Source organism: Mycobacteroides sp. CBMA 271 (assembly GCF_009729205.1).
GTDB lineage: Bacteria > Actinomycetota > Actinomycetes > Mycobacteriales > Mycobacteriaceae > Mycobacterium.
Genome location: NZ_VTHB01000006.1, coordinates 113363 through 171033, shown reverse-complemented (window position 1 = coordinate 171033; position 57671 = coordinate 113363). Strand labels below are relative to the sequence as shown.

The 57671-nt window shown below is 64.7% G+C and carries 53 protein-coding genes and 3 tRNA genes (2 of these 56 running past the window's edge); 27 read left to right on the top strand and 29 right to left on the bottom strand.

Annotated features, from left to right (window positions below):
* Positions 1-96, top strand: partial view of a mycofactocin-coupled SDR family oxidoreductase gene (locus FZI91_RS16985; RefSeq protein ID WP_155940261.1) — the 3' portion only. The gene continues 699 nt to the left of window position 1, outside the view; the window shows 96 of its 795 coding nt (coding positions 700-795); the start codon falls outside the window, past its left edge; its stop codon occupies positions 94-96.
* Between the two features lies 1 nt (position 97).
* Positions 98-928, top strand: coding sequence for a mycofactocin-coupled SDR family oxidoreductase (locus tag FZI91_RS16980; RefSeq protein ID WP_162526195.1), 831 nt, complete (start codon positions 98-100; stop codon positions 926-928).
* Between the two features lie 5 nt (positions 929-933).
* Here FZI91_RS16980 and FZI91_RS16975 read toward each other — a convergent pair whose 3' ends face one another.
* Together FZI91_RS16975 and FZI91_RS16970 are read right to left on the bottom strand one after the other, a co-directional pair.
* The gene (locus FZI91_RS16975) at positions 934-1968 is read right to left on the bottom strand and encodes a hypothetical protein (RefSeq protein ID WP_155940260.1); all 1035 of its coding nucleotides are present in this window, start codon (positions 1966-1968) and stop codon (positions 934-936) included.
* Positions 1950-2906 (bottom strand): hypothetical protein, encoded by a 957-nt coding sequence (locus FZI91_RS16970; RefSeq protein WP_155940259.1) that lies wholly within the window; start codon positions 2904-2906, stop codon positions 1950-1952. The genes FZI91_RS16975 and FZI91_RS16970 overlap by 19 nt, the downstream gene beginning before the upstream one ends.
* Positions 2907-3017: 111 nt before the next feature.
* Between FZI91_RS16970 and FZI91_RS16965 the strand changes: the two genes are divergently transcribed.
* A complete protein-coding gene (locus tag FZI91_RS16965) occupies positions 3018-3848 on the top strand; it encodes a sulfurtransferase (RefSeq protein WP_155940258.1) in 831 nt (276 codons plus the stop codon).
* On the opposite strand, the gene FZI91_RS16960 is transcribed toward FZI91_RS16965, so the two are convergent.
* From FZI91_RS16960 to FZI91_RS16950, 3 genes are read right to left on the bottom strand one after another with little or no spacing between them, the layout of a single operon-like run.
* Complete coding sequence (locus tag FZI91_RS16960) at positions 3845-4237, bottom strand: DUF1304 domain-containing protein (RefSeq protein ID WP_155940257.1); 393 nt, start codon at positions 4235-4237, stop codon at positions 3845-3847. The genes FZI91_RS16965 and FZI91_RS16960 overlap by 4 nt on opposite strands.
* A gap of 26 nt (positions 4238-4263) precedes the next feature.
* Positions 4264-5466: an MFS transporter gene (locus FZI91_RS16955; protein ID WP_309224140.1), complete on the bottom strand. Its 1203-nt coding sequence runs from the start codon at positions 5464-5466 to the stop codon at positions 4264-4266.
* A gap of 46 nt (positions 5467-5512) precedes the next feature.
* Positions 5513-6151 carry a GntR family transcriptional regulator gene (locus FZI91_RS16950; RefSeq protein ID WP_155940256.1) on the bottom strand — a complete coding sequence of 213 codons (639 nt, stop codon included), beginning with the start codon at positions 6149-6151 and terminating at the stop codon, positions 5513-5515.
* Between the two features lie 183 nt (positions 6152-6334).
* Here FZI91_RS16950 and FZI91_RS16945 point away from each other — a divergent pair, with 183 nt between their 5' ends.
* Positions 6335-7480, top strand: a complete 1146-nt coding sequence (locus FZI91_RS16945; RefSeq protein ID WP_155940255.1) for an acyl-CoA dehydrogenase family protein — start codon at positions 6335-6337, stop codon at positions 7478-7480.
* 35 nt (positions 7481-7515) lie between these two features.
* Complete coding sequence (gene lipE / locus FZI91_RS16940; protein WP_155940254.1) at positions 7516-8775, top strand: lipase LipE; 1260 nt, start codon at positions 7516-7518, stop codon at positions 8773-8775.
* Here lipE and FZI91_RS16935 read toward each other — a convergent pair.
* The 3 genes from FZI91_RS16935 to FZI91_RS16925 are packed head-to-tail and all read right to left on the bottom strand — an operon-like array spanning position 8768 to position 12025.
* The gene (locus FZI91_RS16935; protein ID WP_162526196.1) at positions 8768-10174 is read right to left on the bottom strand and encodes a mycothione reductase; all 1407 of its coding nucleotides are present in this window, start codon (positions 10172-10174) and stop codon (positions 8768-8770) included. The genes lipE and FZI91_RS16935 overlap by 8 nt on opposite strands.
* Before the next feature lie 34 nt (positions 10175-10208).
* The gene (locus FZI91_RS16930; RefSeq protein ID WP_155940467.1) at positions 10209-11348 is read right to left on the bottom strand and encodes a sensor histidine kinase; all 1140 of its coding nucleotides are present in this window, start codon (positions 11346-11348) and stop codon (positions 10209-10211) included.
* A gap of 50 nt (positions 11349-11398) precedes the next feature.
* The gene (locus FZI91_RS16925; protein WP_162526207.1) at positions 11399-12025 is read right to left on the bottom strand and encodes a response regulator transcription factor; all 627 of its coding nucleotides are present in this window, start codon (positions 12023-12025) and stop codon (positions 11399-11401) included.
* Positions 12026-12220: 195 nt separating this feature from the next.
* On the opposite strand from FZI91_RS16925, the gene FZI91_RS16920 reads away from it, so the two are divergent.
* Together FZI91_RS16920 and FZI91_RS16915 are read left to right on the top strand one after the other, a co-directional pair.
* Positions 12221-12535: a hypothetical protein gene (locus FZI91_RS16920; RefSeq protein WP_155940252.1), complete on the top strand. Its 315-nt coding sequence runs from the start codon at positions 12221-12223 to the stop codon at positions 12533-12535.
* Between the two features lie 224 nt (positions 12536-12759).
* Positions 12760-13956 carry a MinD/ParA family protein gene (locus tag FZI91_RS16915; RefSeq protein WP_162526197.1) on the top strand — a complete coding sequence of 399 codons (1197 nt, stop codon included), beginning with the start codon at positions 12760-12762 and terminating at the stop codon, positions 13954-13956.
* On the opposite strand, the gene FZI91_RS16910 is transcribed toward FZI91_RS16915, so the two are convergent.
* Entirely contained in the window at positions 13953-14690 is a 738-nt protein-coding gene (locus FZI91_RS16910) for an SDR family oxidoreductase (RefSeq protein ID WP_162526198.1), read from the bottom strand. The two genes, FZI91_RS16915 and FZI91_RS16910, sit on opposite strands and share 4 nt — an antisense overlap.
* A 161-nt stretch (positions 14691-14851) precedes the next feature.
* On the opposite strand from FZI91_RS16910, the gene FZI91_RS16905 reads away from it, so the two are divergent.
* Positions 14852-16276 carry a carotenoid oxygenase family protein gene (locus tag FZI91_RS16905; RefSeq protein ID WP_309224139.1) on the top strand — a complete coding sequence of 475 codons (1425 nt, stop codon included), beginning with the start codon at positions 14852-14854 and terminating at the stop codon, positions 16274-16276.
* A 58-nt stretch (positions 16277-16334) separates the two neighbouring features.
* Positions 16335-20219, top strand: a complete 3885-nt coding sequence (gene hrpA / locus FZI91_RS16900; RefSeq protein WP_162526199.1) for an ATP-dependent RNA helicase HrpA — start codon at positions 16335-16337, stop codon at positions 20217-20219.
* 149 nt (positions 20220-20368) lie between these two features.
* On the opposite strand, the gene FZI91_RS16895 is transcribed toward hrpA, so the two are convergent.
* Positions 20369-20451 (bottom strand) — tRNA-Leu (locus tag FZI91_RS16895).
* Positions 20452-20708: 257 nt separating this feature from the next.
* Here FZI91_RS16895 and FZI91_RS16890 point away from each other — a divergent pair.
* The 7 genes from FZI91_RS16890 to pknB all read left to right on the top strand — a co-directional run bounded on the left by FZI91_RS16890 (position 20709) and on the right by pknB (position 30298).
* Entirely contained in the window at positions 20709-22088 is a 1380-nt protein-coding gene (locus FZI91_RS16890) for an FhaA domain-containing protein (protein WP_155940251.1), read from the top strand.
* Between the two features lie 151 nt (positions 22089-22239).
* Complete coding sequence (locus FZI91_RS16885; RefSeq protein WP_155940250.1) at positions 22240-22704, top strand: FHA domain-containing protein; 465 nt, start codon at positions 22240-22242, stop codon at positions 22702-22704.
* On the top strand, positions 22701-24224 hold the full coding sequence (locus FZI91_RS16880) for a PP2C family serine/threonine-protein phosphatase (protein ID WP_155940249.1): 1524 nt from the start codon (positions 22701-22703) through the stop codon (positions 24222-24224). Before FZI91_RS16885 ends, FZI91_RS16880 begins: the two co-directional genes overlap by 4 nt.
* A complete protein-coding gene (locus tag FZI91_RS16875; RefSeq protein WP_155940248.1) occupies positions 24221-25654 on the top strand; it encodes an FtsW/RodA/SpoVE family cell cycle protein in 1434 nt (477 codons plus the stop codon). The genes FZI91_RS16880 and FZI91_RS16875 overlap by 4 nt, the downstream gene beginning before the upstream one ends.
* Entirely contained in the window at positions 25651-27162 is a 1512-nt protein-coding gene (gene pbpA, locus FZI91_RS16870) for a D,D-transpeptidase PbpA (protein WP_155940247.1), read from the top strand. The genes FZI91_RS16875 and pbpA overlap by 4 nt, the downstream gene beginning before the upstream one ends.
* A complete protein-coding gene (locus tag FZI91_RS16865; RefSeq protein ID WP_155940246.1) occupies positions 27159-28412 on the top strand; it encodes a serine/threonine-protein kinase in 1254 nt (417 codons plus the stop codon). The genes pbpA and FZI91_RS16865 overlap by 4 nt, the downstream gene beginning before the upstream one ends.
* Positions 28412-30298 (top strand): Stk1 family PASTA domain-containing Ser/Thr kinase, encoded by a 1887-nt coding sequence (pknB, locus tag FZI91_RS16860; protein ID WP_155940245.1) that lies wholly within the window; start codon positions 28412-28414, stop codon positions 30296-30298. The genes FZI91_RS16865 and pknB overlap by 1 nt, the downstream gene beginning before the upstream one ends.
* A 22-nt stretch (positions 30299-30320) precedes the next feature.
* Here pknB and FZI91_RS16855 read toward each other — a convergent pair whose 3' ends face one another.
* Both FZI91_RS16855 and FZI91_RS16850 read right to left on the bottom strand, forming a co-directional pair.
* Complete coding sequence (locus FZI91_RS16855) at positions 30321-31004, bottom strand: aminodeoxychorismate/anthranilate synthase component II (RefSeq protein WP_162525960.1); 684 nt, start codon at positions 31002-31004, stop codon at positions 30321-30323.
* 55 nt (positions 31005-31059) lie between these two features.
* Positions 31060-31776, bottom strand: a complete 717-nt coding sequence (locus tag FZI91_RS16850; protein WP_162525969.1) for a DUF881 domain-containing protein — start codon at positions 31774-31776, stop codon at positions 31060-31062.
* A 200-nt stretch (positions 31777-31976) separates the two neighbouring features.
* On the opposite strand from FZI91_RS16850, the gene crgA reads away from it, so the two are divergent.
* The 6 genes from crgA to FZI91_RS16820 all read left to right on the top strand — a co-directional run bounded on the left by crgA (position 31977) and on the right by FZI91_RS16820 (position 36937).
* Positions 31977-32240 carry a cell division protein CrgA gene (crgA, locus tag FZI91_RS16845; protein WP_155940244.1) on the top strand — a complete coding sequence of 88 codons (264 nt, stop codon included), beginning with the start codon at positions 31977-31979 and terminating at the stop codon, positions 32238-32240.
* Positions 32241-32337: 97 nt separating this feature from the next.
* On the top strand, positions 32338-32766 hold the full coding sequence (locus tag FZI91_RS16840) for a PH domain-containing protein (RefSeq protein WP_162525959.1): 429 nt from the start codon (positions 32338-32340) through the stop codon (positions 32764-32766).
* A gap of 58 nt (positions 32767-32824) precedes the next feature.
* Positions 32825-33727, top strand: coding sequence for a class I SAM-dependent methyltransferase (locus FZI91_RS16835; protein WP_155940242.1), 903 nt, complete (start codon positions 32825-32827; stop codon positions 33725-33727).
* Positions 33728-33885: 158 nt separating this feature from the next.
* Positions 33886-34842, top strand: coding sequence for an SAM-dependent methyltransferase (locus FZI91_RS16830; protein ID WP_309224106.1), 957 nt, complete (start codon positions 33886-33888; stop codon positions 34840-34842).
* 118 nt (positions 34843-34960) lie between these two features.
* A complete protein-coding gene (locus tag FZI91_RS16825; protein WP_155940241.1) occupies positions 34961-35896 on the top strand; it encodes an SAM-dependent methyltransferase in 936 nt (311 codons plus the stop codon).
* A 114-nt stretch (positions 35897-36010) separates the two neighbouring features.
* Positions 36011-36937 carry an SAM-dependent methyltransferase gene (locus FZI91_RS16820; protein WP_155940240.1) on the top strand — a complete coding sequence of 309 codons (927 nt, stop codon included), beginning with the start codon at positions 36011-36013 and terminating at the stop codon, positions 36935-36937.
* Here FZI91_RS16820 and FZI91_RS16815 read toward each other — a convergent pair.
* Both FZI91_RS16815 and FZI91_RS16810 read right to left on the bottom strand, forming a co-directional pair.
* Positions 36927-37670 (bottom strand): rhomboid family intramembrane serine protease, encoded by a 744-nt coding sequence (locus FZI91_RS16815; RefSeq protein ID WP_309224112.1) that lies wholly within the window; start codon positions 37668-37670, stop codon positions 36927-36929. The genes FZI91_RS16820 and FZI91_RS16815 overlap by 11 nt on opposite strands.
* A 120-nt stretch (positions 37671-37790) precedes the next feature.
* On the bottom strand, positions 37791-38318 hold the full coding sequence (locus tag FZI91_RS16810; protein WP_162525958.1) for a peptidylprolyl isomerase: 528 nt from the start codon (positions 38316-38318) through the stop codon (positions 37791-37793).
* 159 nt (positions 38319-38477) lie between these two features.
* Here FZI91_RS16810 and cwsA point away from each other — a divergent pair, with 159 nt between their 5' ends.
* Positions 38478-38873 carry a cell wall synthesis protein CwsA gene (gene cwsA, locus FZI91_RS16805; RefSeq protein WP_155940459.1) on the top strand — a complete coding sequence of 132 codons (396 nt, stop codon included), beginning with the start codon at positions 38478-38480 and terminating at the stop codon, positions 38871-38873.
* A 45-nt stretch (positions 38874-38918) separates the two neighbouring features.
* On the opposite strand, the gene FZI91_RS16800 is transcribed toward cwsA, so the two are convergent.
* The 4 genes from FZI91_RS16800 to gyrA form a co-directional block, all read right to left on the bottom strand.
* Positions 38919-38991 (bottom strand) — tRNA-Ala (locus FZI91_RS16800).
* Positions 38992-39117: 126 nt separating this feature from the next.
* Positions 39118-39194, bottom strand: a tRNA-Ile gene (locus tag FZI91_RS16795).
* 66 nt (positions 39195-39260) lie between these two features.
* A complete protein-coding gene (locus FZI91_RS16790; RefSeq protein WP_162525957.1) occupies positions 39261-40214 on the bottom strand; it encodes a DUF3566 domain-containing protein in 954 nt (317 codons plus the stop codon).
* Positions 40215-40224: 10 nt separating this feature from the next.
* Positions 40225-42744, bottom strand: a complete 2520-nt coding sequence (gene gyrA, locus FZI91_RS16785) for a DNA gyrase subunit A (RefSeq protein WP_155940238.1) — start codon at positions 42742-42744, stop codon at positions 40225-40227.
* 198 nt (positions 42745-42942) lie between these two features.
* Here gyrA and FZI91_RS16780 point away from each other — a divergent pair, with 198 nt between their 5' ends.
* Positions 42943-43860, top strand: coding sequence for a class I SAM-dependent methyltransferase (locus tag FZI91_RS16780; RefSeq protein ID WP_155940237.1), 918 nt, complete (start codon positions 42943-42945; stop codon positions 43858-43860).
* Here the strand turns inward: FZI91_RS16780 and FZI91_RS16775 are convergent.
* From FZI91_RS16775 to FZI91_RS24340, 5 genes are all read right to left on the bottom strand, one after another.
* Complete coding sequence (locus FZI91_RS16775; protein WP_155940236.1) at positions 43857-44429, bottom strand: YdeI family protein; 573 nt, start codon at positions 44427-44429, stop codon at positions 43857-43859. The two genes, FZI91_RS16780 and FZI91_RS16775, sit on opposite strands and share 4 nt — an antisense overlap.
* 1257 nt (positions 44430-45686) lie before the next feature.
* Entirely contained in the window at positions 45687-47123 is a 1437-nt protein-coding gene (locus FZI91_RS16770) for a hypothetical protein (RefSeq protein WP_239001728.1), read from the bottom strand.
* A 110-nt stretch (positions 47124-47233) separates the two neighbouring features.
* Positions 47234-47554 (bottom strand): hypothetical protein, encoded by a 321-nt coding sequence (locus FZI91_RS16765; RefSeq protein WP_155940234.1) that lies wholly within the window; start codon positions 47552-47554, stop codon positions 47234-47236.
* A gap of 34 nt (positions 47555-47588) precedes the next feature.
* A complete protein-coding gene (locus tag FZI91_RS16760) occupies positions 47589-47813 on the bottom strand; it encodes a hypothetical protein (protein ID WP_155940233.1) in 225 nt (74 codons plus the stop codon).
* Between the two features lie 287 nt (positions 47814-48100).
* Entirely contained in the window at positions 48101-48214 is a 114-nt protein-coding gene (locus FZI91_RS24340; RefSeq protein ID WP_375234356.1) for an antibiotic biosynthesis monooxygenase, read from the bottom strand.
* A gap of 143 nt (positions 48215-48357) precedes the next feature.
* Between FZI91_RS24340 and FZI91_RS16755 the strand changes: the two genes are divergently transcribed.
* The 3 genes from FZI91_RS16755 (at position 48358) to FZI91_RS16745 (ending at position 50564) form a co-directional block, all read left to right on the top strand.
* Complete coding sequence (locus tag FZI91_RS16755; RefSeq protein WP_155940457.1) at positions 48358-49194, top strand: arylamine N-acetyltransferase; 837 nt, start codon at positions 48358-48360, stop codon at positions 49192-49194.
* Positions 49195-49203: 9 nt separating this feature from the next.
* Positions 49204-49908, top strand: coding sequence for an isoprenylcysteine carboxylmethyltransferase family protein (locus FZI91_RS16750; RefSeq protein ID WP_203448812.1), 705 nt, complete (start codon positions 49204-49206; stop codon positions 49906-49908).
* Positions 49909-50006: 98 nt separating this feature from the next.
* Positions 50007-50564, top strand: coding sequence for a DUF3558 family protein (locus FZI91_RS16745; RefSeq protein ID WP_309224105.1), 558 nt, complete (start codon positions 50007-50009; stop codon positions 50562-50564).
* A 6-nt stretch (positions 50565-50570) separates the two neighbouring features.
* On the opposite strand, the gene gyrB is transcribed toward FZI91_RS16745, so the two are convergent.
* From gyrB to dnaA, 6 genes are all read right to left on the bottom strand, one after another.
* Entirely contained in the window at positions 50571-52598 is a 2028-nt protein-coding gene (gyrB, locus tag FZI91_RS16740) for a DNA topoisomerase (ATP-hydrolyzing) subunit B (RefSeq protein WP_162525956.1), read from the bottom strand.
* 227 nt (positions 52599-52825) lie between these two features.
* Positions 52826-53383 (bottom strand): DUF721 family protein, encoded by a 558-nt coding sequence (locus FZI91_RS16735; protein WP_155940231.1) that lies wholly within the window; start codon positions 53381-53383, stop codon positions 52826-52828.
* Complete coding sequence (gene recF, locus FZI91_RS16730; protein WP_162525955.1) at positions 53376-54533, bottom strand: DNA replication/repair protein RecF; 1158 nt, start codon at positions 54531-54533, stop codon at positions 53376-53378. Before recF ends, FZI91_RS16735 begins: the two co-directional genes overlap by 8 nt.
* 18 nt (positions 54534-54551) lie before the next feature.
* Positions 54552-55475: a phosphogluconate dehydrogenase (NAD(+)-dependent, decarboxylating) gene (gene gnd / locus FZI91_RS16725; RefSeq protein WP_309224110.1), complete on the bottom strand. Its 924-nt coding sequence runs from the start codon at positions 55473-55475 to the stop codon at positions 54552-54554.
* A gap of 21 nt (positions 55476-55496) precedes the next feature.
* Positions 55497-56696, bottom strand: coding sequence for a DNA polymerase III subunit beta (dnaN, locus tag FZI91_RS16720; protein WP_155940229.1), 1200 nt, complete (start codon positions 56694-56696; stop codon positions 55497-55499).
* Between the two features lie 759 nt (positions 56697-57455).
* Positions 57456-57671 carry the final stretch of a chromosomal replication initiator protein DnaA gene (dnaA, locus tag FZI91_RS16715; RefSeq protein ID WP_155940228.1) on the bottom strand. It continues 1260 nt past the right edge of the window, so 216 of the gene's 1476 nt are visible here — the last part of the coding sequence; its start codon lies off the right edge, out of view; the stop codon is at positions 57456-57458.

The window sequence follows — 57671 nt, the reverse complement described above, 5'->3', positions numbered from 1 at the left end:
ATCAGCAATGCAGTGGTCTTCCTGGCCTCAGACGAGGCGCGGTACATCACCGGCACCCAGCTGGTGGTCGACGCCGGCTTGACCCAGAAGGCGTGACGTGACAGGACGATTGGCAGGCAAGGTGGCCCTGGTGACCGGGGCCGCACGAGGTATCGGACGCGCCCAGGCGGTGCGTTTCGCGCAGGAGGGTGCAGACATCATCGCGCTCGACATCTGCGCCCCGGTGCACACCACTCTCACGCCGCCGGCCACCCGCGAGGACCTCGATAGGACTGCCGATCTGGTGGAATCCCATGGACGTCGGGTCATCCCGGGGGTTGTCGACGTACGCAATCTGCGCGCCGTCGAAACCTTCACCACCGATGCGGTCGCCGAATTCGGTGGGCTCGACATCGTGTGCGCCACCGCCGGTATCACCTCCAGCAGCCTGCTGATAGATATGCCCGAAAATGCCTGGCAGGCAATGCTTGACGTCAACCTGACCGGGGTGTGGCACACCACCCGCGCCGCCACTCCGCACCTGATTGCCCGCGGAGGCGGCTCGATGGTGCTGGTGAGTTCCATTGCCGGGCTGCGCGGACTGGTCGGGGTCTCCCACTACGTCGCCGCCAAACACGGAGTAGTCGGCCTCATGCGCTCACTTGCCACCGAGCTGGCGACGCACAAGATCCGCGTCAACACCGTGCACCCCACCAACGTCGACACCCCGATGATCCAGAACAATCATGTGCGACGGATGTTTCGACCCGACCTCGAAGAACCCACTCGAGACGAGTTCGCGGTGGCGGCCAAGACCATGAACATGCTCGACGTGCCTTGGGTGGAACCCGTGGACATCGCGAATGCGTCGCTGTTCCTGGCTTCGGACGAGGCCCGGTACATCACGTCGGTGGCGCTGCCGGTCGATGCGGGCAGCACACAGAGGTAGCGCCGCTATCCGAGAAACGCTCGCGCGGCTTCACGCGCGGTGCTCGTCGCGGTCTCACACGATGCCGCGGTCACGTCGATGGCGTTGGTCCACAATTTGGGATCTCCGATGGGCTCATAGGTGTACCCATCGGCTGGATCGCCCACCGCCACTTGAATATTGCAACGCGATCCGAAGGCCGACTGGATGGCGGCGTGTCCGTCGACAGTCGTCTTACTACCCGAGTAGGGCTTATCGAACGATGCCGAGGGGTGCGCGTTCAGTTCGATCACCCGATCATCGTCCTTCTGCTGGTCGGCAATGACGAACTCGCATCGCCAAGGGGATCTGCTGAACCCGGACAACGTCACTTTCTGGTTGTTTGCGATGGCCGATAGTCCCGCACACGGATCCTTCACCGAGACAGCATGGAACGCCCCCCACGGTGAGCCCGCGCGTTGCGGGCGGTTCTTAAGGAGTGGCACAACACTTTCAGTGATGATGCGGGTTTCCGCACAGGGCGCTTCGTTGGTCCGGCGCAGCACATCGATCAATAGCTTGCTCTGCTGGTCGAATGGCAGCAGGTGATAACACATATTCACCCCAGCATCTGCTGGCTTCCCCGGAGTCCTGTCAATATTCTCCAGAATGTCAACGCCGCCTACGGTCACAGTGCGTGCTTCCTGCTCGTAGATACTGCCGAACGGGATTACCGCCACCCGGAGTTCGAGCGACCGCTGAGCGTCACGATCCACCACGATCTCTGCCTGGCAATCCTGTTGCGAGCCGCTGGCGCTAAAAGTCTTGACGACACCCACTTTCCCCAACGCCGCCTCATCGACATAGCCGCAGGGATCGATTGCGCGTATCCCTGCCTTGTACTGAACCTTTTCCTGATCTCGGGGATTGAGCAGTGAAAGATAGGTCGGCGGGGATTGGAACGCCCCCGCATTGTCGGGTTTCACGGCCACACCGGACACTTCGCTAACGCACGCCGTCACCATGAACGCCATGGTCGCCAGCGCAACCACACCCCACCGCTTCATTTCGAACCCGCCCATCGTCGTGCCGCGTCGATGAAATTTGTTGTGGCAGCGCGTTCGAGGGGGCTCAACCCGCCTGTGCGCTTTGTCGTACCCGGCACGTGAGAGGTGATCCGGATGCTGCAACACTTGCTGAGGAAACCTTCGGACCTCAACTGCGTTGTGCCGAAGGCTGTTAGCGCGGCATCCGGCGCGATGGGCGGCGCGACGACATCAGATTCGCTTGGCCCTCGAAGATGCTCGATTCGTCTCTCGATCAAATCCGAATCCTCACGCACAGCAGACATTTGGATGATTCCATCTCGCCCCGCGTAGTCGCAGTAGAGGGCTTCCTTGGCGGCGGTGCCCCGCGCGTTTGTGACGGGACCCACCACGGCCATGGTGGCTGCATCGGGGCATTCTGCCGGGATCTCGCGCGGCGGCGTGACGTAGTTGCGTGGCAAGTTCTTCACCACTTCCGTGGCCAGGGCTATCAGCTGTTCCTTGGTGATGGTCTTCTTCTCCGCCCACATCAGCGAATCCCAGCTGATGACAAACTGCGTCTCACCGTGCTGTACCGCTATCGCCTTGGTCGGACCGTTGAGGAGGACGTACGCCTTGTCGGTATCGATCCTGATATCGGCACCAGTTGCGTCGTAAGTGCCTCCGACGAGCTCGGCGATGTCCTTGACAGGCTTACCCAGCGGAATGCCAAGGCTTATTCCACCGAGGGCCGACGGTCCCCCGTAATGGCAAGAAGCCATACCCCCGGCGTGAAATGGATCGTCATCAACTCGTTTGCTGACGAACAATGGCGAGTTCGTCTGCCCGTAAATCGTCTGAACAACTTCTGCCGGTAGTGCCGCGCATAGATCGGGGGCAGGCAGCGTGGCCTCGCCCTCGACGCGCACATCACAGCCACAGGTCAGCATCACCGCCGCCGCGAGTGCGACCGAGCCGAATCGGGCCCCCCACATGTTCGACAAACTACACGTCCCAGCGGGCCCACCCGATTCCCTACGCAAGCAACACGTGGAAGCCGACAGGGGCTGACCCGCACCACGAGTCGGCGAACCTAGAGTGAAGAGATGGACGTGCTCATCTCTGCCGCCGAGCTTTCCGAACGCCTCGCCGATGTGCGAGCACTCGACGTGCGCTGGACCGTCATGCAACCCGACGGGCACCCGGCATATCTGCAAGGCCACCTTCCCGGTGCGGTGTTCGTGAATCTCGACACCGACCTCGCCGACCACGCGGCGACCGGTCGCGGTCGCCATCCGCTGCCGTCGCCGGAGGCGTTCCAGGCCAGTGCCCGCGGCTGGGGTCTCAACGACGGCGACGCGGTGGTCGTCTACGACGACTGGAACTCCCAAGCGGCCTCGCGCGCCTGGTGGCTGCTGCGCGCCGCCGGCGTGTCCGATGTCCGCATTCTCGATGGCGGTTGGGCGGCCTGGCAGCGCTTCGGCGGCGCCACTGAGGCAGGCGAGGCTTCCTCCGGGCCCGGCGACATCACCGTCACCTCTCTGGATGGGCTCGATTCTGTCGATATCAACGCGGTTGCCACCCAGGCTCGTTCGCAGTTGGTACTAGATGCTCGCGCTTCCGCTCGCTATCGCGGCGACGAGGAGCCCCTGGATCCGCGCGCCGGGCATATCCCCGGTGCCATCTCCGCACCGACAGCCGAGAACCTCAACGCGGACGGCACCTTCCGCCCGCCGGCTGAACTTCGTGAACGGTTCCAGCAGCTTGGCGTTGAACAGGCTCCCGTCACGGTGTACTGCGGTTCCGGGGTCACCGCCACACATCAAATCGCGGCGCTTGCCATCGCCGGGTACGAAGGCGTCCTCTATCCCGGGTCGTGGTCGGAATGGTCGAGCGACCCGCAGCGCCCGGTCACGACCGGGCCGGACCCGTCCTAAGCGACAGCCAATCCCACTGCTAGGCAGATGATTCCAAGCAGCGGTGGCGCCAGTTGCTTCAACGCGGCCGATGCCTTGTCCGGTGACGAAATCAACAACACCAATCCCGCGGCGACCATCGACCCGGCCCCCGTGAACACCAGCGTGGCGCCGACCGAGGTGCAGCCCCGTGTCCAGAAAACCGTCCCGACCGCAATGGCGATCGCCAGAAACAGGTTGTAGAAGCCCTGGTTGAAGGCAAGTGGTTTGGTGATCTCGGCTTCCTCGACGGACTCGACCCCGAAGATCTTCCGGGTCTTCTCATTGGTCCAGACGATCGATTCCAGATAGAAGATGTACACGTGGATAAGCGCGGCGATTCCCGTCAACACCAGCCCTGCGATGATCATGCTGCGGAAGCCTATCCGTCCCGCCGCTAACGCAACACGGGTTGAGGCACTCCGGCCGTTTCCACTGCCTCTGCGGGCGGTATCACGCGGATATCGGTACGCGAGTTCATCACCAACGTCACCAAACAACCGCTCGCCAGTACGGCTCCGCCGGTGAGCAATACCGGATGAGTCAACGCGGGCAATGCATCGCTAAGCATCGTCAGCATCATCGGCACCCCGAACCCCAGGTATGTCAGCCCGTAGAAGACCGCGGTGAGACCGGCTAGGTCCGTGGGTCCAGCAATCCGGTTCACTTCCTGCAGCCCGCTCACCAGTGCTGTTCCATACCCCGCCCCCAGTACCAGCGCGGCCAACAGGACCAGTGGGATGGTCAGGCGGTCCGCGGCGACGGCGGCCAGGCCCATACCCGAGGCGATCAGCGCCAGCCCGATAATCCCGAGCCGGGCAGTTCCCGGCCGGTCGATCCTGGGCGCGATCAGCTGTGCGCCGAAACCACAGCCCAGGCAGACCAGGCAGCACAACGCGGAGAACGCGATCCGGTCGCCCAACAGCTTCGGCGCGATGAGAGTCGGCAGCACCGCGTACGCCACCGCCGCCGATCCGAACACCCACGGCGCCAACGGCATAACCACGAACAGGAAACGGCGGCGGCGTGCGGCAGGGATCTTGAGGTCGTCCACCAACCGCCCGGGTGCACGCTCGGCGGCCGATTCAGGGACAGAGAGCTGTAGTACCGCACCCGGAATCGTGATCACGATATTGATGAGGAACGCCAGGTGCTGCGGCCAGGGTCCCCACTGAGCGAGCCCCCCGGCCACGGCCGCGCCGAGCGCGAATCCCGCCGTCAGACTCATCGCACCGCGACGAGCTCCGGCGCCTGGACGGCCGAAGGGCGGGGCCGAGAGTTCTTTGACCCAGGAGCTGCCCGCCGCCATTGCCAGGCCGAGTGCAATACCGGACAACACACGCCCAGTGAAGAGCAACGCGAAGTGCTGGGCGCCGAGCGCAAGCACCAAGGAGCCCGCCATCGAGATGAACGGTGCGGGCAGCATGACAGCGCGACGGCCGTAGCGATCGGACAGCGGCCCGCCCAGGAACAGTGCGGGAACGATGCCGAGCACATAAGCAAACAGCAGCGTGTCGACGGCGGCCGCTGACTGCCCGGCCTGCCGGTACATCACCAGCAGCGGGGTGAATTCGTTACCGCCCCAGGCGATTCCGAACATCGCGAGAGCCACGCGCTGCCAGGGCGCCAGGCGCGGCCACAGGCGGCTAGTCAATTTCCGTCACCACTTTCATGTGTTCGATGAGTTCGGTGCTGAAGCGGGCCGCGTCGCCCGCCGCAAGGGCGTCGACCAGCTCGCGGTGCCCGGCGACCGACCGCGCGACGCGCACCGGGTCCACGCCGATCGCGGTGGCTGCCATGCGGCGCTGACGTTCCCGAAGGCTGTCGTAGAAGTTCTCCAGCAGCGGATTGCCCAGCCTGGCCACGATCGCGCGGTGGAAATCCACGTCGGCGGCAGCGAAACCCGCAGCATCCCCCTGCGCGGCATGCTCCAACTGCCGTTCGATGAGGCCGGACAGTTCGTCGAGGAGTGTCTGCGGCGCCCCGTGCTCTGCGATCCGCGCGGCTGCGGCGCCCTCCACCACACGGCGCGCATCCACGACGTGCCTGCGCTCCTCGGGGGTGATGGGAACCACCAAGGCGCCGCGTTTGGGATACAGCCGCAGCCAGCCCTCGGTCTCGAGCCGCAGGAACGCCTCGCGCACCGGCGTACGGCTACAGCCCATCTGGGCCGAGACTTCCCCCTCGCTCAACAATTCCCCGCCGGGTATGTCACCGCTGAGGATGCTCTCCTTCACCCGGCGAAACGTCTCCTCGCTTGCGGAGATGGGGACCGTTCCTCGCATAGACACAACATGTATCTAAGATGATGCGCGTCCGATTCCGCAAACGGAAAAGCGCACTTCACGGGGTGTCCTGCGTCACGCCGACGGATCTGCGCCGCTACGCGCAGACGATGAGCGGGCGCAGTTTCTCCTCGTGGCCCATCACCCGCGCACACAGATCTAGACGCGTGATTCGATAACACCATGCAACGCACCATCTACACCGAGGACCACGAGGCGTTCCGCGAGTCCGTCAAGGCATTCGTGCAACGTCACGTCGAGCCGCGCTCCGAGAAGTTCATCGAGCAGCGCTACATCGACCGCGAACTGTGGGAAGAGGCGGGCAAGCAGGGCTACCTGGGGCTCGACGTGCCCGAGGCGTACGGCGGCAGCAGCGCGGGAGACTACCGCTACAACGCGGTCCTACAGGAAGAGCTGGCCCGTTCCAGTGCCGCCCTGGCCTCGTCAATGTCGATCCACTTCGACATCGTCGCGCCGTATCTCGTCGAGCTGACCACCGAGGAACAGAAGCAGCGCTGGCTGCCCAAGTTCTGCACCGGCGAGCTGATCACCGCAATCGGGATGACCGAACCGTCCGGGGGCTCCGACCTGGCCGCACTCAAGACGACCGCGGTCAAGGACGGCGACGACTGGGTCATCAACGGCTCCAAGACCTTCATCACCAACGGTGCGCGCGCCGATCTTGTCATCGTCGCGGCGCGCACCGCCCCTGAACTCAAGGCCAAGGGCATCACGCTGTTCGCGGTCGAGGAGGGCATGCCCGGATTCGAACGGGGCCGCAAGCTCGACAAGGTCGGCCAGCCCGAGGCCGACACCGCCGAGCTGTTCTTCACCGATGTGCGGGTGCCCGCCGAGAACGTCATCGGCGAGGTCAACCAGGGGTTCATCTCCATGATGCAGCGACTGCCCCAGGAACGGATGGGCTGTGCCGTGGCCAACATTGCGCACGCAGCCGGGGTCCTCGAAGAGACCATCGAATACGCCAAGGAACGCAAAGCCTTCGGCCAACAGATCGGCAGCCTGCAGTACAACAAGTTCCTCATCGCCGAGCTCGTCACCAAGCTTGAGGCGGCACAGGTGTACGTCGATCAGGGTGTGCTCGCGCACAGCAAGGGCGAGCTCTCCGCGATCGACGCCGCGAAGGCCAAGTGGTGGTCCTCCCAGGTGCAGAACGACGTCATCGACGCGTGTGTGCAGCTGCACGGCGGCTACGGCTACATGAAGGAATACCGCGTCGCGCGGGCCTGGATGGACGCCCGCGTCACCAAGATCTGGGCCGGGTCCAACGAAATCATGAAGGAACTCATCGGCCGCGACCTCGGCTTCTGAGCCCGCTCTCATCTGGGTCCGGTAGGAAGGAAGCCATGACCGTCAGCGCCGAAATCGGACGCATTCGAGTTCCCGCCGACCTGGACGCGGTGACGCACGTCGCCGATGAAGATCACTCGGACATCGACCCGGCGGCCGTCGAACGGATCTGGCAAGCGGCCCGCTACTGGTACCAAGCCGGCATGCACCCGGCCATCCAGGTGAGCCTGCGACACAAGGGCAAGGTGATCCTCAACCGCGCCATCGGCCACGGCTGGGGCAACGCACCCACCGATCCGGTCGACGCCGAGAAGATCCCGGTCACCACGGACACACCGTTCTGCGTGTACTCGGCCGCCAAGGCCATGTCGACGACGGTGATGCATCTGCTGGTCGAGCGCGGCGCGCTGTCCCTGGATGACCGGGTCTGCGAGTACCTGCCCACCTTCACCAGCCGCGGCAAGGATCGCATCACCATCCGGCACGTGATGACCCACAGCGCCGGCATCCCGGTGCCCACCGGCCCCCGGCCGGACGTCACCCGGATGGATGACAGCGAGTACACCCGCGAACAACTTGGACAGCTGCGCCCGCTGTACCGACCCGGCCTGCTGCACATGTATCACGCGCTGACCTGGGGTCCGCTGGTGCGCGAGATCGTGCTCGGCGCCACCGGCAAGAGCATCCGCGACATCCTCGCCACGGAAATCCTTGACCCCCTTGGCTTCCGGTGGACCAATTACGGTGTGGCACCCGAAGACGTGCCGCTGGTGGCGCACAGCCATCCCACCGGCAAGCCGCTGCCCGCACCGATGCGGGCGGCCTTCCGTGCCGTGGTGGGCGGGACGATGCACGAGATCATCCCGATGTCGAACCAGCCGTTCTTCCTCACCGGCGTACTGCCGTCGTCCAACACCGTCTCCACCGCGAACGAACTCTCCCGATTCGCCGAAATGCTGCGCCGCGGTGGGGAACTCGACGGGATCCGGGTCATGTCGGCCGAGACGATCAGGGCCGCGGCGGCCCCAGCCCGGCGGCTGCGTCCCGATATGGCGACCGGCGGCATGCCGATGCGCTGGGGGACCGGATATATGCTGGGCTCCAAACGATTCGGGCCATTCGGCCGAAATTCGCCGGCCGCTTTCGGCCACACCGGTTTGGTGGACATCGCCGTGTGGGCCGACCCGGCGCGCGCCCTGTCGGTCGGCGTGGTCAGCAGCGGTAAGCCGGGTAACCACAAGGAGGCCAAGCGGTATCCGGCACTCCTGGACCTCATCGCCCGGGAAATCCCAGTGGTGCCGTCCCCATCTAATTGAGGTCCAATCCAAGCAATGCGTTCTCGATGAGCTCCGGTAGCGCGGGGTGTATCCAGTATTGCCCACGGGCCATGTCGCGCACCGGGATTGAGAAGCTCATCGCGGTAATCAGCGACTGGATCAACGCTGACGCCTGGTACCCGACGATGTGCGCACCCACCAGCAGGCCCGTCGCGCGATCGGCGACCAGCTTGCACAGTCCCTCGGTGTCCTCCATCGCCCACCCGTAGGCGATGTCCCCGTACGCCTGAACCTTGACCGCTACATCGATCCCGCTCTGACGCGCCTGCTCCTCCGACAACCCCACCGACGCCACCTGCGGCCGGCTGAACACCGCACCCGGCACAAACCGGTGATCGCTCGCGGTGGTCGGCGAATCCCACCCGGAGAGCAGATTGGCCTGCACCACCCGGGCTTCGTGGTTGGCGACGTGCTTGAGCAGGTAGTGCGAGCTCACGTCGCCCAGGGCATAGATGCCGCGTACCGGGGTGCGCTGGTACTGGTCGACGGGAACCCGGCCCTGCTCGTCCAGCGCCAACCCCGCTGCCGCCGCGTCCAGCTGGTCTCCGTTGGGGGTGCGCCCGGTGGCCACCAGCAGCACATCGCCGGCCACGGTCGACCCGTCGGTAAGATCCACTTCGATACCGCCGCTTGCTGTTTCGCGAGCCGCCGTGACTTCCATGTTCAGCCGCACATCCCAGCGCGCCGAGACCACGTCGGTGAAACGCTGCGAGATCGTCTCATCCTGGGCCCGCAACAACCGTGGACCGCGCGCGATCACGGTTACCGCCGATCCCAAACCGCTGAACACATGCGCGAATTCGGCGGCAATGAAGCCGCTGCCCACGATCACCACACGACCGGGCAGCTTCGGCAGACGCATGATGTCGTCGTTGGTGCGGAAGGGCACGCCGCTGCCGGCGATCACCGGCGGAATGACCGGACGCGAACCCGCGGCGATCACCACCTGCCCTGCCTCCAGGACCGTCCCGTCCGCCAACTGGAGCCGATGCACCGACTCACCCTCTACGTCGACCCCCGGCGTGAGGAACCGCGCCTCCTGCTGAAAGACGGTGATATTCGAGCAGTCCTCGACGCGGTAGCGCAGTCCGCCCGCCGCGAGCGGGTCGATCCGGCCGAAGACACGCTCGCGGATGTCCGCCCAGCGGGTGCCCCGCACCGCGCTGTCGACACCTAGCCGGGAGCCGTCACGGGCCTCGTCCGCCAGGTCGGCCGGGTAGACGAACATCTTGGTGGGGATGCATCCGACGTTCAGACAGGTTCCGCCGTAGGCGCCGCCGTACACCCCGCGATCGATGATCGCGATCTTCTGGTCTGCGAAACGGTCGTCGGGCAAGGAGTTTCCGCTGCCGGAACCAATGATGACGAGGTCGTACACCTGTACTCCATCCTTTGAGGGCCGCGTGCCTCCCTCACGCTGCCATATCGGCGGGCACCGTGACGGACACCCTGGTCCCGGAGCCGGGTGCCGAGGCGATGGCAACGCTGCCGCCCGCGGCCTCGATGGGGACGGTGAGGGAGGCCAACCCGATGTGCCCGTCGGCGACCGACGCGGTGAGGCCCCGCGGATCAAAGCCGTTGCCGTCGTCCGCGACGACGAGCGACAGCAGCTGCCCGTCCCTCGTGAGTTCCACGTGAATGTTCTTGGCGCGTCCATGTTTCACGGCGTTGGTCAGTAGCTCCTTGGCCGCGCGGTAGACCAGCGGTTGAGCCGGTGGGCTGCCCACATCCTGCAATTCGGCGACGACGACGGAGCCCCGCGCCGTGTACTGCCGCGCGAGCTCGCGAATCGCCGCCGTCAGCCCCAGCTCGGCGAGCACCTGCGGATGCAGGGAAGACACCGCGCCGCGTAGCTCGGTCGCGGTGTCCCGCAACGACGAATGCACCGCCCGCAGCACCGGATCGGGGTGGCGTTCAAGCACTTCCTCGATCTCCAGCCGAGCCGCCAGCAGGTTCTGCAGCGGACCGTCGTGCAACTGCTCGGCGACTTCACGGCTATGACGCTCGTCGGCGCGCATCGCCTCCAGAACCAGCTGTTCGCGGGTGTGCAGCAGCCGGCCCACGTGTTCGGAGCGGCGCTTCAGGACAAAACACATTCCAGCCGTGGCGGCAGCCAACCACAACAATGTCGCGACCGTGACGTACTCGTCGCCGGGGATGCTCTCGAGGTTGCCGTTCCTGGTGTAGAACACCAGAACACCCAAATATCCTGCAGCGGTGACTGTTCCGAGGACGGCCGTCACGGCGGGTCGCTCTTGAAAGGCCACCGAAACCGGCAGCAGGAAGAACACCGGAAGCAACTCCGAGGTGCCGTACCCGGAGGCGACGCACAACGCCACCACGGCGGCGATATCGACCGCGGTGGCGGAGGGGGCCACCCAGAGCGGGACGTGTCCACGCACCGCGATCGCCACCCATACGATCGCCGACACCGTATATACGGCGAGCACCGCGTAATACACGCCGTCATGCCACATCTGGATATTCGGGTTCGACCCCAGCAGCAAGATCAACACGATCAGCGGCAGCCGCAACCACGCCGACACGCGCATGGGTTCTGCGGTGAAGTAGTCGGCCACCCGGTCCAGCCGGCCCGTCGCGGTCACTCGAGCAGTCCGCGCCGCATGGCCTCGGCCACCGCGGCGGCGCGGTCGCCGACACCGAGCTTCTCGTAGAGCCGCTGCACATGGGTCTTCACCGTGGAGGGGGCCAGGAACAGCTGCTTGGCGATCGTCGGCACGGTGAGCCCGTCGGCGATCATCCGGAGCACCTCGCGTTCGCGGGTGCTCAGTGACGGGCCCGCGGGCTGTGCGCGCTTGCGGATCTCGCCGGCCAGACCCGCCGTCAGGCTCGCCGTCACCACATCGCGGCCCCGCGCACAGTCGAGTACCGCGCTGACCAGCTCCGCACGCGTGGATTCCTTCGACAGAAAGCCCGCGGCGCCCTCCGCCAGGGCGTGATAGACGATCGCCGCGTCATCGTGCGCCGAAAGCAGCAGCACCCGGGTGCGCAGCTCATCGCGCCGAACGGCGGCCGCCACCTGAGTTCCGTCCAGCTCGGGCATTCGATAGTCGATCAACGCGACGTCCGGCAGATGCTCTCTGATCAGCGCGAGCGCACCGGCGCCGTTCTCCGCCTCCGCCACCACCGTGATCTGCCCGCTACCGGACAACGCCCGCACCACACCCTCGCGAAAGAGGGGGTGGTCGTCCCCGACCACCACCCGCACAAGATCACCGCTCACCTGCACAAACGCAAGCTTGGCACGTCAAATCGGCGCGTGTCCCCCAATTGGTGGACATCAAGATCATTCCCTCCGTCGGCCGGTCGCCCGACATACTTTCCCTCCTCCACGCCGCATCGTTGAAGTATCACCAAGAAGCCCGGTGATCCAACTCAAAGTTCAACTGGCACAGGAGAAATCATGAAGAAGTACATCATCACTGGAACCGCCGCCGCCGCTCTCGCGCTTGCGCCCCTCGGGTTCGCCCTCGGCACCGCCTCGGCGCAGACCGACGGCTCAAACGCTCAGCAGACCATCAGCGGTCTGCAGTCGCAGGGTTACAGCGTGATCGTCAGCAAGTCCGGAGCCAAGTCCCTCAGCCAGTGCACCGCCAGCAGCGTGCGCCCCGGACAGACCACCGTGCGCTCCGACTACGGCCTGCCGAGCAACAAGCGTCCCGGCGTCTTCACCAACACCACCACCACCAAGACCGTCTACGTGGACGTGACCTGCTGACACGGCGCACGTACCGGCCGATACCAAGTACGCACCAACCTCACCCCGTTTGATGCCGATTCAGACACGGGTGAATAACGACCCTCGCCTTCCGCCCAACGGACATAAGAGACTTCGTATGCCATCGATGGGATTCACGCTGCCCGTGATGCAAAAGAGACTGTCTCAGAAGGAAACAGCCGGAGCGCCTAGGCCAAACGGCCTCTGGTGGAGGAGGAGATTCCGTGAGTGCGCCCAACGATTCATCGGCGGACGGCTCCGAGGACGAGATCCTCGACCGGACCGGACCCATCATCCCCATCAAACTCGGTGCGCACGCCAAACGACAGCGCGCCGAAGCCGCGGCACAGCTCGCTGAGCTGCCACCCCTTCCGCTGCCGCCCCGCGGGCCGTTGTCCATCGTCGATGCCGTGCCGCCGCACGATCCGCTGGTCGATCCGCCGCCCGCCATCGGCGATGCGCTCGGGGCCCAGCTTCGCTCGGAGATCCTGCCGACGCCGCGTCGACCCTCGTCCGTTGGTTGGCGTAAGTGGTTGTACCAAGGAAGTTTTGGCGCGATCAACCCCGGCGAGTCCCGGGAGGAGGCCGAGCTTCGCGAGCTCACCGCCGTGGTGCGCAGCCCGTGGCGGGGCATCCACTCACTGGCGGTGCTGGGCGGGAACGGCGGCGTCGGCAAGACGATGATCACGGCGGCTCTCGGGTCCATGCTCTCCGAACTGCGGCGCAAGGACATGGTGCTGGCCACCGACGCCGACCCGGGCCAGTCGGCCAACCTGGCCTCGTGGATCGACCCGTCGGCGACGTCCACGTTCGCCGACGTCCTGGCTCAGAACGAGCCGGAACGCAACTTCGATCTACGCTTCTTCGTCGGCCAGAACTCCGATACCGGTCTGGATGTCCTTGCCGCCAACTCGCATTCGGTGCGGCCTCGCGGCGAGCTCAACTCCGAGATCTACACCCAGGCCCACCATCGGCTGCAGCGGCTCTACAGCCTGCTCATCACCGATACCGGGGTGGACTTCTGGCATCCGGTAATGCCCGGCGTGCTGCGGTGCTCCAACGGCGTGGTGCTGGTGGCGGCGGCCACCCCGGTCGGCGCCGAGGGTGCGGTCCGGGCCATCGAATGGCTCATCTCCGAGGGCTACGAATACCTGATCCCCCGAATGGTCGTGGTGATCAACCACGTTCGTGGCTATGACAGCCGCGAAGATCGTCGCAACTCCGAACGTCTGGTCGCGGCGATGGTCGCCCGGTTCCACCGGTGGATCTCGCCGAACCACATCGTGGCCGTGCCGTACGACCCGCACATCGCGACCGCGGGCCCGCTGGACATTCAGCAGCTGCAGCCGGAGACCTGGCACGGGTTGTTGACGGCGGCGGCGTCTGTCTCGGCCGGTCTGGCCAGCGCCTGGAGCGTCTAGCGCAGCGAATACCCGCCGTCGGTGTACAGCGTGGAGCCGGTCGTGCCGGTGTTCAGCAGTAGGTAGACGGCGGCCTGGGCCACTTCGTCTTCCGTAACAGGTCGGCCGAGGGTGGATGCTGCGGCAATATGCTCGAAGGCCTGCCGCCGTACCTCGGGCGCTCGCTGGTCCCATAGATGTCCGTCCACCGTGCCGGGCGAGAGCGCATTGACCCGAATAGGTGCGAGCTCGTGGGCCAGCCCTCGCGCCAGGCCTTCGATGGCCGCGTTGGCCGCGACGTATGCCGGTGCGTTTCCAGCGGGCCGAACACTGGCGGCCCCCGACGTCAACACCACCGAGGCATCATCAGCGAGTTTCGGCAGAGCCGTCTTCACCACCCTGTACTGACCCCAGAACTTCGACTCGAACGGCGTCGCGGCCTCCTCGACGGACAGCTCGGCGATCGACCCGGTCACATAGGTCGCGGCGGTAGTGAAGAGTCCGTGCACCACATCGATTTTGGCGAAGAACTCGTGGATGCTCGTCTGATCTGAGGTATCGACCAGATGCCAACGCGCTCTCGGCCCGAGCTCATCCGCAGCCGAGGCGAGCGTCGCGGCGGTGCGTCCGCCCAACACAACATCGCCGCCCGCCGCCGTCACCAACGCGGCGACACCGCGCCCGATGCCGGTGCCGCCACCGATCAACACGACGATGCGATCGGCGAAAGCCGTCTCGAACGAAAACCCTGTCACCGATTCGAAACTACCGACGGAGCTGCGCGGGGTCGCGCCTTCGACGCTGCGCGATCCGAATCGCTATTGACTTCTATTCTCCAGCCGGAACACAATCGAGACATATCTGCGAACACCTGTGCGCAGAATTGGGATCCGCCCCGCAGCCCAAGGAGATCGCCGTGACCCTTGCCGACAGCCACCTGGCCGACGCCCTCAGGATGTACCAGCCCGCCCAGGAACACCCTCGCGAGACCGAGTTACCGGTGACCGGATCGGTGCCGCCGGAGCTCCGCGGCACCCTCTATCGCAATGGCCCCGCCGACTGGGACCACGGCGGGTTCCGCGCGGCCCATCCGTTCGACGGCGACGGATTGGTTGTGAAGTTCACCATCGCCGACGGCGCGGTGCGTTTCCGTTCTCGCTTCGTCGATACGCCCAAGCGGCGTAAAGAGGGGCGCGGACGCGGCGCACACATCCGCGGTGTCTACACCCAGGGAAAGCATCTGTGGGACAACGTCGGTCGGCCGCCCGCCGATACCGCGAACACGCATGCCGTCGTCCACGCCGACCGCCTACTCGCACTCAGTGACGCCGGCAGTCCCTGGGAGATCGATCGGGACGATCTGAGCACCATCGGACCCTGCACGTTCGACGGACGGCTGCCGCGTCTTTCCAGATTCTCGCCACATCCACGTATCGATCCCGACACCGGCGAATTGTTCAACTTCGGGTTGGATGTCGCACCTTCATTGTCGGGTCCCACCGTCGCTTGCCTGCGGTGCTTCCGGGTTGACGTACACGGAAGACTCACCCAGATCGCCAAGATCCCCACCGATCACATCTACATCCAGCACGACTTTGCCATTACGCCCACCTACCTGGTTTTCGCGCTGGCGCCGATCACGGTGAACCCCTTGCAGGCTGCCCGGGCGGCTCTGGGGTTCGGATCGCTGGGAGATGCCGCCGCCTATCGCCCCGACCAAGGGATGAGGATCGTGCTGGTACCCCGCGACGGAAGTCCTCACCGAGTCATCGAATGCGACCCCGTCGTGTACGTACACGTCGACAATGCCTACGAAGACCGCGGCGATGTTGTGCTGGACATATTGCGACACAAAGACTTTGAATTCCTTGCTTCCGGACTCAAACAGTTCCGCACCGAGACGCCGACGCTGGGCTGGCCAGCACGACTTCGCGTGACACGGCGTGGAACGGTCGAGGTGACGGACTACCCCATGGCCCCTGCGGAGTTCCCGACCCACGACGAGCGCCGCACCGGCCGCAAACATCGCTACACGTATCTGTCGGCCGAGTCGACGTCCGGCGAGAGCGCCATCGTGAAACTCGACCGTGCCGCCGATACCCAACGCAGCCACACGTTCGCACCCGGCCTAGTCGCTGGCGAACCCCTTTTCGTCCCGAAGAACAACGCGGCCGGTGAGGACGAGGGCTGGATACTCGCCGTCGCCTACAACAGCGGTGAACACCGGACAGAGCTACACATCCTCGATGCCACCGCTATCGAGGATCCGGCACTGGCCATTGCGATCCTCCCCAGTCACCATTTTCCCGGATTCCACGGCAGCTTCACTGAGCGCGTCTAGGCCTACCGCCAGGGCCACCGCGTGTGCGGGTACCGCGGCGGCGCCTATCCTTGCGTGAGTGTCCGACCTGTCCCGCACCGAGCTGCGTGCACGCCTCGACGGTCTGACCATTCGCGACGCCTCCCGGCTCGGGCGGCGCCTCAAGAACCTGCGCGGCCCGGACTCGTCCGAGAAGCTCGTCGAACAGATCGTGGCTGCCGAGGCATTGGTGGCCACTCGTACCGCCGCTGTTCCTGTGATCACCTATCCGGATCTGCCCGTCAGCGCGCATCGTGAGGAACTCGCCAAGGCTATCTCCGCGCATCAAGTGGTTATCGTTGCCGGAGCCACCGGCTCGGGTAAAACCACACAGCTGCCCAAGATCTGCCTGGAGCTGGGACGCGGGATCCGTGGCACCATCGGGCACACCCAGCCGCGCCGGCTGGCGGCCCGCACCGTCGCCGAACGCATCGCCGAGGAGCTGGGTACCCCACTCGGCGAAACCGTCGGCTACACCGTCAGATTCACCGACCAGGCCAGTGACCGCACCCTAGTCAAGCTGATGACCGACGGCATCCTGCTTGCCGAGATCCAGCGTGACCGGCGGCTGCTGCGGTACGACACCCTGATCCTCGACGAGGCACACGAACGCAGCCTCAACATCGACTTCCTGCTGGGCTATCTGCGCGAGCTGCTGCCCAGGCGCCCCGACCTGAAGGTCATCGTCACCTCGGCCACCATTGAGCCCCAAAGGTTTTCGGCGCACTTCCACGATGCGCCCATCGTGGAAGTGTCCGGGCGTACCTATCCGGTCGAAATCCGATACCGCCCCTTGGAAGTCCCGATCCGTGGTGACGCCAGTGACGATCCGGACGATCCCGATCATGAGATCGTCCGCACCGAGCTGCGCGACCCCACCGAGGCTATCGCCGACGCAGTGCGCGAGCTGGAGAGCGAGCCGCCCGGGGATGTGCTGGTGTTCCTGTCCGGCGAGCGCGAGATCCGCGATACCGCCGAAACGCTGCGCGGCGCCTTTCGAAACACAGAGGTTCTTCCGCTATACGCACGGCTGCCAACAGCCGAGCAGCACAAGGTCTTTCAGCCGCACACCGGCAGACGCGTGGTGCTGGCCACCAACGTCGCCGAGACCTCGCTGACCGTGCCGGGTATCCGGTACGTCGTCGATCCGGGCACCGCCCGCATATCTCGCTACAGCCGACGCACCAAGGTGCAGCGCCTGCCGATCGAGCCCATCTCGCAGGCCTCGGCCGCTCAGCGGTCGGGGCGATCGGGGCGCACCGCACCGGGTGTCTGCATCCGGCTGTATTCCGAACAAGACTTTGAGGCCCGGCCCCGCTACACCGATCCGGAAATTCTGCGCACCAACCTCGCCGCCGTCATCCTGCAGATGGCGGCCCTGCAGCTGGGGGACATCGAGGACTTCCCGTTCCTGGAACCGCCCGACAAACGCAGCATCCGCGACGGTGTGCAGCTGCTGCAGGAATTGGGCGCCTTCGACGCGGGCGGCGCCATCACCGAGCTGGGGCGCCGCCTGGCGCGGCTGCCGCTGGACCCGCGCATCGGCCGGATGATCCTGCAGGCCGACACCGAGGGATGCGTCGGCGAAATCCTGGTGCTCGCGGCCGCGCTGTCGATACCCGATCCGCGCGAACGTCCGGCCGACCGTGAGGAGGCGGCTCGGCAGAAACATGCCCGATTCGCCGACGAGCATTCCGACTTCACCGCGTATCTCAATCTGTGGCGGTATCTACAGGAGCAGCGAAGCCAGCTCTCGGGCAGCGCCTTTCGACGCATGTGCCGCAGCGAGTTCCTGCACTACCTGCGCATCCGCGAATGGCAGGACCTGGTGGGTCAGCTGCGCAGCATCGCCCGCGATCTCGGTATTCGCGAATCCGGTGACGCCGCCGATCCCGCGAGTGTGCACGCCGCGTTGATCGCCGGACTGCTGTCCCACATCGGGCTGCGCGAGGGCGACACCCGCGACTACTCCGGCGCCCGGAACACCAAGTTCGTGCTAGCCCCGGGGTCGGTGCTGACCAAGAAGCCCCCGCGGTGGGTGGTGGTCGCCGACCTGGTGGAGACCAGTCGGCTGTTCGGCCGGGTCGCGGCGCGCATCGACCCGCAGTCTGTCGAGAAGGTCGCCGGGGACCTAGTACAGCGCACCCATAGCGAGCCGCACTGGGACGCCGAGCGCGGCTCGGTCATGGCGTTCGAGCGGGTCACGCTCTATGGGCTGCCCCTGGTGCCGCGCCGGCGCGTGAGCTACGCGCAGATCGATCCGGAGCTAGCCCGCGAGTTGTTCATCAGGCATGCCCTGGTGGAGGGCGACTGGCAGAGCAAGCACCATTTCCTGCGCGACAACGCCCAGCTGCTGCAGGAGCTGTCCGAGTGGGAAGACCGGGCACGGCGGCGCGATCTGTTGGTAGGGGACGAGGAGATCTTCGCCTTCTACGCGGCGCGGATTCCCGAAGATGCGGTGTCGGCTAGACACTTTGACGCATGGTGGCGCAAACAGCGGCACCAGACGCCGCAGTTGTTGACGTTCACCCGCGCCGACCTGCTGCGCACCGAGGACGCCGCCGACGATATGCCCGACACCTGGCAGGCGGGGGATCTGACGCTGCCGGTGAGCTACCGGTTCGAACCGGGCGCGGCCGACGACGGCGTGTCCGTGCACATCCCCGTGGAGGTGCTCGCCCGTCTGGGCGGCGACGAATTCGCGTGGCACGTACCTGCCCTGCGCGAGGAGCTGATCACCTCGCTCATCAAGTCGCTGCCCAAGGATCTGCGCCGCAACTTTGTTCCCGCACCCGACACCGCGCGTGCCGTGCTGGACACGCTCGAGCCCGGAACCGAGCCGTTAGTGCATGCGTTGAGCCGGGAACTGCACCGGCTCAGCGGTATTCGCGTACCTACCGATGCATTTGACCTGGATAAGATTCCCGCGCACCTGCGGGTGACCTTCGTCGTCGAATCCTCCGAGGGCACTGAGGTGGCCCGGGACAAGGACCTTGGTGCGCTGCAAGCGCGCCTCGCCGCCCCCGCGCGTGAGGCCGTCGCCGCGGCGGTGGCGGGGGAGTGGGAACGCACCGGACTGCGCGGCTGGCCCGAGGATCTGGCCGAATTGCCGCGTGCCGTCGAGCATGTCAGCGGCGGACACACGGTGCGGGGCTTCCCGGCGTTAACGGACACCGGGACCTCGGTGGACGTGCACGTGTATGCCACCGAGGCCGAGCAGCAGGCGGCAATGCGGGTAGGCACCCGCCGGCTCTTGCGGCTCTCGATCGCCTCACCCATGAAAACCGTTGAGCGCGGCCTGGATCCGAGGACTCGACTACTGCTCACGTCCAATCCGGACGGGTCGCTGGCCGCGCTGCTGGATGACTGCGCAGACGCCGCTGTCGATTGGCTCGCGCCCGCACCCGTATGGACACGTACCGAGTTCACCGGTCTGCGCGACCAGGTCGCCAAGAGCCTTGCCGTCACGACCCTTGACGTGGTGAATCGGACCACCAAGGTGGTCACCGCCTGGAGTGAGGTGCAGGTAGCGCTGCCCGACAAGGCGCCCGCCGCACAGAACGACGCGATTGCCGATATCCGCGGCCAGATCGACAGGCTGCTCCCCAAGGGTTTCGTCGCGGCTACCGGCGCCGCCAAGCTGGGCGATCTCGCGCGGTACGTCACCGCGATCGGCAAACGGCTGGAGCGGCTGGCTCAGGGCGTCGAGGCCGATCGCGAACGGATGAATCGAGTGCACGCTGTCGAAGACGCGTACGACGACCTGCTGCGTGATATCGCGCCGGGGCGACAAGACGATCCCGCGGTGCGGGATATCGCCTGGTTCATCGAGGAGCTGCGGGTCAGCCTGTGGGCGCAACAGCTCGGCACCGCGCGTGCGGTGAGTGAACAGCGCATCCACAAGGCAATCGACGCCGCGCGGTAACGGGCGATACGCACGCCGACCTGCGATTCGGCGCCGAAGCTTCGTGCGCGTACAGCAGTTCGGCATGCTCCCTGGGATCCGAGCCGCCAGTCGTACCGGAAGATTGAAAAAGGGCCCCGGGATGAACCCGAGGCCCTGTCTCAATTCGGTGGGCGAAGGGGGACTTGAACCCCCACGTCCCGAAGGACACTGGCACCTGAAGCCAGCGCGTCTGCCATTCCGCCACTCGCCCCAACGACTGCGGCAGACTATCACGATCACGGACCCACTTTCGAACCGAGAAGGTTCGACGAAAGGCCGTCCACGCACCCAAATCGTGACATAGCCCGTGCATAGAAGGCCTCTCGGTGCCAAGACGATGTCGTCTCGTAATAGAGGAGCGGGTGACCGCGATGATCAAACCGATACCATCTACTCGAGATCCGCTCGCGGCGGAGTGCTGCGTCATGCGCTCAGAACCTGCCGCGCGATCGCCGAAAGGAGGAAGGCATGGGAATTGTCCAACGCTTTGAGCGCAAGCTCGAGGACGTGGTCGGCGATGCCTTCGCCCGCGTCTTCGGCGGCAGCATCGTCCCGCAGGAAGTGCAGGCGTCGCTGCGCCGCGAGGCGGCCGACGGAGTCAGATCAGCCAGTCAAGGCCGGCTTTTGGCTCCCAACGAGTTCGTTGTTCTCCTCAGCACCGGAGACCTTGACAAGGCGGCCGACGATCGCGATCTCAACGCGGACACGTTCGCCGAACTCCTGCGCGAATATATTCGCGATCAGGGGTGGCAAACGTATGGTGAGGTTGTTGTCCGATTCGAACAATCACCGAACTTGCACACCGGCCAGTTCCGTACGCGCGGTGTGGTCAATCCCGACTCCAAGCGGGACCGTACGCACGGCGCCGTGACGACTGGCCCTTCGACCCCGGATTCACAACCAGGAGCACCCATGACTGACAACCCAGGTCCCCAGCAGGGACGCCCCGGCGAAGAGTACGGCCGAGAAGACGACCGCTACGGGCGTCCCGACCAGGATCCGCGTGGTCAGCAGCCGCCGCAGGGCGACCAGGGCTACCCCCCACGCCAGGGCGGATACGGCCAGCCGCCACAACAGGGCGGCGGGGACTACGGTCGTCCCCCGGCCGGCTACGACCAGGGCGGCTACCAGCAGCGTCCGCCGCAGCAGGGCGGGTACGACCAGCCCGGGCGCGGTGGTTATGAGCAGGGCGGATACGGCGGCCCGCCACAGGGCGGCGGCGACTACGGTCGTCCCCCGGCCCCTCCCCAGCAGGGTGGCGGTTACGGCACCCCACCACAAGCACAGCAGGGCGGGTACGGCGAGCCCCCTCGTCCCAACTACGGCGAATACGAGCAGGGCGGCGGCCAGTACGGCCCCCCTCCGGGCCAGGACTACGGCCGTCCCCCCGCCTACCCGCAGCAGGGTGGCGGCTATGGCGCCCCGCCTCAAGCACCGCAGCAGGGCGGATATGGATCCCCGCAGGGTGGCTACGGTGAGCCCGAGTATGGCGACTACGAGCAGGGCGGCTACCAGAGCAGCCCCGATTACGGCGCCCCCGCGGCCAGCCCGGGTGGTGGACGCACCACCGTCACCCTGCAGCTGGACGACGGTAGCGGTCGCACATACCAGCTGCGTGAGGGCACCAATGTGATCGGCCGTGGGCAGGACGCGCAGTTCCGACTGCCGGACACCGGCGTTTCACGCCGTCACCTCGAGGTGCGCTTCGACGGACACGCCGCGCTGCTGTCGGATCTCAACTCGACCAACGGCACCACCGTCAACAACGCACCGGTCACCGAGTGGCAGTTGGCAGACGGCGACATCATTCGCCTGGGCCACTCCGAGATCATCGTTCGGGTGCAGTAACAGCACCCGTTCGAGACAGGCTGCACATATCGGACCCCGACGGGGAACCCGGCCAAGTATCGTTTCCCTGCCGGGCCACCCACTCGGGCCCTGGGGCGGCACGGGGAATCCGCCGGGTGCGGGAGGGACCAGCGAGAGGAACGACGACCGGATGCAGGGACTGGTGCTCCAGCTCACCCGCGGTGGATTCCTGTTGCTGCTGTGGGTCTTCATCTGGTCGGTGTTGCGCATCCTGCGCACCGATATCTACGCTCCCACCGGTCAGCTGATGGCCAATCGGGGCCTGAATCTACGTTCGATCCGTCCTGCGAAGGCCGGCCGACGGCAGATGCAACACCTGCTGGTGACGGAGGGCGCGCTGGCAGGCACCCGGATCACGCTCGGCACTCAGCCCATCTTGATCGGCCGGGCCGACGACTCCACACTGGTCCTCACCGACGATTACTCCTCGACGCGGCACGCGCGGCTATCGCCACGCGGATCGGATTGGTACGTCGAGGATCTAGGATCGACCAACGGCACATATCTGGATAGGGAGAAGGTGACGACGGCGCTGCGGGTTCCCCAGGGGACGCCGGTACGAATCGGCAAGACAGTGATCGAGTTGCGCTCATGACACTGGTGCTTCGCTACGCGGCGCGTAGCGACCGCGGACTCGTCCGGTCAAATAATGAGGATTCGGTCTATGCCGGCGCGCGTCTGCTGGCGCTGGCCGACGGTATGGGCGGTCATGCCGCCGGTGAGGTTGCCTCCCAGCTGGTGATCGCGGCCCTAGCGCCGCTCGACGACGACGAACCCGGCGGCGACCTGCTGGACACGCTGGCCGACGCGGTGCACTCCGGTAACGGGGCCATCGCCGACCACGTCCGCGCCGAACCCGAGCTCGACGGGATGGGCACCACCCTGACGGCCTTCCTGTTCGCCGGGAAACGTCTCGGCATGGTGCACATCGGCGACTCGCGCGCGTATCTGATGCGCGACGGAGAGCTCGCTCAGATCTCCAAGGACGACACGTTCGTCCAAACCCTCGTCGACGAGGGTCGCATCACCGCGGAACAGGCCCACAACCATCCGCAGCGCTCGCTCATCATGCGCGCGCTCACCGGTGCGCCCGTCGAGCCGACGCTCATCATGCGTGAGGCGCATGCAGGCGATCGATACCTGCTCTGTTCGGACGGGCTTTCCGATCCGGTGAGCCACGAGACCATCGCCGAGGCGCTGGAGATCGCCGATGTCTCCGCCGCGGCCGACCGGCTCATCGAATTGGCGCTGCGCAGCGGGGGGCCCGATAACGTCACCGTCGTCGTCGCAGACGTCGTGGAGCTGGACTATGGACAGACCCGGCCGATCGTGGCGGGGGCGGTATCCGCCGACGCCGAGACCGACACGCCACCGCCGAACACGGCTGCCGGACGCGCCGCTGCCATTCAGCGAGCACTCAAAGAACCCGCGGTGATCGCGGACGAATCCGATAGCGAGACAACCGAATCCGAGGCCATCAAGCCCAAGAAGCGGGGACTGCGCTGGGTGATCGCGGCGGTGCTGGTGCTGCTCATCGCGTTGGCCGGGTTGGCCATCGGCCGCCGTGTGGTGCTCAACAACTATTACGTGAGCGCCCACGAGAACAACGTCTCCATCATGCAAGGAGTCCAGGGCTCACTCCTGAATTACCGGCTGCAGCGGCCAGACCTGATCGGCTGCCTCGACACCCGGGGCGACCTGTCGCTGGTGAGCTACGGGGAATCGGCATCCGCCCGGGAGTGCCAGTACCTCAAGGTCTCCGACCTGCGGCCGGCCGATCGCCAACAGGTCGAAACCGGCTTGCCCGGAGGCACCCTCGATCAGGCCATCGGCCAGCTGCGCCAGCTCACCAAGAACGCGCTGCCGCCGTGCGCGCCGCCCGCACCCAAGACGGTGCCGCCGTTGCCCGCGCCGACCACCTCCGGACGCACCCCGCCCACCACATCAGGTTCGCCCACGACCACCACGACCACGGCCCCCAAGCCGGCCCCGACGTCTACACCCTCCGGCGCCAGCACTGCGCCTCCCCTGCCCACCGCAACATCGACCGCGCCGCCGACCCCGTTGCCGGCGCCACCACAAGAACCGGGTGTTACCTGCCGGACCGTGTCATGACCACGGCGCCCCAAACCGCGGTAGTGCCCGGTCTGGGCGGCCCCGTGCCACCCGTGCAGCCGACACGCCGCAGCGCGGAATTGGGGCTGCTCGGCTTCTCTGCAGCGATCACCACCGTTGCCCTCATCCTCGTCGAGGCCAATCTAGAACGCGGACTGTCGCTGGACTTGCTCAAGTTCGGTGCCGCGTACTTGGTCCTGTTCGCGGTGGCGCACATCGCCATTCGCAGATATGCCCCCTACGCCGATCCGCTGCTGCTGCCGTGCGTGGCGCTGCTCAACGGCCTTGGCCTGGTGATGATCCACCGCCTGGACCTGGCGAAGGTAGCCGCCGGTGACGGCGACGGGCGACTCGAAGCCAACGCGCAGGTGCTGTGGACGCTGGTGGGGGTCGCGGCACTCATCGGGGTATTGGTGACCGTCAGGGACCACCGCACGCTGGCGCGGTACGGGTACACCTTTGGAATCGTCGGCATTGTCCTGCTTGCCATTCCGGCGATGCTGCCGTCTTCGGCCTCCGAGCGGAACGGCGCCAAGATCTGGATTGAGTTGCCGTTCTTGTCGATTCAGCCCGCCGAGGCCGCCAAGATTCTGTTGCTGGTGTTCTTCGCGGCCTTCCTGATGACCAAACGCGATCTGTTTCGCACCGCCGGCCGCAGCTACTGGGGGGTGGAGTCGCCGCGCGCCCGGGATCTGGGCCCACTGCTGGCCGTGTGGGCAATCTCAGTGGGCGTCATGGTCTTTGAGAAAGACCTGGGCACCTCGCTGTTGCTCTACACCTCTTTCCTGACGGTGCTGTACATCGCGACGGCGCGGATCAGCTGGGTGCTGATCGGGCTCGGACTCTTCGTCGTCGGCGCATTCCTGGCGTACTTCCTGTTTGCACACGTGCGCGTGCGCGTCGAAACCTGGCTCGACCCCTTCGCGGATGCGGACGGCAACGGCTACCAGATGATGCAGTCGCTCTTCAGTTTTGCCACCGGAGGCATCTTCGGCACCGGTCTGGGGAACGGTCAGCCGGGCACTGTGCCTGCCGCCTCAACGGATTTCATCATCGCCGCGATCGGCGAGGAACTCGGGCTGGTTGGCCTAGCCGGCGTGCTGTTGGTGTTCACCATCCTCATCGTCCGGGGTTTCCGCACCGCACTGGCAGTGCGGGACAGCTTCGGTAAATTGCTCGCCTCCGGGCTGTCGGCGGCGCTGGCACTGCAGCTGTTCATCGTCGTCGGGGGCGTCACCAAGCTGATCCCGCTGACGGGGCTCACTACGCCCTGGATCTCGTACGGCGGGTCCTCGCTGGTGGCCAACTACGTGCTGCTGGCCATCCTGCTGCGGATCTCGCATATCGCGCGGCGACCGCTCAGCGCCAAAGCTGAACCCAACGCTGCCCCCATCGCTGAGGCCCGCACGGAACTGATCGATCGCGTATGAACACATCGATCCGCCGGGTGTCCCTTGCCGTCATGGGACTTATCGTGCTGCTGTTGGCCAACGTCACCCTTACCCAGGTGTTCACGGCACCGGGACTCCGCGCCGACCCCCGCAATCAGCGGGTGCTGCTGGACGAGTATTCGCGCCAGCGCGGGCAGATATCCGCCAGTGGGCAGTTGCTTGCCTCCTCGGTGGCCACCAACAGCCGCTTCCGCTTCCTGCGGCAGTACGCGGACCCCGAGGTGTACGCACCGGTGACCGGTTTCTACTCGCTCAACTACTCCAGCGCCGGACTCGAACGCGCCGAGGACACTGTGCTCAACGGATCCGATCCCCGGCTGTTCGGCCGCCGCCTGGCGGACTTCTTCACCGGCCGCGATCCGCGCGGCGGCAGCGTGGTCACCACCATCCGCCCCGATGTGCAGCAGGCCGCCTACGACGCGATGCACAGCGGTTGCAAGAACGGTTGCCGCGGTGCGGTGGTGGCGTTGGAGCCCTCCACCGGAAAGATCCTTGCGCTGGTGTCGACGCCCTCTTATGACCCGAACCTGCTCGCCAGTCAGGACTCCGAAAAGGAGAACGGGGCCTGGAAACGTCTGATCGACGATCCGGCACAGCCGATGGTGAACCGGGCGATCTCGCAGACCTACCCGCCCGGTTCGACTTTCAAGGTGATCACGACTGCCGCTGCCCTGGCCGACGGCAAGACGGTCAACACCGAGGTGACCGCGTCTCCGACGATCTTCCTGCCGGGTAGCAACACCACCCTGGAGAACTACAACCGAGCGTCCTGCGGCGGCGGCGACGTCACGACCCTCAAAGAGGCGTTCGCGCGTTCCTGCAACACCGCCTTCGCCAAGCTCGGTTCTGAACAACTCAAGCGTGACAAGCTGGTCAAGGCGGCGCAGGCCTTCGGCCTCGATCACGAGCTCGACGGCATCCCGCTGCAGGTGGCCACCTCCACCGTCGGCGCGATGTCCGACGATGCGGCCGTCGCGATGTCGAGCATCGGGCAAAAGGATGTCGCCGTGACCCCGCTGCAGAACGCGATGGTCGCCGCGGCCGTCGCCAACAAGGGCGTGCTGATGCAGCCTCACCTGGTCGATAGCCTTAAGGGCCCAGACCTTTCGAACCTGTCCACCACCTCCCCGGACGACATCGGCCAGGCCGTGTCACCGGCTATCGCGAGCACCCTGACTGAACTGATGATTGCTTCTGAACAGCGCACCCAGCAGACCGGTGCTATCCCCGGCGTGCAGATCGCATCCAAGACCGGTACGGCCGAGCACGGCACCGATCCGCGCAACACGCCACCGCACGCGTGGTACATCGCCTTTGCCCCGGCCCCCGAGACCGGCACCGCTCAGACCACGGCGGTTACCCCCAAAGTCGCCATTGCGGTCCTCGTCGAAGACGGCGGAGACCGTGCCCTGGCGGCCACCGGCGGCTCCGTCGCCGCACCCATCGGGCGGCAGGTCATCGCCGCAGCATTGCAGGGAGCTTCATGACGGTACGTGTGGGAGAGACACTTTCGGGTCGCTATCGGTTGCAGCGGCTCATCGCTACCGGCGGTATGGGACAGGTCTGGGAGGGCACTGACAGCCGCCTGGGCCGCCGGGTGGCCGTGAAGGTGCTCAAGGCCGAGTTCTCCTCGGACCCTGAGTTCATCGAGCGGTTCCGCGCCGAGGCACGCACCGTCGCGATGCTCAACCATCCCGGTATCGCCAGCGTGTACGACTACGGCGAAACCGACATCGACAGCGAGGGCCGCACCGCCTACCTCGTCATGGAGCTGGTCCACGGCGAGCCGTTGAACTCGGTGCTCAAGCGCACCGGCCGCCTATCGCTGCGTCACTCGCTGGACATGCTGGAGCAGACCGGCCGCGCCCTGCAGATCGCGCACGCCGCTGGACTGGTGCACCGCGATGTGAAACCGGGCAACATCCTGATCACCCCCACCGGCCAGGTGAAGCTCACCGACTTCGGTATCGCCAAGGCCGTGGATGCCGCACCGGTCACCCAGACCGGAATGGTGATGGGCACCGCCCAATACATCGCGCCCGAACAGGCTCTGGGGCATGACGCCACCCCCGCCAGCGATGTCTACGCACTGGGAGTCGTTGGCTACGAAGCGGTTTCGGGTAAGCGCCCGTTCTCAGGGGACGGCGCGCTGACGGTTGCGATGAAGCACATCAAGGAGACACCGTCGCCGCTGCCCGCCGATCTACCGCCCAACGTGCGCGAACTCATCGAGATCACGCTGGTGAAGAACCCGCAGAACCGGTACACCACCGGCGGACAGTTCGCCGACGCGGTCGCTGCCGTGCGCGCCGGGCGCCGCGCACCCCGGCCCAACCAAGCACCAACCATCAGCCGGGCCGCGCCCGCCGCCATCCCCCCCGCCACTCAAGTGCGTCCGGCAGTCAGTGCCCCAAGCCGGGTCGCCCCACCCACGTCCCGGACGCGTCCGCCGACCGGCACCCACCGTCCCCCGCCGCCGCGGCGTGGCACCTTCTCACCCGGTCAGAAGGCCCTGATGTGGGCTGCCGCGGTGCTGGGCATCTTCGCCATCATCATCGCGGCGCTCATCGTCCTGCAGGCCAACGAGAAGAAGAACCTCTCCCCGGCAACGGTCCCCAGCAGCGAAGCACCCTCGAGCCCAGGTTCAGCTTCGCCAGGAGCGCTTGCGCCAGCTAATATCGTGGCTCTGCTTCCGGTGGCCGAACCGGACCGTATCCCTGGGACGAAATCACCGTAATGACCACTCCGCAGCACCTCTCGGACCGCTACGAGCTGGGGGATATCCTCGGCTACGGGGGCATGTCCGAGGTACACCTGGCGCGCGACCAGCGGTTGAACCGCGACGTCGCCATCAAGGTGCTGCGCGCAGATCTGGCCCGGGATCCCAGTTTCTATCTGCGTTTCCGACGCGAGGCGCAGAACGCGGCCGCGCTGAACCACCCGGCGATCGTCGCGGTCTACGACACCGGCGAGGCCGAGACGCCCACCGGACCCCTGCCCTACATCGTCATGGAGTACGTCGACGGCATCACCCTGCGTGACATCGTCAAGGAGGACGGCCCCATGCCGATCCGCCGGGCGATCGAAGTTATCGCCGACTCCTGCCAGGCGCTCAACTTCAGCCATCAGCACGGCATCATCCACCGCGACGTCAAGCCCGCCAACATCATGATCAGCAAGACCGGCGCGGTAAAGGTAATGGACTTCGGGATCGCGCGCGCCGTATCGGACGCTGGGGTCAGCGTCACCCAGACCGCGGCGGTCATCGGGACCGCGCAGTACCTTTCGCCGGAGCAGGCCCGTGGCGAGACCGTGGACGCACGCTCGGACGTCTACTCGCTGGGCTGTGTTCTCTACGAATTGCTCACCAGCGAACCGCCTTTCGTGGGTGATTCACCTGTCGCGGTGGCCTACCAGCACGTGCGCGAAGACCCCCTGCCGCCGTCTAAGCGCAATCCGGAGATTCCGCCTGGTTTGGATTCCGTTGTGCTTAAAGCACTTTCGAAGAATCCCGACAACCGCTACCAGAACGCCGCCGAAATGCGGACCGACCTGATGCGGGTGTACCAGGGCGAGCAACCGGACGCGCCGAAGGTTCTCACGGACGCCGAGCGCAGCTCGATGCTCAACACCCCGTCCAGTGCCAAGACGTTCCCCGCTCCCGGCCCCTCGACGGGCCCGCAACCCGGCCACTACGCAGAACCGCGACGAAACCCGCTCAGCCGCTGGCTGGTTGGGCTGGCTGCGTTGGTAGTGCTCACCGTGGTGGTCACCGTGGCGATCGTCTGGGGCAGCGGTCCGTCGCGTGATGTGCAGGTTCCCGATGTGACGGGCAAGTCTCAGGCCGAGGCCGTCGCCGCCCTGCAGAATCTGGGGTTCAAGACCAGGACTCAGAAGAACACCAGCTCGAAGATGGCTCCCGACAAGGTCATCGACACCGATCCCGCCAAGGGGTCCACCGTTTCCGCAGGCACTGAGGTGACGCTGAACGTCTCCATCGGACCGGAGAGCCAGCAGGTGCCGGACTGCAAGGGCCTCAGCTTCGGCGACGCCGTCAAGAAGCTCCAGGGCGCTGGTTTCAAGGGCACCTTCACCCAAAGCGAAACCAAGTCCTTGCCCGAGGACAAGGGCCGGGTCATGGCCACCAACCCGCCGGCCGGGCAATACTCGGCCGTCACCAACAACATCACCATCGTTGTCGGTAAGGGTCCAGGGGAGAAGCCGGTGCCCGACTTGACCGGACAGAACATCGACGTCGCCACCAAGAACCTGCCGACGTACGGTTTCCCGACGCCACCGGCCATCATTCAGCTCCCCAGCCCAGAATCGAAAGGGCAGATTCTAAGCACGAATCCGCCTGCCGGAGCGATGTTCCCGGAGGATGGCGTCATCGAGATCCGGGTCTCGCAGGGCGGGCAGTTCCGCATGCCAAACCTGATCGGCAAGTTCTGGACCGACGCCGAGCCGATGCTGTATCAGGCGGGGTGGCAAGGACAGGGCCTCAGCACCGATGAAGTCCCCTCCGACGGCGGCAACCGGGCCCGTGTGGTGTCTCAAGATCCGCCGTCGGGCGCGGGTGCGGGATACAACGGCCCGATCCGGCTCCGATTCGGCGCGGGCTAGTCACTCAGTCCCGCGACAGGCCCTAGCCGCCCAGTGCGGCGACGCGGCCGGACACCCCGCTCAGCGCCGAAGCAACCTCCGCCTCCAACGACCGCACCAACGATTCATCAAGGGGCGCACCACAGTAGGTGAGCCAATTGGCCAGCATCCGGTGTCCGCCCTCGGTGAGAATCGACTCGGGGTGAAACTGCACCCCGTGGATGGGCAGCTCGGTGTGCATCACTCCCATGATCACCCCGCTAGCGGTGCGGGCGATCACCCGCAGTTCACCGGGCACGGTATCCGGGAGAATGGTCAACGAGTGATACCTGGTGGCCGTGAACGGGTTCGGCAGTCCACGCAGCACCCCGGCGTCCTCATGTTCGACGGTGCTGGTCTTGCCGTGCAACAACTCCGGCGCACGGTCGACGGTGCCGCCGAACGCCACCCCGATCGCCTGATGTCCCAGGCACACGCCGAGCAGCGGAGTACCCGTCTTCGCGCACGAATGGACCATCGCAATGGACGCGCCGGCGCTCTCCGGTGTGCCCGGACCGGGGCTGATCAACACACCGTCGAAGTCGGCGGCCACCGCGTCGGTATCGGCCAACCGCGGGTCGTCGTTGCGCCATACCGAGATCGACACAGCGTCCATACCGAGCTGGCCCAGGTACTGGACCAGGTTGAACACGAAGCTGTCGTAGTTGTCGACGACCAAGATGCGCACGTATTTAGGGTACGGACACGCGCCAGCGGTTTCCCAACCGCGTTCTGCTGGGGTCCTAACGGCCCTCGATCGGCGCGGCACGGCCAGGGCCGACCGCGTCCCGGTATCCGGCCACCTCAAGGTGATGCCCGCGAGTCACCGTGTACCCCAAGCCGAATCGCGCCACGTACTGCCGGTAGAGGTTCACCAGCGGAGCGGCGTCGAGGGCAGCCTGCATGGTGTCGGCATCCCCGATGGCGGTGATCACGTAGGGCGGGCTATAGGTACGGCCGTGCAGCAACAGCGTGTTACCCACACACCGCGGCACCGAGCTGGCGACCAGCCGCTGGTCGTCCTGCATCTGGATGGCCTCGGCGCCCGCGCTCCACAAGGCGTTGAGCACGCCCTCGACGTCCTGTTGGTGCACCACCAGGTCGTCCGGTGACGCATCCCGCGGGAATCGCCCGTACGCGTCTCGCTTGGCATCGGTGAGCGTTACCACCAGGCCGGGGCCGGTGACAGGTCGCACGCCGGCGACGTCGGCCATCTCGCCGGTTTCGGCAAGCGCCGCCGCCACCCTGCTGTCTCCACCCGCGGATTGCTCACGCGCGGCGGCCATCTCGTTCGCTAGTCCGTCACGGGTAGCACTGAGCTTGTCCACCGACCTTTGCGTCTCGCGCACCAGGTCCACTAATCGCGGGGACGGGGAGTCGCCCCGGCGGATCTCACTGCCGCCCGACACCGTGTACGTCGCGGCCAGCAGGAAGCCGGCCAGTGCGCACACCAGCGGCACACCGACCCGCCAGATAGGGCCCCCCGCTCGCCGCGCAATGGGCTCATCGGGGCCCGTACCTCTTCGCACAAGCGGCTCATCGGAGGTCACCAGAGCATTGTCGCAGCCCGGGGCTGTAACCTGCGTAGGAACCCATACCGACACCGGCCGCGGCGACCATCGGCCGTGCCGCCACATCCGAGATGCTTCCGAGGTAGTCGATGCCCAAGTCCAAGGTCCGTAAGAAGTCAGCCTTCAACACCACCACTGTTAGCCGTACCCCGGTCAAGGTGAAGGCTGGCCCGTCCAGCGTGTGGTTCGTTGCGTTCTTCCTCACCCTCATGCTCATCGGCCTGGCCTGGCTCATGGTGTTCCAGCTCGCCTCGCAACACATCACCTGGATGTTGGATCTGGGCCCGTGGAACTACGCCATTGCGTTTGCTTTCATGATCACAGGACTGCTCCTGACCATGCGGTGGCGCTGATACTCGTCATGCTGTCGTTGCCGGTGTTTTCCACTGAGTCCACCCCGCGGACACCCAATCACATCGATGTTATTTATCCCCACTGTGGATAACGCCTGTGGATAACCCGTCTTCCGCTCCCGTCGCCGAATGGGGCCCGAAACCCGTCGGCATCGCCGCCGCGGCCTTCGTCGGGACCGCCTTCGGTATTGCTGCCGTCTTCCTGGTCGCCGATGCGCCCGGTCGCCTGCTCGCCCTCCTGGCCGCCCTCGGACTGCTGGGCTTCGCCGCGGTGTCCTGGCGCTGCCGTCCCAAACTCCGCATCACCGCCGACGGACTTGAGATGCAAGCTCTCACCGGCATCACGTCGCTGCCCCGCGCTGCGGTGGACTCGGTGAAGGTCTCCGAGTTCCGGCGACTGGGCCGCCGTGCACGGCTGTTGGAGATCGAATCCGGCGATCGGCTGATCGTGCTGAACCGTTGGGATCTGGGCACCGACCCCCGCGATGTTGTCGAGGCGCTGCGGAAAGCTCACTACCCGACGTGAACCCCGTCACCAGCGTATCGTTGCCTTAGGTAACTAATCCTTCGAGCAAGGTGGGCGCATGGCACGGACCGACGGAGATCAGTGGGACATCGTCAGCAGCGTCGGATTCACGGCGCTCATGGTCGCCTCGTTCCGGGCACTGGAGACCACCCGCTCCCAACCGCTGATTCGTGACGAATACGCGCGCCCCTTCGTCGAGGCCGCCGGCGAGCCCCGCCTCACCGAGGCCCTGACGGCTGCCAAACCCGAGGCCGAGTGGGACGTCGCCACCACCTACCTGGTGAATCACCTCGCCGTCCGCACCAAGTACTTCGATGAATTCTTTACTGCTGCAGTAGGTTCCGGAATTCGACAGGTGGTCATCCTGGCCGTCGGTCTGGATGCTCGTACCTATCGGCTGCCCTGGCCGGACGGCACCGTCATCTATGAGCTCGATCAGCCGAAGGTCCTCGAATTCAAGGATCAGGTGCTTGCCGCGCAGCGGGCGACACCCCGGGCGCAGCGGCGCGAAGTCGCCGCCGATCTACGCGATGACTGGGTTGCCGCCCTGGAGGCCGCCGGCTTCGATGCGACGAAGCCGACGGCCTGGCTCGCAGAGGGGCTGTTGGCGTATCTACCCGGAGCGGCCCAGGACGCGCTGTTCGAGAAGGTCACCGCGCATTCCGCGCCCGGCAGCTTCCTTGCCACCGAATGGCGTCGGCGGGTGGCCACTGCCGATCAATGGCAGGACGCCGTAGCCAAGCTGCGGCCGGACTTCGTCAAGGACATCGGCGTCGGCGATCTCATCTACGACGACGAGCGCAGAGATCCGATTGACTGGCTCCGCGAACACGGCTGGCGGGTCGACGCCGCGGACCGCCTGGAACAGGCAGCAGCGTACGGGCGGCCGGCACCGAGCGAACACAGTGAGATCACCGCGCTGTGGTCGGACGCCTATTTCATCTCCGCCGTGCGCCAGTAGCGACCACCCCGAACACCCACATTCCGTTTAGCTGAGACCTCAGGTCTCTCCTCCGCTAGAGTTTCCCTTGCAATCGCTAAAGGCTGTTCGGTCTGGAACGATGGGTGCCAGGGCAAATTCGTTAAGTTTGACGACGGGGATGAGAACTGGGAGGCACGGTGGCCGGGGCGGGTGCCGATGGGGAATTCGCTCGTCGCGGGATGCAGATTGAGCTGACCATTGCGGCTCTGCGCGCTCTCGAATCACAGCGCGCACGGCCGCTGCTGTTGGACGCGCACGCCCACCTGATCGTCGCCGCCGCCGGGGACCCGTACACCCAGGCGCTCCTCGACATCGGCGTCGTTGAGGAACCGTCGACGGAAGACGAGATCCGCACCCACCTGATGACCAACTACCTGGCGATAATGTGCCGGTACTACGACGAGTCATTGCTTGCGTCCGTCGCGGGAGGTACCCGACAGGTGGTGCTGCTCGCCGGGGGCCTTGATACGCGCGCCTACCGACTTTCCTGGCCCGAGGGAACCGTCGTCTACGAGGTCGACTACCCCGAGGTCCTCACCCTCAAGACGAAGGTGCTCGACGCCGCGGGGGCACACGCCCAGGCCACACAGCGCCTGGTCCACTGCGGACTCGCCGATCAGTGGCAGGCGGAGCTGAGCCTGACCGGATTCGATCCCGACGCACCAACGGCGTGGCTTGCCGAGGCCGTCATCTCCAACATCCCCGGTAGCAGCCAGGATGCAATGTTCGAGCGGATCATCGAGCTGTCGGCGCCTGGCAGCACCATCGCGACGGACAACGATCCGCTGGCCCCGTTCGGTCAGACATGGGGTGACATTGTGGATGCCATTGCCCCTGAGACCCTTCGCGACGCCGACTTCTCGGTGCTGGCGCATTACGACGAACGCACGCTCCCCGGTGATTGGCTTTCTGGGCACGGCTGGCTGACCCAGACGCGCACCGGTCGCGAACTCGCGCGATGCTACGGACGACCCTTCGACGAGGTACTGGCTCGGGGATTCCAGGATCTCGCGGACCGCCACTTCCTCACCGCGACGCTACCGGTCGACTATTTGGAACATCCGGATCTCACCGGCAAGCAGAGCTCTCCGTGAGGTTTGTTCCAGAACTGGCACTTCGCTGTCGCCTTTCGCGTCCCACCACCCGTTTGCCGTTCGGTCGATAATCTGAAAGCACGGGGCTCACCGCAACGTGGGAAGGGGGAGTGGCCCAATGGACGAGAAGAAGAGCGCGGTGTCCACACCGGCACCCAAGCTCCAGTTCGACCTGTTCGCCGCCGCGATACGTGCGCTGGAAAGTCAACGCGGACATCCTTTGATCAACGACCCGCTCGCCAGGGTTCTGGTCGAGGCCGCCAATGAGCCCCTGAGCACAGCTTTGCTTGCCGCGGGATTCCCGGAGAATCCTTCGGGGACCGACGGGACGTTCCTTCTTATTAATGCCGCCGGAGTGTTGATCCGCGACGGCGACGACTTCATCGCCGCCGAACTTGAGTCGGGCACTCGCCAAATCGTGCTGTGCGCCGCCGGACTCGATACTCGGGCCTACCGTCTGACCTGGCCAGAGGACGCCGTTCTCTACGAGGTCGACTATCCCTACACCCTCGAATTCACCACCCGAGTACTCCGAGACCATGGCGTCGTGGCCGGCGTGACGCATCGACAGGTCGCCACGACCGGGGTTAGCGAGGCGTGGCCGGAAAGCCTGTGCGCGGTCGGGTTCGATCCCGAGCAGCCCACCGCGTGGCTCATCCACCCCTTGATCATGACCGGCATGGCGCCGACCGACCAAGATGCGCTATTTGAGCATCTGATCGAACTCTCCGCACCCGGCAGCGCAATCAGCGGCGATGCCGATAGCTTCCTGCCTTCGATCGACGTGTGGGATTCGTTGGCCGAACCCGTGGTGCCCGAGACGATTCGAGATGCAAATCTCTGGATGGGGACCTACCCCGAAGCTCGAATGCGGCCCTCGGAGTGGTTGACCGGGCACGGCTGGATCACACAAGTTCGCACGATGGCAGAGATCTGCGAAGACTACGGTCGGCCGTTCACCGAAGACGTGCCGGAGATCGTCAAAGGGCACGCCAACTGGCAGTTCCTCACGGCCCGGCTGCCTCCCACCGAGTCCATCCATCAATCATCTTGATTAGCTTGGGTAGCGCCCAGTAGTTCGCTACCCTGACCTCAAGCGCTACACGGGTGGACGGGGCCGCGTCGAGCGCGGTATTTCCCTATCCGCGCTTGCTAGAGGACCCCGCCAATGGACCGCCCCGACGCCCCCTCCGGTCGTGCCGCCGTCTCCATACCCAGCAAGCTCGACTACGACCTATTCGTCGCGGCGGCGCGCGCCATCGAGACCCGCCACGATGAGCCGCTGATCGAGGATCCGTTTGCCTCTGCCCTGGTCATGGCCGCGGGGAACCCGTTGAGCATCGCCTACATGGAGACGCCCGTGGTAGAGCCCCCGGTGACCGCCCCTGAGCTCTTTCACTGGACCATTTCTCGTCTTGGCGCGGCAATCGACCGTAACTACGACGATCAGTTGTTACGGGCTGCGGATGCCGGCGTCCGCCAGATCGTGCTTGTGGGAGCGGGGTTGGACACCCGGGCGTACCGACTTTCCTGGCCATCGGCCACCACCGTCTATGAGCTGGATTACCTGCGCACGTTCACATTCAAGGACCCCGTCATGGCCATGTTGGGGGCACAGCCACGCTGCCAACGCGCAGTCGTACACGCCGACGCCGATACCGCGTGGCCCACGTCGTTGTGCGCGAAGGGATTCGACCCCGATGAACCCTCGGCCTGGCTCATCGCGGAGATCCTGATCGGTCTGACGCCCAAGGCACAGGACTACCTGCTGGAACGCGTGATCGAACTGTCCGCACCGGGCAGTTGGATCATCACCGATCACGACATCGTTTTCGGCCCACAGGAAATGTGGCACAGCCTTGCCGACGCATTTCTTCCGGAGCCCATACGCGCGGCCAACCCGTGGATGCTCTTCTATCCGGGTGAGCGCACACCGCCTAGTGCGTGGTTGGCGGGTCACGGGTGGCGCATCGCTTCGGAATCCAGCGGAGACATCGCCGAACGGTATGGCCGATCATTCCCCGTCGAAAAGCTACCTGTCGCTGCGTTTCACGCAGCACGACGCATCATGACGGCCACGCTGCCTAAGCCGTAAAGGTGATTACCTTCGCGGCGATGAGCGCCACCGACAGCGCCGTCGCCGCCGCCGCCAGCGCCCACGGTGTCGCCGGCTTCCGGATGAGCTCAGGCATGCCCACCCACCGGCACACCTCGCGGTAATACAGCAGCGCGCCGGCGCTCAGCACCCCGAACGCCAGCCCACCCATATGCCCAGCCAACGAGATACCGGGCAGCGAGATGCTGAGTCCGATGTTGAGCACCAGCACCACGATGATGGTCTGCGGGTTCAGCCGCTCGCGCAGAGACAGCACCAGCGCCGCGCCCAGTAGGCCGTAGATGGCACCAGATGCACCGGCCACCAAGGTATTTGGGGTAAACCACATGGCGGCAGCGCTGCTGCCGAGCAGCGCCGTGCCGTAGATGGCGACGTATCGCTGGCCGCCAAATGCGCGCTCCAGGCCGGGCCCGATCATGGCCAGCGAGAGCATGTTGACCGCGATATGCATCAGGCTCAGATGGAGGAACCCGGTGGTGATGGTGCGCCAAAACTCACCTTGGGCCACCCACGGCAAGTACAACACCAGTTCCCGGAACAGTTGGCTGCTCATCAGGTCGCCATCGGTGCCGTCGGACACCGTCGCCGCATACACGAGCACGTTGACGGCGATCAGCGCCCAGGTGATCCACGCCCGCGCCTGGCGCAACGGTTTGACCGTACGCACCGATTTGGCGCCCTGCTGGACGCATTCGACGCACTGCTGGCCCACGGGCGCTGATCGCATGCACTCCGGACACACGGGGCGACCACACCGCACGCACCGCACCGCGGTGGCCCGGTCCGGGTGCCAGGCGCACCCGTAGACCGGTACCTGTCCGGGATGAGCCATCTAGCTGATGGTGATGGAGTTGATCACGACGTCCTCGGTGGGACGGTCACCGCGATCGACGGCAGTGGAGCCGATGGCGTCGACAACCTGCTGCGAGGCCGGGTCCACGACCTCACCGAAGATAGTGTGCTTGCGATTCAGGTGCGGGGTCTTGCCGACGGTGATGAAGAACTGCGAACCATTGGTGCCCGGTCCGGCGTTGGCCATCGCCAGCAGGTACGGCTTGTCGAACTGCAGCTCCGGGTGGAACTCGTCGGCAAACTGGTACCCGGGTCCACCACGGCCGGTGCCGGTGGGGTCACCGCCCTGAAGCATGAAGCCCTCGATGACGCGGTGGAAGATGGCTCCGTCGTAGAACGGACCAGCGGCCTCGCCCTTGGCGTTCTTGGTCGAGTAGTCCTTGCTGCCGTCGGCCAGGCCGACGAAGTTGGCGACCGTCTTGGGTGCGTGATTGCCGAACAGAGCGATGACGATATCGCCGCGGTTGGTGTGCAGGGTGGCGGTCTGAGTCTGGATTGGTGAAGTCACGACAAACACCTTATCTGCGCCGAAAAAACATTCATGCAGATGTTTCGCAACTGCCACTCGGCGCGGGTGTCTTTTCGACGCGGCCATGGCTGTAGATGCGCAAAGATGGCAATCTGGAGTACCACTGTGGAATCACCCCAACGAAGGGACCCGCTGACGATGAGCCTGCTGACCAAGACCGATGAACCTGCCGTCAAGCTGACCTCCGGGGAACGCCTGGTCCGGGGACTCAAGGAAGCCGCGCTGGCCCCCATCGACGTCTCACGCGGCACTGCCGGACTCGGTTTCGGGCTCGCGAAGACCGCGGCGGGCAAGCTGCTGCGTCGGAGCAAGGCGGTTTCGTCGGAGGTGCAGGATGCCGTCGCCGACGTCGTGGATACCCTCCCCGCGGTGGTGAGCGGTGCCCGCAAGCGCAAGCTGCCGCGCGCGCTAGCCGGGCTGGCGGTCGTGGGTCTACTGGGCGCCGGGGCGGTCGCGTTCAGCGTGTTGCGGCGCTCGGGACAGCCCGAGCCGTCACCGCTGGCGCCAAGCGTTGATCCGCGGCCTCAGCCGTAGAACGTATCTGCGCGAAAACGCGGACTCGCGGAACGAAAACGTGAGTGGAGCCTAGGAGATTCGAACTCCTGACATCTGCCTTGCAAAGGCAGCGCTCTACCAACTGAGCTAAGGCCCCTCGCCTGCTGCTGTGTGCCACACTTCCATGTTGTTGCGCGCCACGGTGATTCCGAGCGCGTAGGCCACGCCCAGCAGCGCGAGTACCAGCAGCAGCACTCTCACCTGGCGTACCTCCCAACGAGTGTGGTGGGGCTAGGAGGACTCGAACCTCCGACCTCTTCGTTATCAGCGAAGCGCTCTAACCACCTGAGCTATAGCCCCGTCTCTCAGCTTCACTAGGAAGCCGAACGCAGAGATTACCGCACGGAACGGATGCATCCCAAACCGTTAGTCGCGGTCGGCCAGCGTGACCTCAATACCACCGACAAGATCGGTGGTCAGGTTGTAGATAAACGCACCGATGGTGGCGGCCGCCGTCATCAACACGATGTTGATCAACCCGATGAGCAGGGCGGCGCCGAAGATCGTGCCGCTGGACACCAGCTCGCCGCCGCCACTGTTGGTGATGAGCTCGCCGACGTTCTCGTTGAGCTTCGACCAGACGCCCATCGCGCCGAGCACCAGGTACAGCATCGCGACCGCGATCATCCAGACGAAGAAGAAGACCACCGACAGCACCAGTGACACCTTGAGCGTCGCCCAGGGGTCGATGCTCCGGATCTGCATGGCCGCCCGCAGCGGGCCCTTACGCGACGGTCCGACGGTGACGGACGAACCACCCTGTGCCGCATCGCTTCTGTTCCGCGGGGGACGGGGGACGGGGCCGGAAAGATCCGGCAGGTCCTCATTCTTGAGTGGGCTTTTGGGGGCGCGCATAGGTTCCTGCGCGCTGGATTCTCCCCACGGGGTGCCCGAGCGCGTCGGCTCTGGGCGTTCGGTTCTGTTCGGCCGCTCCGGTCGTTCGGCAGGCTCCGGCAGCTCGTCATACGGATCCAGATCCGGATCGTGTTCGGGCCGCGGCGGCGGAGTGTTGAATCCGGCCGGTGCAGCCGTCCCGGAGATGAATCTACTGAGGCGGGCATCCAATCCCGTCGACGGGCGGTTTCCGGGGCGCGGCGCCGGGGTGGGTGCTGTCGGCGGGGCCGCGTCGGCGTCGATCACAGGGATGATCTCCGTCGGGGCGCCACCGGGGCGCGGCTCCCCGCTGGGAACCCGCTGCGGGCCGGTAGCGGCGGCATGTGAGCCACGCCGCCGCTCCGCCCGCTGCCAGGGAGGCAAGTCCGCCTGGTCCACGGGGCGCTCGTTTCCGCCAGACTCCCCGGGATCGTTCGGTGAACTCACCTACGGCTCCTTACTCGCTTGCGGTCGCGTCGACTGTGCCCTCTTCAGGCTCAGCGTCGCCCTCATCCGCATTATGCGCGATGGCCAACAAGGTGTCGCCATCGCCGAGGTTCATCAACCGCACACCCTTGGTCTGACGACCCGCCTTACGCACCTGCTTCGCGATGGTGCGAATGACGCCACCGCCGGAGGTGATGGCATACAGCTCGGCGTCCTCATCGACGATCAGTGCGCCCACCAGAGATCCACGACGCGGGTCGTACTGAACCGTCAGCACGCCCTTACCGCCGCGTCCCTGCACCGGGTACTCCTCGATCGCCGTCCGCTTGGAGTAACCCCCCGCGGTCGCCACCAGCAGGTAGAGGCCATCACTCACGACGTTGAGCGACAGCAGATCGTCCTCGCCGTTGAAACGCATGCCCTGCACACCGGAGGTGGCGCGGCCCATCGGCCGCAACGCCTCGTCGGTGGCGCTGAACCGAATGGACTGTCCGTGCGCCGACACCAGCAGCAGATCGTCCTCGGACGAGCACAGCACCGCACCCACGAGTTCGTCGCCGTCGCGCAGATTGACGGCCACCAGGCCGCCGCTGCGGTTCGAGTCGAACTCGGTGAGCTTGGACTTCTTGACCAGGCCGTTCTTTGTGGCGAGCACGAGGTAGGGGGCATCCTCGTAGCTCTTGATCTGAATGACCTGGGCGATGCGCTCCTCCGGCTGGAAGGCCAGGAGGTTGGCGACGTGCTGGCCGCGCGCGGTGCGGGCGGCCTCGGGCAGGTCGTACGCCTTGGCGCGGTAAACACGGCCCTTGGTGGTGAAGAAGAGGATCCAGTCATGCGTCGAGCACACGAAGAAGTGCTTGACGATGTCGTCCTGCTTCAGGCCCGCACCCTGCACGCCCTTACCGCCGCGTTTCTGGCTGCGGTACAGATCGGTTTTGGTGCGCTTGGCGTACCCGGTTTCGGTGATGGTGACGACGACGTCCTCGCGTGCAATGAGGTCCTCGTCGGCGACATCCCCGTCGGCGGTGATGATGCGCGTGCGACGGTCATCGCCATACCGTTCGACGAGTTCGCTGAGCTCATCGCGGACGATGGCCCGCTGGCGTTCCGGTTTGGCCAGGATGTCCTCGAGGTCCGCGATCTCAAGCTCGATCTTGGCGAGGTCGTCGATGATCCTCTGCCGCTCCAGCGCCGCCAACCGGCGCAGCTGCATGTCAAGGATGGCTTGGGCCTGGATCTCGTCGACGTCGAGCAGCTCGATCAGGCCGGTCCGAGCGATGTCGACGGTCTGCGAAGCGCGAATCAACGCGATCACTTCATCAAGGGCGTCAAGGGCTTTGACCAAACCGCGCAAGATGTGCGCGCGCTCGTTCGCCTTACGCAACCGGTACCGGGTGCGCCGCACGATGACGTCCAACTGGTGGTCGACGTAATGCCGGATCAGCTGATCCAGACGCAGGGTGCGTGGCACGCCGTCGACGATCGAGAGCATGTTGGCGCCGAAGCTGGTCTGCAGCTGGGTGTGCTTGTAAAGGTTGTTCAGCACTACCTTGGCGACGGCGTCGCGCTTGAGTATCACCACGATTCGCAGGCCGACACGGTCGGAGCTCTGGTCCTCGATGTTGGAGATGCCGGCGATCTTGCCGTCGCGCACCTGCTCGGCGATCGAGGTAATGAAGTTGTCGTGGTTGACCTGGTACGGCAGCTCCGTGATCACCAAAGACGTTCTGCCCTTGGAGTCTTCCTCGATCTCGGCCACACCGCGCATGCGGATGGAGCCGCGTCCCGTGGTGTAAGCGTCGTGAATCCCTTGGCTGCCAACGATCAAGCCATGGGTCGGGAAGTCGGGACCGGTGACCCTCTCGCAGACCGCCTTGAGGGTGGACTCCTCGTCGGCGTCGAAGTTGTCCAGCGCCCAGTAGACGGCCTCGGCCAGCTCACGCAGGTTGTGCGGCGGCATGTTGGTGGCCATACCGACGGCGATACCGCCCGAACCGTTGGCGAGCAGGTTCGGGAACCGGCTCGGCAACACGGTCGGCTCCATGACGCGGCCGTCGTAGTTGGGGACGAATTCGACTGTCTCCTCGTCGATTTCACGCAGCATCTCCATGGCCAGCGGGGTGAGCCGGGCCTCGGTGTAACGCATAGCTGCCGCGGGGTCGTTACCCGGCGAACCGAAGTTTCCCTGGCCGTCCACCAACGGGTAGCGCAGCGACCAGGGCTGCGCCATGCGTACCAATGTGTCGTAAATCGAGGAGTCGCCGTGCGGGTGGTAGTTACCCATGGTCTCGGCCACGGAGCGCGCCGATTTGGCGTGGCTGCGATCGGGCCGGAATCCGGAGTCGTACATCGCGTACAGGACGCGGCGGTGCACGGGCTTGAGGCCGTCGCGCACTTCGGGGAGAGCTCGGCCCACGATGACGCTCATCGCGTAGTCGATGTAGCTGCGCTGCATCTCCTGCTGGATGTCGACCGGCTCGATCCGGTCGACGGCGTCGTCGCCTCCTGGTGGCAGCGTGGTGTCGGTCATCTGCTCGCTTTCGATTCATCGGCCAGGTACGGACAGCGCACCCGACAACCCCACCAGCCTAGTCGAGACGGCGCCGGTGCAGGCGGATGCGTGGCCCTGTGGCGCGTACAGGAGGCATTAATGCCGATACTAACAATTACTGGTACTATTTGTTACAGATGTTAGGTATCGCAGCGTCGCGACAAGGGAGCCGCCCACATGACCACATTGCCTCGTACGGTCGACGAATCCACCGGAGAGCGGCTACGCCGCTGGGCCGAGGAGTGGCGGCAGATGGCTGCCATCGCCGTGACGCCATCCGATGGGCCCAAAACGGGGCAGGTGTACGACATCGTCGGCACCCAGAACCTGTTCGGCGAGGAGTCGCTGTTCATCAACTTCGGATACTGGCGCAACAATCCGAGAACTCTCGACGAGGCCAGTCGCGACCTGGCCCGGCTGGTCGCCCGCAGCGCCGACTTCGGCCCGTCCGATGAGGTGGTGGACTGTGGTTGCGGCTATGGCGATCAGGACATCCTGTGGGCCAAGGAGTTTGGCGTGCGGCACATCACCGGGGTGAACCTGGCCGAGGAGCAGATCGCGATCTCGACGCGTCGCGTCGCCGAGGCGGGGCTGTCGAACACCGTGCAGTACGTGAAGGCCTCGGCGACGGAGCTGCCGTTCGAGGACGAGTCCTGCACCAAAGTAGTCGCGCTGGAATCGGCCTTCCACTTTCCGTCGCGTCGCGACTTCTTCACCGAGGCGCTACGGGTGCTCAAGCCGGGTGGACGTTTAGTGACCGCGGACATCGTGCCGCGCAGCTCGCTGGCGACGGCATTCGCGCGCGGTCGCGCCGAACGCACCGGCTGGCGCAACGCTCCCGAGGCAACGCTGCGGGCGGCGGTAGATCTGCGCGGATACCGGGAACTGTTGTTGAGCACCGGTTTTCATCGTGCAGAGACATGGTCGATTTCGAAGGACGTGTATCCGCCGTTGGGGAAGTTCCTTGGCAAGCGCCTGCGTGACCCGGATATGCGGCACATCAATCCGATTTGGCGCTTGTCCTTCAATCCGGTGGGTTTCCGTGTCACCGGATTGTTCTCCGACTACATGGTGTCGGTGGCGCACAAGGGCTAGGTGAGCTTCTTACCCTCCGCCAGTAGCTCGACGTACTGGGCGATGCGCCGTGCACGCGTCTCGGGCCTCTTGATGGTCGTCAACCGGTAGAGGAATGGCCAGCGCGCACTCTTGGTGAGGGATTCGAAGAACGTCAGCGCATCGGGTTGGGCTTCGAGAGCTTTCGCGAAATCGTTAGGCACCTCAATGGTGGACTGCGAACTGTAGGCGTTGTCCCAGCGGCCATCTGCCTTGGCGGCGTCCACTTCCCGTTGGCCGGCGAGCCTGAGTCGGCCTTCTTTGGTGAGGCGTTCGATGTGGCCGACGTTGATCTGCGACCAGCTGCTGCGCGAGCGGCGGGGAGTGAACATGCGCAGGCCGTAGGTCTCATCGATCGATTTGGCTTGCCCGTCGATCCATCCGAAGCAGAGCGCCTCTTCCAGAGCTTCCTTGTAATTGAGGCTGCGGACGCCGGAGGCCTTCTTGGCCATTTTGATCCAGACGCCGGGGGAGTCGGCGTGATTATCTTCCAGCCAGGCTTCCCAGTCTTGTTGGGAGGCAAAGAAGATGGTCGGCTTCTCCGGCGGCATAGGGGTCACTCTATTGGCGGGGTGCGACAGACGTTAGAAAGTCCAGCTGCCTTCTGGTCGGAGGACGAAGCCGTGCTTCCAATAATCAACGCAGGCCGTAACGTCCCCGTCCGCTACGGCGCATGTAGCACTGGTCTTTCCATCTCCGATTGAGAGCTTTTGTCCTGCATTCAGGATCGTGTCTGCGAACGGCGGGCATTGCCCGTCGTGACTCGACAACTTGTACGACTCGGGTCCGCTGGATGACGAGCCGCCCTTTGTAACACGACCACACCCCTGTCCATCGTGACCCACGCTGCCACTGGGGATTCCCGGAATATTGCCACCGCAAACCACCGTGCTAACGATTTGGCAGTTCACCCCACTCAGCGTCGTGAAGAAGAGGTACCCGCTCCATTGGCGCCCCGGGCGGGTGTACTGATTCGCGTCAGCCGCAACAAACCCGTTCAGGTCCGGAAATTTAGGCGGCGGATCAGCACACGCCGACACCGACATAGCCAACGCCACGCTAGTGCACGAAATAGCCACCATGATGCGGCGGGCCATTGGTTGCACTGAATCGAAACACCGAGTGGCTCCGTAATTTCCAGATAAAGGGTCCGGGGTCGACTGGTCCCAGCTGTGCAAGATCAGGAATTTGGTCAGCGGCCGGTTCCACCGTTGCCTCGCAGCCAGATGCCGCGCTCGCGAGCCTGCGCGCCCTTCAGACCCCCGGTGTCTGCAGTCAGAACGTCCAACTACCTTCAGGGCGCAGCACAAAGCCGTGGCCGTCCTTGGTGTTGATACAGGCAACCAAGTTGCTCTCTCCGACGATGCACTGAATATCTCCGCCAGCCAGCTTCTGCCCTGCGTTGAGTACCTTTGTAGTGAACGGGGGGCAACTACCTCCGTTGCGTCCGAGAACATACGGGTGGGACGAGTCCCCCGAGGTATCTGGACCAGCAACTGAGCATTTTCCCGTTCCCTTATCCGGCGCGGTGGGCGGAATCCCAGGAAGGTCGCCGCCGCACGTGACGGTCATCCCGTTCTGGTTATTGCATCCGATAGATCCGTCGGATGTTGAGAATGTGTAGAAGGTTCCCCATCGCCCGGTCATCGCGTACGGCGTTGGGTCAACCGATGTGAATCCATTCAGATCGGGAAATTTCTGCGGTGGATCTGCAGAGATGGGCGGTGCCGCGACTGTGCATGCCACAAGAGCAAGGCCTGTCAGGATGAGACCAGTCGAAGCGAGAATTCGTTTCATGGCCACGACTCCTAGGGGTTCGGCTGAGAGACTGGCACAGACGTCAAGTACGTCTTTGGATTATACGGTGGTATGTCCGTTGGAGAGTTCGGCTTCCAGTTGGGATCGACTTCCCACGTACTGACGCGCAGCTGAACGGTTTCGACCTGTTTGACAGGATCCCACGTAGTGCCGACGACTGTCGGCGCATACGGCGCAGCGTGTCCACCCTTAATACCCGGCCACTGACCGCTGTCGGGGAAGAGATTCGTCGCCGCCTGCGGTGGGACCTTGAGTAATCCTTCGGGCGTTGCTGCCACGATTGCACCGGCTGCAGGTCCGTGTCCTGGCCGCATCATGTCATCGGAGCCGGTGAGCATGAATCCTCCACCCTGAAGAGCAACTACCTGATTCTCGCGGGCACCCGCGAGACCGGGGATCGCTCCCTGATCATGCAGTGACCTCGTCCAGCTATCCGGCGGATCGCCCGCCTTGATGGGGTCAGACAGCCACATCTTTCGTGTGCCGTCTGCATTCAGATCTGAAGCATTGCCGACGATCACCATCCTATTGGTGGCCTTGTCGTAGGCACCGCTGGCCTGAAAAATGGGGTGGCCATTGGAATCCACTAACGGGTCGATCTTGCGTGGGTGGCTGGGGTCCGACCAGTCATACGCTGTGCTTTCGGTGACATAGCGACTCCTACCCTGCGCGTCTCGTTCGGCATCCCAACCAATTTCCGGCTTGCTAGCAAACACGTAACGTTCGCCGTTCGGACCGATAGCAGTGCCTGTGGGCAGCGCACGGTGTTTGGTATCTCCAGGGTCCAGCATTTGCTCAAGCTTCGGGTCCCGCGGTCGCTTGACGGGGTTGCCGTCGTCATCGGCCGTTTGAGGATCACCCCAGAACGTCGGCCCTTGGCCATCCGCGAAGCCAAATCCCAGATCCGCGTTGCCGTAATCGGGCTTGTTTTCCTCAGGCCTCAACGGTCCGGACGGACCCGAAATCTTCGGGTCTTTTGGATCGCCGCTGAAATCAGTGCCGCCACCTGGTCCTCCGAGATGGAACTGGTCGAGTTCCGCTGCAGCGGCGTGCATCTCCGTCGCAATCCGGTTGTCGACGGTAACTAGGGCCTGTGCCCTCGCCTGGATCGTGGCCTGATGTGCGGCCCTCTGTGTCGCTCGGATCGTGATGCCCGGCGTACCGCCGATCGGGGGCAGCTTATCGATGACAGTGAGGTCCTCGTTGACCGTGAAGGCATCGCGCTCCGCAGCGGCAATCGCGGCCAGCGCGTCCGACTTCTTCGCGTCTAGCTCGATTTTCCCGGCTCGTGCCTTCTCTGCTGTCGACCGCAGGTTTGCAATAACCGGACGGGCTTTCGCCTCCGCCTGTTCCAGTTGCTTGTATAGCGCCTGCTTCGCCTGGCCATCCCAGCCGAGGTTGTCGATGAAGGACCGCGCCTGGCGCAACGATTCCTCGATGTGGCCCGCTTGATCCGACCAGCTTTTCGCGGCGGACTCCAGGTGGTCGGTGCGCCAATGCTCGATGTGCGACCTCGTGGGCAGCGCCATGGTCAGCCCTAACTCCGGTCCGGGGCAGCAGCGGTTATTGCCGCAGCGCTGCGGGTTTCCGTGTTGATGAACGCGTCCGCGGTGCTGTTCAGGTACCCACTTACCTCGTGCAGAAAGGTGGCACACACCTTCAGCACCTGGTTGGCACTGTCAGCGACTGCCGTTACTGCGGTAATCGACCGTTCCGGACCGGAACCTTCGGTGCCGTGGGAACTCGCAGGCATAAGACGCTCAGCAAGCCCCGCCACCTGGCTGGCCGCATGCTTCATCGCCTCAGGGTCGAGCTTCACCCGTTCGCCTCCCGAACCCGCGCTGGTGACCGCCGGCACTAGCCGCACCTTCCCTCAGACAAGCCTGTGGCCGTCACTGAAACGGCCTCTGGAATTGGAAGAAATCGTCTTCCTCCAGATCAGACGGCGGTTGAGCCGGTGCCTGTCGCTGCGGGAGCACTTCGGTTGATTCAGACGCAGCCGCCTGCCGCTTGATAGCCGCTTCGGCTTCTCGGCGCACAGCCTCAATCTCGCGTACACCCCGCTCAACCACACTGCTGATTAGGTTGAGGTCACGCTGGAATTCATCGTCACCCATTCGCTGCCTCACCTCCTTGATCGCAGCCGGAATTCACCTTTCATACTGCTCCGACGCGCCGGGCGGCGATTTGGTTCCAAGAATCCTCAGAAATCTTCCCGGTGCCCGGAACCCCCTTGTTCACAGCTCTGCGGTGTGGTTGTACTCCTACTTCTCGATCAGCGGCCCCAGCTCGGTCAGGGACTCTGCCACTGCGGGGTGGTCTCGTTCGCATCCATCGCCTCCCGCGACTCCCAGTGCTCAGGCACAGGAACAACGACGGGTCGTCCAGGGTCACGGTAGAACTCTTAGGTGATGCAGCCCGGCTCGGCGCGCGTCGGCGCCACCAACTCGAGCGTCGCCTGCGCGGCGCGATCGGCAGCGTCGGGGCTGACCTTCACCCGGATAAATGCGGTGTGCACGGTTCTCCTTCTCTGTCAGGTACTTCAGTGGTACCGAGGCCCGCGCCGCGATCGTCATGCATCGTCCGGTGGCCGGGAGAAGTCGCCGGGCGAGTCTGCCCCGATACCGGCATACGCGGCGCCGTAACGTTGTTGGGGTGTCCATGTGGAACGGTGACGAACTCGCTCTCGACGAGTACCTGGCCTTCATCGGCTTTGACGGCGACCGGTCGCCCTCCATGGAAACTCTTCGCCGCCTGCAGCGTGGACATGTCCTGAACATCAAGTGGGAGAACCTCGATGCGGTGCTCTACAAGCACGTCGCACTCGACATTCCTACGGTCCAGGCCAAACTGTTGCGCGGGCCCCGGGGCGGGTACTGCTACGAGCACGTAGCACTTTTCGCGGCCGCGCTGGAGCGTCTCGGCTTCGACTTCTTTGGTATCCAGGGCCGGGTACAGATGGGCGCCACCGCAATTCGGCCTGCCACCCACGGCATGCTCGTTGTTCGACTCGACGGAGAGCAATGGCTGTGCGATGTCGGGTTTGGTACCAGTCCGCTCCTACCGATACGCCTGGTCGACGAAGCAGTCGTCACCGACGAATCGTGGACCTACCTGTTGCGGCGCAGCGAGGTGACGCCCGGGGCCGACGGCTGGACCCTTTCGGAGGCTGCCGGGGACGGGTCGCAATCCGGCTGGATGAGCCGACACACCTTTGTACTCGAACCGCAATACCCCATCGACTACCGCGCCGCGAGCTACTTCGTCGCGTCGAGCCCTCGCTCCCCGTTCAGTACAAGGGTTTTCGTCCAGCGAATCATGCCGGATCGCGCGTACATCTTGGATCACCGGGAGCTGCACGACGTGCGGGCAGGCGTTGGCAGGACCACTCAGGAGCTGACACCCCACGAGGTTCTGATCTCGCTCCGGGAAATCTTCGGCATCGAACTCGGGCCCGACGAGTCCACGCTGCTGCTACAGCGGCTGGCCGCGCAGTAACGTCGACACATGACCGACTCGGTGCCGTCAACATCGCGGCTGCTGGTGAAGCTGCTCGTCACAAACATCGTGTCCACGGTCGCGCTGGGTGGGCTGCTGGTTCTCGCCGCCGGCACCTGGAACTGGCCGCAACTGTGGATCCTGGGTATCGAAGTCACCGTCCTCAATCTTGGGGTACATCTGTGGCTGCTGAACTACAACCCGGCGCTGCTGGCCGAGCGGCTCGGATCGCCGCGTCAGGCGAACCAAACCGCCTGGGACAAAGTGTTTGTGGTGTTCGCGGCGGTCGGCACGGTGGCGTGGTTTGCGGTACCCGGCCTCGACCATCGCTGGGGTTGGTCCGCGGTGCCCATCTGGGTTCAGGTGGTCGGCGCCGTGCTGATTGCCGTCTCGCTGTTGTCGATGGTCTTCGTGTTCCGGGCCAACAGCTTCGCCGCACCGGTCGTAAAAGTTCAAGCAGAGCGGGGACATACGGTCGCCGACACCGGCCCATATGCCTACGTGCGACACCCCATGTATTCGGGCGCGGTCCCGTTCATGATCGGCATGCCGCTGCTGCTCGGCTCGTGGTACAGCCTCATCGGATCGGCGATAACCGTTGTAGCGCTGGCATTTCGAGCGGTAGGGGAGGAGCGGCTGCTCACTCAAGAATTGGACGGTTACCCCGAGTACGCGGCGCGGGTGCGATACCGGCTGGTGCCCGGCGTGTGGTGACTGGCGCCTGAGGAGCAAGGTGGGGTTTCGGATGGAATATCAGCGATGGGGGCGCGTTGCGTAGAGCCATTCTGCTTGGGCCTTTAGTAGCCGTCAGTGTGGCGGCCTGCACAAGCTCCACCGACGGAGAAGCCGTGGCCATGTCTTCGTCAGCCGCACAGACAACCGTGTCGACGACCAGTTCCACGACGTCGACCCCTGCGCCCACCTCGACAATTCCGCATAAGCCGCCTACCAGCAAAAACGACGGCACTTCCTTTGATCCGTGCGTGACCTACGGCGTCGATGACCTTCGAGGAGTCGGCCTCGACCCCGCCTCGGGTGTCGACATCGGTTCTGCGCTCCTGCGCGGGTGCAAGTGCCACGCGACGGGCTGGAGGGTTCAGATCACCGTCCTCAACGGAACCATTGACCGGTACCTCAATCAGAACCTCTTTCCCGGCGCGCTACCCATCACCATCGAGAGGTTGAACGGCGTCACCTACCGCGACGAACCGGGAGACATGCGGAGCTGCTTCGTCGAACTCCCTTCTCAGCAGGCAACCGTCGGAATCATCCTGGTCGTCTCGGATGCGCCCGCTCTCAAACAGATCCCCGATGCCTGCACGAAGGCCGTCGAGGTCGCCACTCTTACCGCAAAGAAGCTCCCGCAGTAGCGCCGGCTAGACGTCGAGAAAGCGCACATCCCTGGCGTTGCGGGTGATGAAGCTGCGGCGCGCCTCGACGTCCTCGCCCATCAGGATCGAGAACAGTTCGTCGGCTGCGGCCGCGTCATCCAGGGTGATCTGACGCAACACACGCACGGACGGATCCATCGTGGTTTCCCACAGCTCCTTGGCGTCCATCTCGCCGAGACCCTTGTAGCGCTGAATGCCATCGTCCTTGTTGATTTTCTTGCCGGCCTTGAGACCGGCCTCCATCAACCCGTCACGTTCACGGTCGGAGTAGGCGAACTCCGGCAGGGTGCGCTGCCACTTCAACTTGTACAGCGGCGGCTGCGCCAAGAAGATGTGTCCGTGCTCGACCAGCGGACGCATGAACCGGAACAGCAACGTCAGCAGCAGCGTCGAAATGTGTTGTCCGTCAACGTCAGCGTCGGCCATCAGCACGACCTTGTGATACCGCAGCTTGGCGATGTCGAACTCGTCGTGAATGCCGGTGCCCAGCGCGGTGATGATCGCCTGGACTTCGGTGTTCTTCAAAACCCGGTCAATACGGGCCTTTTCGACGTTGATGATCTTTCCGCGCAGCGGCAGGATCGCCTGGAACATCGAGTCGCGACCACTCTTGGCCGAGCCTCCGGCCGAGTCGCCCTCCACCACATAAAGTTCCGACTTCGACGGATCCGTGGAGCGGCAGTCGGCCAGCTTGCCGGGCAGCCCACCAATATCGGTGGCGCTCTTACGGCGCACCAGCTCGCGGGCCTTGCGCGCCGCGATCCGTGCCTGTGCCGATGAAACTGCCTTGTTGACAACGGTTTTAGCGTCCGCCGGGTTCGAGTCGAACCAATGTTGCAGCTGCTCGTTGCATACCTTCTGCACAAACGACTTGACCTCGGTGTTACCCAGTTTGGTCTTGGTCTGGCCCTCGAACTGCGGCTCGCTTACCTTCACCGAGATCACGGCGGCCAGGCCCTCGCGGATGTCATCGCCGGTCAGGTTGGAGTCCTTCTCCTTGAGGAGCTTCTTCTCCTTGGCGTACTTGTTCACTACCGTGGTAAGCGCCGCACGGAAGCCTTCCTCGTGCGTGCCGCCCTCGTGGGTATTGATGGTGTTCGCGAAGGTGTGCACCGACTCGGAATAGCCTGCATTCCACTGCATCGCGATCTCGGCCTCGTGACCCTCACCCTTGCCGGAGAAGTCCACGATGGTGGTGTGGATAGGCGACTTGGTGCGGTTGATGTGCTTAACGAAGTCCACCAACCCACCCGGGTAGTGGAACACGCGGTTCTTAACCTTATGCGGCGCCGCCGATTCCGCGGCTTGTTCCTCGGCCGTCTTCGGTGCTTCGGCAGTGCCGCTGACCACCTCGTCCGTCACATCGGCCTTACTGACGCGTTCGTCGGTCAGTTCGATCGTCAGGCCCTTATTCAGGAAGGCCATCTCCTGCAGTCGACGCGCGACGGTCTCGAAGTCGTAGGTGGTGGTTTCGAAAACATCCGGGTCGGCCCAGAACCTGATCGTGGTGCCGGTCTGCTTAGTCTTGTCGCCTTGACGCAACGTGCCGGGTACCGACTTGTCGTAGGTCTGGAACCACTCGAAACCATCGGTCCTGATGTCTGCTTCCAACCGGCTGGAGAGTGCGTTGACCACAGAAACACCGACGCCGTGCAGACCGCCGGAAACACTGTAGGCGCCTTCTTCGAACTTTCCACCGGCGTGCAACACCGTCATAACAACGTCGACCGTCGGGATACCCGTGGAGTGCATGCCGACCGGGATGCCACGGCCGTTGTCGACAACCTCGACGCCGCCGTCCTCAAGAATCCGGACAATCACCTTGTCGGCGAAACCCGCCATCGCCTCGTCTACGGCGTTATCGACGACTTCCCAGATCAGGTGGTGCAGACCCCGCTCACCGGTAGAACCGATGTACATGCCCGGCCGTTTCCGGACGGCTTCGAGCCCTTCAAGTACCTTGATCGAATCGGCACCGTATTCGTTCTTGGCACTCTTCTTCGGGGCAGCCACGATCGACTTTGTCTCCTGTCTGGAAGGAACGACTCTCGCGGGCCCCGCTGTACGAACAGGGAACCCTGCAAACCGTCTTACAGCCATCCTACTGGTCTGCGCTGACGGCACCTAGTTTCAGGGCACGTTTCGTCCCCCCTATTTACGCCGTCCGCCGCATATCTCGGATCAGCCCGTGTCCCGACGCTCCAGGTGCGGGTTCTGTGGCATGACGCCACGATCAGCCCTCATCCGTAGGTGTCTCGAGGACCGCGTCCAGCGATATGCCTCGGCCCCTTGCGCCAGGACGGCGCCGTCGGCCCGGAGATCTTCAAACTCGTCACCACACCATCACCCACGGCGGCCGCGATCTTCGCAAGCAGCTGTGCCTGCACCAGCCGCAGCTGCGTTGCCCACGCCGTCGACTCTGCGGCGACCGTCAACACACCCTCGTTAAGCGCCGTCGGTGTCGCATGTGCGGCGATCTGCTCACCGACCACGGTCTCCCACCGACCGAACACCGCACCCTCCGACACCCGGGTAGACCATCCCCGGCGATTCGCCAAATCGCCTGCGGCCCTTCCCAATAGCTGTGGATCGCGTGCGTCCGGTCCCGGCCCCGACCACGTCCGGCGACCCCCGGCCACCCGGCGACGCTGTTGGGGGGACCGGCCTCCGCGGCCAATATCCTTGCCCTGCTGTTTGGCCGCGCCCCGTGCCTCTTCGAGGACCCGCCGCACCAAATCCATCCCGGTCACCCCGGCCAGGTGCTCCGGCGGCCAGGCCTTGTCCGGCTCGTCACTCATGCGCCACCGACTTTCGTCCACCAGGGTTGTCCGCGTCTTCGTGCACCTCGACGGTAACCGTGCGGGCCGACAATTCCTCGGGAACGTCCTCCGGAACCGCCGCGGTCACCAACACCTGCTCGGCGTCGGCGGCCACCGTGGCCAACGATCGGCGCCGTGCGCCATCGAGTTCGGCGAACACGTCATCGAGCATCAGCAGCGGATCGGTGCCCTCCGAGCGCAACAGATCGAACGCTGCCAACCGCAACGCCAACGCGAACGACCACGACTCGCCGTGACTGGCGAATCCCTTCGCTGGCCCATCGCCGAGCCGCAACTCCACGTCATCGCGGTGTGGTCCCACCAGACACACCCCGCGCTCGATTTCCGCGGATCGTTTCGCGGTCAGCCCCGCCTGCAGCGCATCCGCGAGACGTTCCACGGATAACTCCCCGTCAATGCCCTCAACGCTGCTGCGGTACGCGATATCGGCCGGGCGCGACGCCGGGGCTAGCAACTGGTACGACTTTTCCACCAGCGGCTGCAGCTCGGCCACCAATTCTATTCTTGCGGAAAGCAATTCCGCACCGTGTGCAATCAGATGTCCGTCCCACACATCCAGAGTCTCCAACACACTTTGATCATTGCGTTGGCGCAGCGCCGCACTGGCTGTCTTGAGTAACGCGGTGCGCTGCCGCAGCACCTTGTCGTAGTCCGCACGCACCCCCGCCATCCGCGGCCGCCGTTGGATCAACAAATCATCCAGGAACCGTCGGCGCTCGCCCGGGTCGCCGCGCACCAACGACAAATCCTCGGGCGCGAAGAGGACCGCGTGCAGAATCCCGACAACTTCACGTGGGCTGCGGACCGGGGACCGATTAATCCGGGCCTTGTTGGACCGGCCCGCAGTGATCTCCAGATCAACGGCAAGCTCGCGCCCATCGTTCACCACGATGGTCGACACCACTGCCCGCTCGGCGCCCGCGCGAATCAGCGGTGCATCGGTGGCGACCCGGTGCGAGGAAAGCGTCGACGAATACCACAGTGCTTCAAGAAGATTCGTCTTGCCGTAGCCGTTTGGTCCGACGAACACGGTGCGTCCGGGTTCCAGCTCAAGGTCCACTCGCTCCCACGACCGGAAGTCCCGTAACCCCAACTGTCGTACGTACACCGTGCCCGAGCGCCTCGACTATCCAGAAAGACCGACGCGCTTGACCGCGTGGCCACCGAACTGGTTACGCAACGCCGAAACAGCCTTCATCGCCGGTGAATCCTCTTGCCTGGACGCGAACCGCGCGAACAACGCTGCCGCAATGACGGGAGTAGGGACCCGGTGGTTAATGGCCTCCTCGACGGTCCAACGACCCTCGCCCGAATCCTCGGTGTACCCGGAGATAGCGTCGAAGCCTGGGTCTTCCTTGAGCGCCTTGGCCAACAGATCCAGCAGCCACGACCGCACAACGGTGCCCTTCGTCCAGGCCTGCAGCACCGCCTGCACATCGGTGATGAGCGGCTCTGCGGCCAGCAGTTCGTACCCCTCGGCATACGCATGCATCAGCCCATACTCGATGCCGTTGTGGATCATCTTGGCGTAGTGACCGGCGCCCACCGGGCCCGCGTGCACAAAGCCGTCGGCACGTTCACCCTCGGGACGTAGCGTGTCGAAGATGGGCATCGCGCGGCTGACGTCGGCATCGCTACCGCCGACCATCAATCCGTAGCCGTTGTCCTTGCCCCACACTCCGCCTGATACCCCTGCGTCGATGTAGCCAATTCCCTTGGCCGCCAACAGATCAGCATTCGGCTGGTCCTCAGTGAACCGCGAGTTTCCGCCGTCGATAACCAGGTCTCCCGGGGACAACTCATCGGCGAGCTCGGCAATCGTCTGCTGCGTGACCGGTCCCGACGGAACCATCACCCACACCACGCGGGGCGCTGCCAACTGCTCCGCCAACGCCTTCAGCGACCCGGCATCGGTCACCTCGGGGCGAGGATCGTATCCGATGACCTCATGCCCGCCGGCCCGTAGCCGGTCGCGCATGTTGAACCCCATCTTGCCTAATCCGACCAAACCCAGCTGCATGACCCATAACCTCCTATGACCAGTCCGTATGCGCGGTGAGGGGCGCTAGCCCTAGCCGGGCAAGCGCACCGGCATCAATAGATAGACATAGTCAGTTTGCGCTGCCGTGAACGGCCCGGAGCCGTCCGGCGAGCTTTGATCGTCTTCCGCGGGCCGCAGCACGGCGGGGCGGCTTGGCGTGGTGAAACCAAACGTCACACGGTTCGAGTGCAGTGACCCCAGCCCGTCCGTCAGATAGGTCGGGTTGAAGGCAATGGTGAGGGGTTCTCCGACGAACTCGACTTCCAGCTCTTCCTCGGCACGACCCACGTCATCGGCACCTGCCGATAGGCGCAGCAGCCCCGGCTCAAACTCCAAGCGGATCTGCGCGCCGCGATCGGCTACCAGCGCAACACGTTTGATAGCTTCCACCAATTCCCCGATGGCCACCGTCGCCAACGCGGTGTGTTCGGTAGGAAGCAGCTGCCGGAACTTAGGGAACTCCGCATCCAGCAGGCGGGTAGTACTGCGCTTGCCGTTGCTGACAATGCCCAGCAGGCCCTCCGAGCCGATGGCAGCGCCTGCTCCCAGTGCCAGCTGCACATCCGATCCGCTGGACGCCGACTTTGCGGCCTCGGAGAGTGTTTTAGCCGGCACCAACACGGCGGCGTTGGTCTCGCTCGATCCGGAGGTCCACTTCAGCTCACGAACCGCCAACCGGAACCGGTCGGTTGCCGCCAAAACCACTGTGTCACCGTTGATTTCGACCCGAATACCAGTCAGCATCGGCAGTGTGTCGTCCTTGCCGGCAGCCACCGCGACCTGACCGATCGCCTCGGAGAACACCTCGGCACCCAACGCACCTGTCTCCTCTGGCAGTGCTGGCAGCGCCGGGTAATCCTCAACGGGCATGCTCGGCAGCGAAAACTTCGCGCTACCGCAACTGATCAGCAGACGCGTGCCCTCCAACGCGACATCCACGGGCTTGTTGGGCAGCGCCCGGGTGATATCGGAGAGCAGCCGACCCGACACCAGCGCACTACCGGCGGTTGAAACCTCGGCAGCCACCTGCACCTGCGCGGAAACCTCGTAATCGAAACCCGACAGCGCCAAACCCGTGTCATGCGCGGTGAGCAGCACACCAGCCAGCACCGGGACGGTGGGCCGAGACGGCAGGCTGCGGGCGACCCACGCCACCGAATCTGCGAAGTCGTCTCGCGCGACCCTGAACTTCAGGCTGGTGTCTGCGGCAGTGGGGCTCGCGAGATCCATGGATACCCTTCGCTTCCTCGGTGTCCTGTTGGACTGTTTTGACACAAAATCCGTGATAGCCATCGTGGCACGACCGGGTGACAGCACGAACAGCGCATCCGGCAGCCATCCGGTATCAACCGGGGGCACCGGGCACACGTCCTGTCGCTCGGAGTGGGAAGCCGTCAGGCGAGGCGGCTTCCGAAGCACAACCGTAGATGCTTTCGGCGCATCGTGAAAGCCGTTCTGTTTCGCCGTCTGTCATCGCTGGGTTACCGACCGGACGTGCCGTGTTGACGGGTCCATCCACACAACTGCTTTTAAAGAGAAAGACTAGAGAGAGATTTAAGTAGTAGTAGTAGGTGCTGTGGAATCTGTGGACAGACAAGTGTTGTCGCATGACAACGCGGTTCGTGGGCTGTCAGGGGATTGTGGATCGGGATCTAATGGACTGGGCGTGAATGTGGACGGTCGGTAGTTCGTTCAGCTACCCCCCAACCGACGGCGAGGTTGGTCAACAGCAGTCCACAGCCCTGTGCACAGCGCCAACTGTTGTTGATGTGACGTGTGGGCCACACGAGGTGACAAAAAATTGTCGAGAAAAATCTCGAAAAGTCTTGAAACAGGTGTGTGTTGAGGGTCCCGAAGCAGCCACACAGGGCGATTTTCGTACACACATGAAGCGTTGTGCGTGCAATGACGATAGGTGCACGAAGGGCCTGCAGCCGGCGGAAGCAAGCAGGGAAAGAGAGTGAGAGAGAAGGGTGCGGTGGCGCTAGGTCAGTGTCGAGAGCGCTGACGGATTCGCGCGGTGAGTTCCTTGACATGATCGAAAACCTCACGCCGCTGGGCCATTTCGCCACGTATCTTCTTGTCGGCGTACATGACCGTCGTGTGGTCGCGTCCGAAGGTCTGCCCGATCTTGGGCAGGGACAGGTCGGTGAGCTCACGACACAGGTACATGGCGATCTGGCGTGCCTGAGCTAGCGCGCGTGT

Excerpts from the sequence above, each read along its gene's own strand:
- FZI91_RS16885 (WP_155940250.1), top strand. The coding sequence starts at position 22,240 with ATGCAGGGACTGGTGCTCCAGCTCACCCGCGGTGGATTCCTGTTGCTG.
- FZI91_RS16920 (WP_155940252.1), top strand. The coding sequence starts at position 12,221 with ATGAAGAAGTACATCATCACTGGAACCGCCGCCGCCGCTCTCGCGCTT.
- FZI91_RS16820 (WP_155940240.1), top strand. The coding sequence starts at position 36,011 with ATGGACCGCCCCGACGCCCCCTCCGGTCGTGCCGCCGTCTCCATACCC.
- FZI91_RS16890 (WP_155940251.1), top strand. The coding sequence starts at position 20,709 with ATGGGAATTGTCCAACGCTTTGAGCGCAAGCTCGAGGACGTGGTCGGC.
- FZI91_RS16970 (WP_155940259.1), bottom strand. The coding sequence starts at position 2,906 with ATGTGGGGGGCCCGATTCGGCTCGGTCGCACTCGCGGCGGCGGTGATG.
- FZI91_RS16755 (WP_155940457.1), top strand. The coding sequence starts at position 48,358 with ATGTGGAACGGTGACGAACTCGCTCTCGACGAGTACCTGGCCTTCATC.
- FZI91_RS16880 (WP_155940249.1), top strand. The coding sequence starts at position 22,701 with ATGACACTGGTGCTTCGCTACGCGGCGCGTAGCGACCGCGGACTCGTC.
- lipE (WP_155940254.1), top strand. The coding sequence starts at position 7,516 with ATGACCGTCAGCGCCGAAATCGGACGCATTCGAGTTCCCGCCGACCTG.
- FZI91_RS16965 (WP_155940258.1), top strand. The coding sequence starts at position 3,018 with ATGGACGTGCTCATCTCTGCCGCCGAGCTTTCCGAACGCCTCGCCGAT.
- FZI91_RS16780 (WP_155940237.1), top strand. The coding sequence starts at position 42,943 with ATGACCACATTGCCTCGTACGGTCGACGAATCCACCGGAGAGCGGCTA.
- FZI91_RS16950 (WP_155940256.1), bottom strand. The coding sequence starts at position 6,151 with ATGCGAGGAACGGTCCCCATCTCCGCAAGCGAGGAGACGTTTCGCCGG.
- FZI91_RS16750 (WP_203448812.1), top strand. The coding sequence starts at position 49,204 with ATGACCGACTCGGTGCCGTCAACATCGCGGCTGCTGGTGAAGCTGCTC.
- FZI91_RS16825 (WP_155940241.1), top strand. The coding sequence starts at position 34,961 with ATGGACGAGAAGAAGAGCGCGGTGTCCACACCGGCACCCAAGCTCCAG.
- FZI91_RS16775 (WP_155940236.1), bottom strand. The coding sequence starts at position 44,429 with ATGCCGCCGGAGAAGCCGACCATCTTCTTTGCCTCCCAACAAGACTGG.
- pbpA (WP_155940247.1), top strand. The coding sequence starts at position 25,651 with ATGAACACATCGATCCGCCGGGTGTCCCTTGCCGTCATGGGACTTATC.
- FZI91_RS16930 (WP_155940467.1), bottom strand. The coding sequence starts at position 11,348 with ATGCGCGTGTCGGCGTGGTTGCGGCTGCCGCTGATCGTGTTGATCTTG.
- FZI91_RS16835 (WP_155940242.1), top strand. The coding sequence starts at position 32,825 with ATGGCACGGACCGACGGAGATCAGTGGGACATCGTCAGCAGCGTCGGA.
- FZI91_RS16865 (WP_155940246.1), top strand. The coding sequence starts at position 27,159 with ATGACGGTACGTGTGGGAGAGACACTTTCGGGTCGCTATCGGTTGCAG.
- gyrA (WP_155940238.1), bottom strand. The coding sequence starts at position 42,744 with ATGACCGACACCACGCTGCCACCAGGAGGCGACGACGCCGTCGACCGG.
- FZI91_RS16975 (WP_155940260.1), bottom strand. The coding sequence starts at position 1,968 with ATGGGCGGGTTCGAAATGAAGCGGTGGGGTGTGGTTGCGCTGGCGACC.
- FZI91_RS16960 (WP_155940257.1), bottom strand. The coding sequence starts at position 4,237 with ATGATCATCGCAGGGCTGGTGTTGACGGGAATCGCCGCGCTTATCCAC.
- FZI91_RS16875 (WP_155940248.1), top strand. The coding sequence starts at position 24,221 with ATGACCACGGCGCCCCAAACCGCGGTAGTGCCCGGTCTGGGCGGCCCC.
- crgA (WP_155940244.1), top strand. The coding sequence starts at position 31,977 with ATGCCCAAGTCCAAGGTCCGTAAGAAGTCAGCCTTCAACACCACCACT.
- FZI91_RS16735 (WP_155940231.1), bottom strand. The coding sequence starts at position 53,383 with ATGAGTGACGAGCCGGACAAGGCCTGGCCGCCGGAGCACCTGGCCGGG.
- cwsA (WP_155940459.1), top strand. The coding sequence starts at position 38,478 with ATGAGCCTGCTGACCAAGACCGATGAACCTGCCGTCAAGCTGACCTCC.
- FZI91_RS16945 (WP_155940255.1), top strand. The coding sequence starts at position 6,335 with ATGCAACGCACCATCTACACCGAGGACCACGAGGCGTTCCGCGAGTCC.
- FZI91_RS16760 (WP_155940233.1), bottom strand. The coding sequence starts at position 47,813 with ATGGGTGACGATGAATTCCAGCGTGACCTCAACCTAATCAGCAGTGTG.
- pknB (WP_155940245.1), top strand. The coding sequence starts at position 28,412 with ATGACCACTCCGCAGCACCTCTCGGACCGCTACGAGCTGGGGGATATC.
- FZI91_RS16955 (WP_309224140.1), bottom strand. The coding sequence starts at position 5,466 with ATGTTCGGAATCGCCTGGGGCGGTAACGAATTCACCCCGCTGCTGGTG.
- dnaN (WP_155940229.1), bottom strand. The coding sequence starts at position 56,696 with ATGGATCTCGCGAGCCCCACTGCCGCAGACACCAGCCTGAAGTTCAGG.